General features: G+C 57.0%; 52 protein-coding genes, 1 tRNA gene and 2 pseudogenes (1 of these 55 running past the window's edge). 24 read left to right on the plus strand and 31 right to left on the minus strand.

What is annotated here, in order from left to right:
* The 3 genes from tnpC to tnpA form a co-directional block, all read right to left on the minus strand.
* Positions 1-1,571, minus strand: a 1,571-nt coding sequence (gene tnpC, locus C7H09_RS13035) for an IS66 family transposase (RefSeq protein WP_106761478.1), incomplete at its 3' end; no start/stop codon positions are given.
* 57 nt (positions 1,572-1,628) lie between these two features.
* Positions 1,629-1,997 (minus strand): IS66 family insertion sequence element accessory protein TnpB, encoded by a 369-nt coding sequence (tnpB, locus tag C7H09_RS13040; protein WP_106761477.1) that lies wholly within the window; start codon positions 1,995-1,997, stop codon positions 1,629-1,631.
* Entirely contained in the window at positions 1,997-2,314 is a 318-nt protein-coding gene (tnpA, locus tag C7H09_RS13045; RefSeq protein ID WP_106761476.1) for an IS66 family insertion sequence element accessory protein TnpA, read from the minus strand. Before tnpA ends, tnpB begins: the two co-directional genes overlap by 1 nt.
* 69 nt (positions 2,315-2,383) lie before the next feature.
* Here tnpA and C7H09_RS13050 point away from each other — a divergent pair.
* Positions 2,384-2,881, plus strand: a pseudogene (locus tag C7H09_RS13050) (LysR substrate-binding domain-containing protein); the annotation flags it as partial.
* A 385-nt stretch (positions 2,882-3,266) separates the two neighbouring features.
* Here C7H09_RS13050 and istB read toward each other — a convergent pair.
* Together istB and istA are read right to left on the minus strand one after the other, a co-directional pair.
* Positions 3,267-4,022: an IS21-like element helper ATPase IstB gene (istB, locus tag C7H09_RS13055; RefSeq protein WP_106763371.1), complete on the minus strand. Its 756-nt coding sequence runs from the start codon at positions 4,020-4,022 to the stop codon at positions 3,267-3,269.
* Positions 4,023-4,033: 11 nt separating this feature from the next.
* Entirely contained in the window at positions 4,034-5,575 is a 1,542-nt protein-coding gene (gene istA, locus C7H09_RS13060; RefSeq protein WP_106763373.1) for an IS21 family transposase, read from the minus strand.
* Positions 5,576-5,894: 319 nt separating this feature from the next.
* On the opposite strand from istA, the gene C7H09_RS19775 reads away from it, so the two are divergent.
* The 4 genes and pseudogenes from C7H09_RS19775 to C7H09_RS13080 form a co-directional block, all read left to right on the plus strand.
* On the plus strand, positions 5,895-6,134 hold the full coding sequence (locus C7H09_RS19775; protein ID WP_133166236.1) for a hypothetical protein: 240 nt from the start codon (positions 5,895-5,897) through the stop codon (positions 6,132-6,134).
* A gap of 244 nt (positions 6,135-6,378) precedes the next feature.
* Positions 6,379-6,768, plus strand: a complete 390-nt coding sequence (locus C7H09_RS13070; protein WP_106763375.1) for a hypothetical protein — start codon at positions 6,379-6,381, stop codon at positions 6,766-6,768.
* Positions 6,769-6,938: 170 nt separating this feature from the next.
* Positions 6,939-7,553, plus strand: a complete 615-nt coding sequence (locus C7H09_RS13075) for a tyrosine-type recombinase/integrase (protein ID WP_106763377.1) — start codon at positions 6,939-6,941, stop codon at positions 7,551-7,553.
* Positions 7,554-7,911: 358 nt separating this feature from the next.
* A pseudogene (locus C7H09_RS13080) lies at positions 7,912-8,247 on the plus strand (IS66 family transposase); the annotation flags it as partial.
* A 148-nt stretch (positions 8,248-8,395) separates the two neighbouring features.
* Here C7H09_RS13080 and C7H09_RS13085 read toward each other — a convergent pair.
* Together C7H09_RS13085 and C7H09_RS13095 are read right to left on the minus strand one after the other, a co-directional pair.
* Positions 8,396-8,836 carry a methylglyoxal synthase gene (locus tag C7H09_RS13085; RefSeq protein ID WP_106763379.1) on the minus strand — a complete coding sequence of 147 codons (441 nt, stop codon included), beginning with the start codon at positions 8,834-8,836 and terminating at the stop codon, positions 8,396-8,398.
* A gap of 327 nt (positions 8,837-9,163) precedes the next feature.
* Positions 9,164-10,204, minus strand: coding sequence for a LacI family DNA-binding transcriptional regulator (locus C7H09_RS13095; RefSeq protein WP_165794829.1), 1,041 nt, complete (start codon positions 10,202-10,204; stop codon positions 9,164-9,166).
* A gap of 119 nt (positions 10,205-10,323) precedes the next feature.
* On the opposite strand from C7H09_RS13095, the gene ltnD reads away from it, so the two are divergent.
* The 10 genes from ltnD (at position 10,324) to C7H09_RS13145 (ending at position 20,281) form a co-directional block, all read left to right on the plus strand.
* Positions 10,324-11,265 carry an L-threonate dehydrogenase gene (gene ltnD / locus C7H09_RS13100; RefSeq protein ID WP_276309321.1) on the plus strand — a complete coding sequence of 314 codons (942 nt, stop codon included), beginning with the start codon at positions 10,324-10,326 and terminating at the stop codon, positions 11,263-11,265.
* Positions 11,262-12,542, plus strand: coding sequence for a 3-oxo-tetronate kinase (gene otnK / locus C7H09_RS13105; RefSeq protein WP_106763383.1), 1,281 nt, complete (start codon positions 11,262-11,264; stop codon positions 12,540-12,542). Before ltnD ends, otnK begins: the two co-directional genes overlap by 4 nt.
* Positions 12,539-13,186 carry a 3-oxo-tetronate 4-phosphate decarboxylase gene (gene otnC, locus C7H09_RS13110; protein ID WP_106763385.1) on the plus strand — a complete coding sequence of 216 codons (648 nt, stop codon included), beginning with the start codon at positions 12,539-12,541 and terminating at the stop codon, positions 13,184-13,186. Before otnK ends, otnC begins: the two co-directional genes overlap by 4 nt.
* Positions 13,187-13,209: 23 nt before the next feature.
* Positions 13,210-14,022 (plus strand): 2-oxo-tetronate isomerase, encoded by an 813-nt coding sequence (gene otnI / locus C7H09_RS13115; RefSeq protein WP_338064050.1) that lies wholly within the window; start codon positions 13,210-13,212, stop codon positions 14,020-14,022.
* A 5-nt stretch (positions 14,023-14,027) separates the two neighbouring features.
* Positions 14,028-14,990, plus strand: a complete 963-nt coding sequence (gene denD, locus C7H09_RS13120) for a D-erythronate dehydrogenase (RefSeq protein WP_106763387.1) — start codon at positions 14,028-14,030, stop codon at positions 14,988-14,990.
* Positions 14,991-15,052: 62 nt separating this feature from the next.
* On the plus strand, positions 15,053-16,054 hold the full coding sequence (locus C7H09_RS13125) for a TRAP transporter substrate-binding protein (protein ID WP_106763741.1): 1,002 nt from the start codon (positions 15,053-15,055) through the stop codon (positions 16,052-16,054).
* A gap of 69 nt (positions 16,055-16,123) precedes the next feature.
* Positions 16,124-16,636: a TRAP transporter small permease gene (locus tag C7H09_RS13130; RefSeq protein ID WP_106763744.1), complete on the plus strand. Its 513-nt coding sequence runs from the start codon at positions 16,124-16,126 to the stop codon at positions 16,634-16,636.
* Positions 16,633-17,907, plus strand: a complete 1,275-nt coding sequence (locus tag C7H09_RS13135; protein WP_106763390.1) for a TRAP transporter large permease — start codon at positions 16,633-16,635, stop codon at positions 17,905-17,907. Before C7H09_RS13130 ends, C7H09_RS13135 begins: the two co-directional genes overlap by 4 nt.
* Before the next feature lie 22 nt (positions 17,908-17,929).
* Complete coding sequence (locus tag C7H09_RS13140; protein WP_106763392.1) at positions 17,930-19,378, plus strand: aldehyde dehydrogenase family protein; 1,449 nt, start codon at positions 17,930-17,932, stop codon at positions 19,376-19,378.
* A gap of 30 nt (positions 19,379-19,408) precedes the next feature.
* Entirely contained in the window at positions 19,409-20,281 is an 873-nt protein-coding gene (locus C7H09_RS13145) for an NAD(P)-dependent oxidoreductase (RefSeq protein ID WP_106763394.1), read from the plus strand.
* 316 nt (positions 20,282-20,597) lie between these two features.
* Here the strand turns inward: C7H09_RS13145 and C7H09_RS13150 are convergent.
* Positions 20,598-20,688: transfer RNA gene (locus C7H09_RS13150), tRNA-Ser, on the minus strand.
* Positions 20,689-20,899: 211 nt separating this feature from the next.
* Between C7H09_RS13150 and C7H09_RS13155 the strand changes: the two genes are divergently transcribed.
* Positions 20,900-21,430: an isochorismatase family protein gene (locus tag C7H09_RS13155; protein WP_106763396.1), complete on the plus strand. Its 531-nt coding sequence runs from the start codon at positions 20,900-20,902 to the stop codon at positions 21,428-21,430.
* Here the strand turns inward: C7H09_RS13155 and C7H09_RS20560 are convergent.
* The 4 genes from C7H09_RS20560 to C7H09_RS13170 are packed head-to-tail and all read right to left on the minus strand — an operon-like array spanning position 21,423 to position 23,569.
* Positions 21,423-21,566 (minus strand): DUF7352 domain-containing protein, encoded by a 144-nt coding sequence (locus C7H09_RS20560; RefSeq protein WP_420844193.1) that lies wholly within the window; start codon positions 21,564-21,566, stop codon positions 21,423-21,425. The two genes, C7H09_RS13155 and C7H09_RS20560, sit on opposite strands and share 8 nt — an antisense overlap.
* An 8-nt stretch (positions 21,567-21,574) precedes the next feature.
* Complete coding sequence (locus tag C7H09_RS13160; protein ID WP_106763398.1) at positions 21,575-21,745, minus strand: LysR family transcriptional regulator; 171 nt, start codon at positions 21,743-21,745, stop codon at positions 21,575-21,577.
* A gap of 30 nt (positions 21,746-21,775) precedes the next feature.
* Positions 21,776-22,603, minus strand: a complete 828-nt coding sequence (locus C7H09_RS13165; protein ID WP_106763400.1) for a CheR family methyltransferase — start codon at positions 22,601-22,603, stop codon at positions 21,776-21,778.
* A gap of 36 nt (positions 22,604-22,639) precedes the next feature.
* Positions 22,640-23,569, minus strand: a complete 930-nt coding sequence (locus C7H09_RS13170; RefSeq protein WP_106763402.1) for a chemotaxis protein CheV — start codon at positions 23,567-23,569, stop codon at positions 22,640-22,642.
* A 198-nt stretch (positions 23,570-23,767) separates the two neighbouring features.
* Between C7H09_RS13170 and flgA the strand changes: the two genes are divergently transcribed.
* The 3 genes from flgA (at position 23,768) to C7H09_RS13185 (ending at position 25,399) form a co-directional block, all read left to right on the plus strand.
* Complete coding sequence (gene flgA, locus C7H09_RS13175; protein ID WP_206074330.1) at positions 23,768-24,469, plus strand: flagellar basal body P-ring formation chaperone FlgA; 702 nt, start codon at positions 23,768-23,770, stop codon at positions 24,467-24,469.
* A gap of 125 nt (positions 24,470-24,594) precedes the next feature.
* Positions 24,595-24,921 carry a flagellar biosynthesis anti-sigma factor FlgM gene (gene flgM, locus C7H09_RS13180; protein ID WP_106763408.1) on the plus strand — a complete coding sequence of 109 codons (327 nt, stop codon included), beginning with the start codon at positions 24,595-24,597 and terminating at the stop codon, positions 24,919-24,921.
* A 7-nt stretch (positions 24,922-24,928) separates the two neighbouring features.
* Positions 24,929-25,399 carry a flagella synthesis protein FlgN gene (locus tag C7H09_RS13185; RefSeq protein WP_106763410.1) on the plus strand — a complete coding sequence of 157 codons (471 nt, stop codon included), beginning with the start codon at positions 24,929-24,931 and terminating at the stop codon, positions 25,397-25,399.
* Between the two features lie 44 nt (positions 25,400-25,443).
* On the opposite strand, the gene C7H09_RS13190 is transcribed toward C7H09_RS13185, so the two are convergent.
* On the minus strand, positions 25,444-26,184 hold the full coding sequence (locus C7H09_RS13190; protein ID WP_106763413.1) for a cyclic di-GMP-binding domain-containing protein, MshE-related: 741 nt from the start codon (positions 26,182-26,184) through the stop codon (positions 25,444-25,446).
* 223 nt (positions 26,185-26,407) lie between these two features.
* Between C7H09_RS13190 and C7H09_RS13195 the strand changes: the two genes are divergently transcribed.
* The 3 genes from C7H09_RS13195 (at position 26,408) to C7H09_RS13205 (ending at position 29,640) form a co-directional block, all read left to right on the plus strand.
* Positions 26,408-27,004 (plus strand): peptidylprolyl isomerase, encoded by a 597-nt coding sequence (locus C7H09_RS13195; protein WP_206074331.1) that lies wholly within the window; start codon positions 26,408-26,410, stop codon positions 27,002-27,004.
* A gap of 6 nt (positions 27,005-27,010) precedes the next feature.
* On the plus strand, positions 27,011-28,915 hold the full coding sequence (gene mnmC, locus C7H09_RS13200) for a bifunctional tRNA (5-methylaminomethyl-2-thiouridine)(34)-methyltransferase MnmC2/FAD-dependent 5-carboxymethylaminomethyl-2-thiouridine(34) oxidoreductase MnmC1 (RefSeq protein ID WP_106763418.1): 1,905 nt from the start codon (positions 27,011-27,013) through the stop codon (positions 28,913-28,915).
* A gap of 92 nt (positions 28,916-29,007) precedes the next feature.
* Entirely contained in the window at positions 29,008-29,640 is a 633-nt protein-coding gene (locus C7H09_RS13205; protein WP_106763420.1) for a CBS domain-containing protein, read from the plus strand.
* Between the two features lie 21 nt (positions 29,641-29,661).
* Here C7H09_RS13205 and C7H09_RS13210 read toward each other — a convergent pair whose 3' ends face one another.
* The 5 genes from C7H09_RS13210 to C7H09_RS13230 form a co-directional block, all read right to left on the minus strand.
* Complete coding sequence (locus C7H09_RS13210; protein ID WP_106763422.1) at positions 29,662-32,400, minus strand: NHL repeat-containing protein; 2,739 nt, start codon at positions 32,398-32,400, stop codon at positions 29,662-29,664.
* A gap of 150 nt (positions 32,401-32,550) precedes the next feature.
* Positions 32,551-34,587, minus strand: a complete 2,037-nt coding sequence (gene ligA, locus C7H09_RS13215) for an NAD-dependent DNA ligase LigA (RefSeq protein WP_106763424.1) — start codon at positions 34,585-34,587, stop codon at positions 32,551-32,553.
* Positions 34,588-34,609: 22 nt separating this feature from the next.
* Complete coding sequence (gene zipA / locus C7H09_RS13220; RefSeq protein ID WP_106763426.1) at positions 34,610-35,605, minus strand: cell division protein ZipA; 996 nt, start codon at positions 35,603-35,605, stop codon at positions 34,610-34,612.
* A 129-nt stretch (positions 35,606-35,734) separates the two neighbouring features.
* Positions 35,735-39,226 (minus strand): chromosome segregation protein SMC, encoded by a 3,492-nt coding sequence (smc, locus tag C7H09_RS13225; protein WP_106763429.1) that lies wholly within the window; start codon positions 39,224-39,226, stop codon positions 35,735-35,737.
* A gap of 1 nt (position 39,227) precedes the next feature.
* On the minus strand, positions 39,228-39,908 hold the full coding sequence (locus C7H09_RS13230; protein ID WP_106763745.1) for a GntR family transcriptional regulator: 681 nt from the start codon (positions 39,906-39,908) through the stop codon (positions 39,228-39,230).
* 271 nt (positions 39,909-40,179) lie between these two features.
* Between C7H09_RS13230 and C7H09_RS13235 the strand changes: the two genes are divergently transcribed.
* On the plus strand, positions 40,180-41,112 hold the full coding sequence (locus C7H09_RS13235) for a GGDEF domain-containing protein (protein ID WP_106763432.1): 933 nt from the start codon (positions 40,180-40,182) through the stop codon (positions 41,110-41,112).
* Positions 41,113-41,114: 2 nt separating this feature from the next.
* Here C7H09_RS13235 and rluB read toward each other — a convergent pair whose 3' ends face one another.
* The 13 genes from rluB to sdhC form a co-directional block, all read right to left on the minus strand.
* Positions 41,115-42,119, minus strand: coding sequence for a 23S rRNA pseudouridine(2605) synthase RluB (gene rluB, locus C7H09_RS13240; RefSeq protein ID WP_106763435.1), 1,005 nt, complete (start codon positions 42,117-42,119; stop codon positions 41,115-41,117).
* 38 nt (positions 42,120-42,157) lie between these two features.
* Entirely contained in the window at positions 42,158-42,823 is a 666-nt protein-coding gene (gene scpB, locus C7H09_RS13245; protein ID WP_106763748.1) for an SMC-Scp complex subunit ScpB, read from the minus strand.
* A gap of 14 nt (positions 42,824-42,837) precedes the next feature.
* Positions 42,838-43,659, minus strand: a complete 822-nt coding sequence (locus C7H09_RS13250; RefSeq protein ID WP_106763438.1) for a segregation and condensation protein A — start codon at positions 43,657-43,659, stop codon at positions 42,838-42,840.
* 18 nt (positions 43,660-43,677) lie between these two features.
* Positions 43,678-44,892 (minus strand): tryptophan--tRNA ligase, encoded by a 1,215-nt coding sequence (locus C7H09_RS13255; protein WP_106763750.1) that lies wholly within the window; start codon positions 44,890-44,892, stop codon positions 43,678-43,680.
* Positions 44,893-45,090: 198 nt separating this feature from the next.
* Positions 45,091-45,963: a succinate--CoA ligase subunit alpha gene (sucD, locus tag C7H09_RS13260; protein ID WP_106763440.1), complete on the minus strand. Its 873-nt coding sequence runs from the start codon at positions 45,961-45,963 to the stop codon at positions 45,091-45,093.
* Positions 45,963-47,129: an ADP-forming succinate--CoA ligase subunit beta gene (gene sucC, locus C7H09_RS13265; protein WP_106763443.1), complete on the minus strand. Its 1,167-nt coding sequence runs from the start codon at positions 47,127-47,129 to the stop codon at positions 45,963-45,965. Before sucC ends, sucD begins: the two co-directional genes overlap by 1 nt.
* A gap of 197 nt (positions 47,130-47,326) precedes the next feature.
* Positions 47,327-48,769, minus strand: coding sequence for a dihydrolipoyl dehydrogenase (gene lpdA, locus C7H09_RS13270; protein WP_106763446.1), 1,443 nt, complete (start codon positions 48,767-48,769; stop codon positions 47,327-47,329).
* Between the two features lie 36 nt (positions 48,770-48,805).
* A complete protein-coding gene (gene odhB, locus C7H09_RS13275) occupies positions 48,806-50,011 on the minus strand; it encodes a 2-oxoglutarate dehydrogenase complex dihydrolipoyllysine-residue succinyltransferase (RefSeq protein ID WP_106763448.1) in 1,206 nt (401 codons plus the stop codon).
* A gap of 25 nt (positions 50,012-50,036) precedes the next feature.
* Entirely contained in the window at positions 50,037-52,874 is a 2,838-nt protein-coding gene (locus tag C7H09_RS13280) for a 2-oxoglutarate dehydrogenase E1 component (RefSeq protein WP_106763451.1), read from the minus strand.
* Positions 52,875-53,191: 317 nt separating this feature from the next.
* Positions 53,192-53,896, minus strand: coding sequence for a succinate dehydrogenase iron-sulfur subunit (locus C7H09_RS13285; protein ID WP_106763453.1), 705 nt, complete (start codon positions 53,894-53,896; stop codon positions 53,192-53,194).
* 15 nt (positions 53,897-53,911) lie between these two features.
* A complete protein-coding gene (sdhA, locus tag C7H09_RS13290) occupies positions 53,912-55,684 on the minus strand; it encodes a succinate dehydrogenase flavoprotein subunit (RefSeq protein WP_106763456.1) in 1,773 nt (590 codons plus the stop codon).
* Between the two features lie 3 nt (positions 55,685-55,687).
* Positions 55,688-56,029, minus strand: coding sequence for a succinate dehydrogenase, hydrophobic membrane anchor protein (gene sdhD, locus C7H09_RS13295; RefSeq protein ID WP_106763752.1), 342 nt, complete (start codon positions 56,027-56,029; stop codon positions 55,688-55,690).
* The gene (sdhC, locus tag C7H09_RS13300) at positions 56,026-56,403 is read right to left on the minus strand and encodes a succinate dehydrogenase, cytochrome b556 subunit (protein ID WP_106763458.1); all 378 of its coding nucleotides are present in this window, start codon (positions 56,401-56,403) and stop codon (positions 56,026-56,028) included. Before sdhC ends, sdhD begins: the two co-directional genes overlap by 4 nt.
* 481 nt (positions 56,404-56,884) lie before the next feature.
* Between sdhC and gltA the strand changes: the two genes are divergently transcribed.
* Positions 56,885-57,671: the 5' portion of a citrate synthase gene (gene gltA, locus C7H09_RS13305; RefSeq protein WP_106763460.1), read on the plus strand. Its footprint extends 488 nt past the window's final position; the window shows 787 of its 1,275 coding nt (coding positions 1-787); its start codon is at positions 56,885-56,887; the stop codon falls past the right edge of the window.

The following is a 57,671-nucleotide window of genomic DNA, read 5'->3' on the forward strand; positions in this document are numbered from 1 at the left end:
GGCAACTCGGCATTCCAGGGCAGCAACGCTTCGAGCTTCTCCAGCGTGTCGGACTCAGCAATGCGTTCCAACACATGGTGGATATAAGCTGAAGGCTCCAGGCCATTGGCCTTGGCGGTTTCGATGAGCGAATAGCAGGTGGCGCTGGCTTTCGCCCCTTGTGAGGTATCGGCGAAGAGCCAGGCCTTTCTGCCGAGGGCAAACGGGCGGATGGCGTTCTCGGCTCCGGCATTGCTGATCTTCAGGTCACCGCGCTCACAGTAGCCGACCAGGTAGTCCCATTGGTTCAGGGTGTAATCCATGGCCTGACGGGTAAGCAGGCCTTTCATCACCTTGGGGGCATTTTTCTCCAGCCAGGCTTTAAAGGCGTTCAACAACGGCAGACTCTTTTCCTGGCGAACCCGATATCGCTCCGCGTCGCTCAGATCCCGGGCGGCCTTTTCAATGGCGTACAGTTTGCGGATGTGGCTCAGGGCTACATCCGCCTTTGAGGGTTGGCCTTTTTTGCCTTTGGCCGGTGCCGCCCGGGACGCCTCCACGTACTTACGTCTCGCGTGATCCCAACACCCGATCCGCGTCAGCTTGTTCGTGGCACAGACCTGCCCATAGCCGGAATAGCCATCGGCTTGCAGAATGCCCTGGAAGTCATCCAGCAGACGCACCGGTACCTTGCCACCTCGTGATGGATCATACTCGAACAGAACCGAAGGTTTTCCCGGTGGACCACCCCGGGTGACCCACATCCATTTGTCGGATTGGGCGGTCTTACCGTCTTCCTTGAGCACCTGGATCCGGGTTTCATCGGCTTGCAGGTAATCACCGCTATTCTGGGTTTCCCGCATCAGGTTGATCAGCGGCTGGAAGACGTCATTCAGCCGGATGATCCAGTGAGCCATGCTGGTGCGACTCACTTCATGCCCCAGGCGCTGGAACATTTGTTCCTGACGGTACAACGGCAGACCGTCGGCATACTTGGAGGTAATGAGGTAAGCCAGCAGTGACGGGGTGGCGATGCACTTGCCCAGCGGGCGCGCCGGACGGGCAGCCGCAACAATGCGCTCTTCGCCGTCCTGCTCGAACACCGCCTTTTCCTGCCAGTACTCCAGCACTTTCAGTTGAGCGGGAATGTACTCCAGCTCTTCCTTCACCTTGGTGAAGAAGGTCTTGCTGGCACCGGCTTTCTCTTCGTCGCTGAGGGTTAATTCAATACGCTCACGCAGCAGCGTATCGGAGAAGCCACGTTGGCGGCGCTTGCGGGAACGGCGGGGCGTCTCTTCCTCTTCGACATCGTCCGGCAGCTCATCGCGCAGTTCATCAATCTCGACTTCCAGCTCGACCTCATCGAACAGCAGGATCTGATTGGGCAGCTTTTCACTGCTGGCGGCGAACTGCTGGATCTTCTTATGGCGCAGCAGTTCTTCGAGGATCTCGATGCGAGCGTCTCGTCGCTGGATGGCGTCTTCTTTGGAGGCGAGTTGCTGCTGAAGGCCGCTGATAACCGCCACCATCTCAGCGGTCGATAAACCGTTGAGATCCGGGGTTTTGAGGGCGTTATCAGGCGTTGATTTCATGGCGGAATTATAGCAAAAACAATGCCCTGGCACACCTAAAACGTAATGCAAAAAGGGCTATCCGACACTCTCATAGTGCAGGGTTTTATGGCCCCGCAACAGACTGATGTCGTAGCCGTCCAACAACCAGTTGATCTGTTCACCGGTCAGCGGCATCAGCTCATCCGCAGGCCCTGGCCACTTGAATTTTTCCTCAGCCAAGGCTTTGTAATAGAGCACAAAGCCGTTGTCTTCCCACATTAGACATTTGATCTTGTTCCGCTGCCGGTTGGTGAAGGCGTAAAGTGCACCGGAGAATGGGCTGTGCCCCAGTTCCTGTTCAACCAGCAGGGCCAGGCCGTTGGCCTGCTTGCGGAAGTCGATGGGCTTTCGGTACAGGTAGATCTCCGGCAAATCCCTGGAAGGGCGCAGATAGCGGTGACGCATCACAGCTGTCTCAAGACGGCACCCAGCAAATCGATATTACCGGCATGCAGACCGGTGATCGATACGCCGCCGGGCAGTGACACGGTCAAACTGACTCCGGCATCCGGAGTCGGAGTCGGAGTCACGCGAGTGAATCCGGATCGAGCGTGAACCGGTTCATCACTGGATTCGACACGACCGGTCAGCTTCTGCCGCCAGTAGACAAACCGATGATAAACAAGCGACTCTTGTTTGCAGTAGGCTGCACCGGACAGGCCCGAGGCCTGCCAGTCCGACAGCGTCTCTTGCCAGAACTGGTGTAAATCAGGGGTAGTCATCGGATTCCTCTTTAATGTGAAAGCAGGAATCAGTGTGGCGAAACTCGGGCGTCAGCTACAGGTGCGGATTTATTGGCGCTTACGCTGATCGAAGAGCAGTTTTACCTGATCGCTCCGCCCGGCAGTGCCGAAGCGCAACAGCCACAGATCAGCATGGGCGCCGCTCTGGATCTGCCACTGATTATGCCTGCAGAAAAGCACGGCTTGCGGGAACTGATGGAGCGGGAAGCGATGAAATTCAACAAACCGCTGAATCTGGCTTTTGAAGTCAACGCCTGGCCTTTGATGACCGATCTGGTTAAACGTGAACTTGGCTATACCGTGCTGTCTTACGCATCGGTACACGAAATGGTTGCCCGGGGAGATGTCGCCGCCGTGCCCATTGTCAGCCCGCAATTGTATCGCGCTCTGGCCATTGTCACCCCCAAAGACCTACCTCCCAGCCTGGCAACGTTGAAACTGGCCGAAATCATACGGGAACAGGTGCGATTGCAGGTGGATCAGGGGCTCTGGCGAGGGCGGCCCTTGTTTACAGATGCGGAGCCACAAGCCAGGGGGGCGAAATAGAACGACAGGAAACGAAAAACCTCAGCATTTCTGCTGTATTTTTCTGCGCGGAGAGGGAGGGCTTGAGCTTTATCGCTGCGAAGAACGCACTCGGATATCCTGTTCCCAATCACTCACAACCTGCTAATGGCATTTGATAAACAAAAGCGGACATTTAGAAACTGTCAGAATGACCTCGAAATGGTCCTTTACAGCGCCCTAGTATGGGCATTTGCCTCTGGCTCAAGACGCTATGATGTCGGATTCTTCAGCTTTGAACTGCCCGAAATTCTGGGTAGGATTGCGTAAACCGCTGAAGGTTGCCACCCATTCCACGTGAAGCCTGCCACCCGGACCGGAGCAAGGCTGCCACCCATCGGAGCGTAGCGACGCGGGGTTTCTCTTCTTACTCCGAAGTCTCGGTGTCCGTCAACTTTGCTTGCCGTTTTCGCATGGATTCGCCTCGGAGATTGATCTTGTAGGCGTTATGAACGAGCCGGTCCAGGATGGCGTCGGCCAGAGTGGCGTCACCGATTACACCATGCCATTCCTCGATGGGTAATTGGCTAGTGGCGATGGTGGAGCGCCTGCCATGCCGGTCTTCCAGTACCTCCAGCAAGTCTCGCCGATTTTCGGCGCTCAGCTTCATCAGTCCCCAGTCATCCAGGATCAGGACGTCGACTTTGGCCAGGTTGGTCAGGAGTTTGGCGTACTGGCCATCGCCCTTGGCAATGGTCAGCTCCCGTAGCAGCCGGGTCAGGCGCACATACTGTGCGGTGTAGCCTTCCCGGCAGGCCCTGTGCGCCAAGGCACAGGCCAACCAGGTTTTGCCAACCCCGGTGGGGCCGGTGATGAGCACGTTTAGATGCTCCTTCACCCATTGGCAGCCGGCCAAGGACTGAACCAGCCCTTTGTCCAGGCCGCGTGAGTGCCGGTAATCAATGTCTTCGAGGATGGCCGTGTGTCGCAGTTTGGCCCGGCGCAACCGGCTGCTCATGCGCCGGTTGTCACGTTCCGTCATCTCCCGATCCACGAGCAGTCCGAGGCGTTCCTCGAAGGTCAGTTCCTGGATGTCGGTGGTGGCCGATTGATCCGCCAGAGCGGCGGCCATGCCGGTCAGCTTAAGGGCGTGGAGCTTGTCCAGAGTTGGATGTTTCAGCATGTTGGATTCCTTCAGTGGTAGTAGGCGGGGCCACGGATATTGTCGTGGGTGTCGGGCAAGGCCAGTTCCTGTTGTTCTTCCAGAGGCTGCTGATCCAGACGGTGTTTGAGGATGGATTCAATGCTCTTGTAACGGCAACTGCCCAGCATCAGGGCACGCTGGCAGGCGGCTTCCAGCCGCGACTCACCGTAGCTCTGCCCCAGCCGTAGTATGCCCAGACAGGAGCGATAGGCCTGTTGCGGGTGCTTGCGGGCTCCGAGGGCCGTGCGGATGAGCTTCTCGGTAGCCGGGCCGGTCTTGGCCGCCCAGGCGATCAGACGTTCTGGTGACCAGTCACCAGCGTGGCGATGAGACTCAGGCATGTGAGCGGCGATGGTGGTGTGTCGTCCCTTCTGGTCGGAGCGCCGGTGACTGGCGATCCGGTTGCCCCGGTAAAAGCATTCGATGGTGTTGTGGGTAATCCGGACTTCCACCTCTTTCTTGATCAGGGTGTAGGGCACCGAGTAGTAATGTCCGTCGATGGCCACATGGTAGTCGATGTGCACCCGGGCCTTCTTCCACTCCGCGTAAACATACGGCTCTGCGGGCAACGGCTGTAGAACGGGTTTATCCAACTGCTCGAAGTGGTCGCGCCGACAGCCGGGCAACTTGCGGAAGGGCCGGCTGTTGAGTCGCTCCAGCAGCTCGCGGATGGTGGCGTTGAGTTGCCCCAGTGAGAAATGCTGACGATGGCGCAACGCCGCCAGGATCCAGCGTTCGACGATCAGTACTCCACCTTCCACCTTGGCCTTGTCGCGGGGCTTACGGGCCCGTGTGGGGACAACGGCCACGCCATAATGGGCGGCCATGTCCTGATAGGTTGGGTTTAGATCCGGCTCGTAGCGGTGAGCCTTGGTAACCCCGGAGCGGAGGTTATCCGGAACCACCAGTTCCGGCACGCCGCCCAGGAACTCGAAGGCCCGGATATGGGAGCCAATCCAGTCTGGCAGCGACTGGCTCCAGGTGGCTTCGGCATAGGTGTAGTTGGACGCGCCCATAACGGCCACAAAGACTTGCGCCTCGTGGATTTCTCCAGTGGTGCGATCAATAATGGGCACGGTCTGGCCCGCATAGTCCACGAACAGCTTCTCACCGGCCCGATGGTCCTGGCGCATCACCAGATCCAGCTTGCCCCGCCAGGCCCGGTAGTGCTCGCAGAACCAGCTGTACTGATAGCCATCGGGGTTGGCTTGCCGATATTCCTGCCAGAGCAGGAACAGTGTGACGTTCTTGCCTGTGAGTTCGTCACGGATGTGTTGCCAGTCGGGAATACCTCTGGCTTGTGCCGGGAGATCCGGTGGTGGCGGGAACAGCCGTTGCTCCAGATGGGCCTCGTCCAAGTCCGCTGGCAACGGCCAGCTCAAACCGGCCTCAGCTGTGCGGCGCAGGTATTCGCTCACGGTCGGGCGGCTGACGCCGCAGGCCGCCGCAACCTGACGATTGCTCAGCCCTCGCTCCCACTTGAGGCGAAGAACTTCTTTGATCTTACGCATGGATAACCTCTTCGCTGGCATCTGACCTTCTCCGGATGAAAAGGATCAGAGTACCGTTAAGTTATCCCGCGCCGGACGATATTGATGGCGATTCAGGCAGCCTGCCGGGGTGGCAGCTTTGCCGTGGAATCAGTGGCAGCTTTCGCGTGGAATGGGTGGCAGGCTTCGTCTGGAATCAGTGGCAACCTTGGTCTGGAATACGCAGGTAGGATCATTACAAAGAGGCAGGTCCAGTTTGCACGCCAGGCGAAAGGGATACCTTTGTTTCACTGACTTTAAAACACATAATGAGACGATTATTCATACGGCTCTCCGCATTCTGTTAGGCGAGGATCAAGACATGAGCTTAAGTCCGGAGTGGTTTGATGATTCAGCGGACAGATTAAAGAAGTGGGATGAAGAAGGCCTTTCTCTAAAAGAGGCTGAAAAGGCTCTTTGGGAGATACACTCCACTGCATATCCGATAGCTACAGAAATGGCTGAATATATTTTGGAAAATTGGACGGCTCGTCGTGTGGCTATGCTCGGTCAAGAGAGTCGAAGAATTCTCTTTGAGATATGGGATAACCATTTATCCTGACCTGCTCTCCACTGCGCACCGGTACTTGCCGGACCGCCTTGTCTTTGAATTCCCGGGGGTAACGTTGGCTGATCATGCCTAACTATTACAGTCACGCCGACGGCTACTCCATTCCGGTTTCGCCCCCATTCCGCAGCCGCACGTGCTGTTGGCGTTAGCGTTTCACTCCAGAGTGCTTTAAAGTACTTGAGGAGTACTCCAAAGTACTCTATAGTTTCCCTTGTCTGATAAAGGAGGCTATTCGATGAACGAACATGTTTATGTGCCAATTGAAGTTGCTCTTTATAAAGAGCTGCTAGATCGCTATCCAGGAGCAGCCAATTCGACCATTCAGAGCGTCATAGGCGACTTCCTCGAGCGAACTCGTGAAGATTTTGTCTTCGAGGAAAAGCGAGGAGTTTATTGGGACAAGATATTTTTGCCGAACGGGACCCAAATAAGGACCAAGTATTTTAACGAGACATTGGTTGGTGAAATCGAGAACGAAAGAATCGTTTGGCGGAATGAAGAGTATGGTTCGATTTCACAGATGGTAAACACCATGAGGGGAAATACATCGAACAACGCGTGGAAGGTAAGTGAGGTAAGGCGTCCGGGAGATTCAGTTTGGTATGCAGCGGACAGGCTTCGGTGATATCTACGCTAACCAGGGGCTCAAGCCGACCAGTACTGCGCTGCGTACCGGCGGCTTAGCCCAGGCGTTATTGCCTAACCTGAATGTTCGCTTTGCGACCTGGCTGGCCAGCAGAAAACAATATTCTGAACCATACTTAAAGGCCCTTACCCTCCGAAGAGGGCCGCGCCATGACATTTCCTATCACTAAAGCTCCCTGGAACAAGGGAAAGCTCGTTGGCCAGAAGCTGCCGCTCAAACTCGAACAAATATGGGCTATCCGTATTCGGTTAGAGATTGCAAAGAACATCCGCGAGCTCGCGATGTTCAACATGGCAATTGACTGTAAACTCCGATCCTGCGACCTGGTAAAGCTTTTGGTTCGAGATATTTCCAGAAACGGTGAGGTTCTGGATCGGGCGCAAATCATCCAGCAGAAGACCAGTCAGCCTGTTCAGTTTGAGATAACCAAAAAGACGCGCGAAACGGTCGAAGCATGGATCGAGTTGCGAGGACTCTCGGGCATGGATTATTTGTGGCCGAGCCGGATGCGAAAGTTCGACCATATCTCTACTCACCAATACGCCCGTCTTGTCAAAAAGTGGATTACCAGCATTGGACTTGACCCTTCAGTCTACGCAACCCATTCAATGAGGCGCAGCAAAGCGACATTGATCTACAAGAAGACCAAGAATCTTCGAGCCGTCCAGTTGCTGTTGGGACACACGAATATGTCGAGCACCGTGCGGTACCTTGGTGTGGAGGTCGAGGATGCTCTGGAGATAGCTGAGAGTATTGAGATCTAGGTGCGTAACTTGTGTCTTTGGTCCCTTTGGATGCCGCAGACGCTGCCAGCCTCGGTCGATGCTCACCCTCGAGTTTCGATCATGCTCCTCCCGTCGCAAACAAAAGCGAACATTGGCGAGCCGCATCTAAAGATGCACGCTTCCAATGGATACCGGCCTTGGGATATCGGAATCTGCCTGAGGCCCGAAAAGATGTTGGTGGCTATCTGATGGACTATTACAACCGACAGCTACCTCACACATTCAACGATGGCACTCCGTCCGTCGAGGCTGAGGAAAACCTTAAAATACTGTCCGGGATTAGTTGACCACTACAAGGAGCGCAAACAAGTGGCCTGACCTCCTCGCACCCTGACCCCACCACGAACCGGACAATACCGAGTGCCAGTGCGGCTATCAGCCCAAGCATATTGGCGAGGGCGTCAGTGAGAAGCTGGATTACGTTCCGTGCGAGTTCTCGGTGGAACGCGACGTCCAGAGCAAGTGAGTCTGGGACAAGTGCGAGACCTTTATCCAGGCACCGGTACCGCCGCAAGTGATCGACAAGCGCATCCCCATCGCCGGCCTGCTGGCTCATGCGCTGGTGGCCAAGTGTGCCGATCACCTGCCACTTTACCGCCAAAAACGCATCTACCGTCGCGCTGGCGTCGAAATCCCACGTTCCGCACTCGCCGAATGGGTCGGTGCCTGCGGTGATGCCGTGGCTGAACCGGGCCTTGCAGCCGGTATAATCATCACAGACCAGCTTGCCTTGCCAGTCACGGGCCCTGAGGTGTGCTCTTTTTACAACCCTTTCCTGAATCGGGAGTCCTACAGCACGATATTCCTGGCCAGAAAGCCGGTCAGTTGACCGGGCGGCTGGTGTAACCGGAAAAATCCGGCTTTTTCGGTTGGTGCTTGTCGTCGGTCATGTAGGCGGACGTCAGGATAAATTCGGCGGTGGCGTGGTTGCAGGCCACGGGAATATTCCATAATGCCGCGATGCGCAGTAGCGCCTTGATATCCGGGTCGTGGGGCTGGGGCTCCAGTGGGTCCCAGAAGAATACCAGCAGGTCGATTTCCCCTTCCGCGATCTTGGCGCCAATCTGCTGATCGCCTCCGAGTGGGCCGCTGAGCAGGCACACGATATCGTCCCTTTCCAGGTTCTCCTTCAGCAACCTGCCGGTAGTGCCGGAGGCATAGAGCCTCAGGGCAGCGAAGCGGGTCTGGTTTTCAGAGACCCAGTCCACCAGCTCTCTCTTCTTGTTGTCGTGGGCTACGAGGGCGACGGATTTAACAGCCATTTGCGGTAAAGTCTCCGGCTTAAGGAAGTGTCTGGTATCGGGCTTTAGTGTTTCATATTCAGCATAAACGCGGAACACGAAAAAGGTGTTAAGGCGATAGATCAATCCATCGGCTGGGCAAAGACACCCGTCGGCGCCAACGAGCGCTGGTCCCTAACACCGAGAGCTTCCTCGCCGGTGAGCCCTCCAATATCGCCCTGCTCTGGGGGGGCGGAGCACCAGAAAGTCGTCACTGATCAAGGCGTGAGACTTGGTAGGCAAGAGTTTTTGGGAATCATTCACGCGAGTTCTCGGTCCCGGCTGAGCCGTTAAAGCACTTCTATAGGTTCAGGTGCTTTCACCAATGAGGGTGCGGAATGCCACGTTCACCTGTTTTTCGGTGATGGGTTCGTCGTTCAGACGCCTGAGAATTTGCTCGGCTGCCAGTCGCCCCATGGTTTCCCTGGGAGAATGGATGGTTGTCAGTCTCGGAGTCACCTGTTGGCCAAGGGGCAGGCCGTTAAATCCGGCGATGGCGATGTCTTGTGGCACGCCAAGGCCCAGCCTTTGGGCGTGTAGCAAAGCGCCAGTGGCGAGGTCGTCGTTGGCGAAATGAATGGCATCAGTTCTGGGGTATTGCTCCAGGACCATGTCGAGCGCAGCCGCGCCGGCTTCCAGGCTGCCGAGTCTGTCCAGTTCGATCATTGGTGCTTCTAACCCGGCTTTCGCGAGAATTTCTTTGTGTCCCTCATACCGCATGCTTGCCCGGTAGTCCCTGTCCATACAGGCGCCCACATAGATGATGGAGCGATAGTGCCTGTCTAACAGGTGCCTTGCCATACAGGCGCCCGCTTCCCGGTGGTCCAGCCCCACGTTCAGGTCCAGTCCTTTACCCAATTCCATGATTTCCACGATCGGCTTGTTCCAGGCCTCCAGAAGGCTTTGGCAGGCTTTGCTGTGGCGCAAGCCGGCAATCACCAGTCCGGAACAGGACCACCCCAGAAAGGTTCGTATCAGTTGGTGCTCCCTCTGAAGGTCGTAATCGGTATTACCCAGCAGTATCTGGTAGCCCTTGGCTTCGAAGGTTTCCTGAAGCCCCTTGATTACTTCAATGAAAACGGCGTTGGCGAGCGATGGAACGATAACGGCAATAAACCGCGAACTGGCCGAGGCCAGGCTGCCGGCGATCAGGTTGGGCACGTAGCCCAGTTGCTCTACGGCTTCGGTGACCCGTCGCCGGGTTTCCTTGTTCACGCGGTCTGGTGTGTTCAGGGCCCGGGATGCGGTGATGGGGGACACACCGGCCGCTTCCGCCACCTGTTTCAGCGTTGGTTTGTCAGAACCCCGCCGCTTGCGGGGTTCTGAGGAGGGTGCTTCCATGTTAGACATTGGTCGTAGTCCTCGCGACGGTAACTTGCTGATCGGAATCTTATCAACTAAAACGATGATAGCGCTAACATGGTAGCGCTATCATGAAAATAATCAGAACAAGAATGGGAGGCCAGCAAGTGACAAGCTTATCCGGAACAAAGCCCCGCGTAGGTGTGGTAGGTCTGGGCGCCATGGGCATGGGTACAGCCACGGCGCTGCTTGAGCGTGGGTTTGAGGTAACCGGGTGTGATGTCAGCGAAAAGGCCCGGGCCGGGTTTGAGCAGGCTGGTGGTCGCACTGTGAGTGAGCCCGCTGAACTGGCTGCCACGAGCGATGTTGTGTTGTTGGTGGTAGTGAATGCGGGCCAGGTTGAAGAGGTGCTTTTTGGCGAGTCAGGGATTGTTGGCGGTTTAAAACCGGGCAGTCTGGTTATTCAGTGCGCAACAGTAGCCCCTGCAGTTGCCCGTGATTTTGCTGAACGGCTCGGCCAGGCTGGTCTTGAAATGCTGGATGCGCCGATCAGTGGTGGTGCAGCCAAAGCGAGGGCGGGACAGCTTTCGGTGATGGCCTCGGGGAGCACGCAGGCCTTCGGCCTTGCCGAGCCGATCCTTGATGGCATGGCGGCGACCGTTTACCGGTTGGGGGATGCGCCCGGAGTCGGGTCGAGTATGAAGCTGATCAATCAGCTGCTGGCCGGGGTCCATATTGCCGTAGCCGCTGAGGCCATGGCCATGGCAATTCGTATGGGATTGCCGGCCGAGGTCGTGTACGAGGTGATTACTCACTCGGCCGGTAACTCCTGGATGTTCGAGAACCGAGTCCCGCATATTCTCAAGGGCGATTACACCCCTCTCTCAGCTGTCGATATCTTCGTTAAGGATCTCAACATTGTTCACGACACCGGACGGGAGCTGGCCATGCCAACCCCCGTGGCCGCCAGTGCGCTTCAGCAGTTTACCGCAGCAAAGGCGGCCGGGTTCGGGAAGGAAGACGATTCAGCAGTGATCAAGGTCTACGAGCGGCTTGCCGGCATCACGTTGCCGGCTGCCGCCAACGACAGTGGTGAGGAGTTAGCATGAGTATTGTGTTGGGCGCAATCGCCGATGACTTCACCGGGGCAACCGATCTTGCGAACAATCTGGTTCGCAGTGGTATGCGCTGTGTTCAGGTCATTGGCGTGCCTGAGGGCAAACCCGATCTGAGCGACGTCGATGCCATTGTGGTGGCGCTTAAATCACGCTCATGCCCCGCCGGGCAGGCGGTCAGTGAGTCGCTGGCAGCCTTGGCCTGGCTTCAGGGCCTCGGTGCCCGGCAGATTTTCTTCAAGTACTGCTCCACGTTTGATTCCACGGATCGCGGCAATATTGGCCCGGTCAGCGATGCTCTTCTGGATGCCCTGAACGCGAGTCAGACGGTGATGGTCCCGGCGTTTCCGGTTAATGGGCGTACGGTGTATCAGGGACACCTGTTTGTGGGTGACAGGCTTTTGAATGACAGCGGTATGCAGGACCACCCGCTCAACCCAATGAAGGATGCTGATCTGGTGCGAGTGCTGGCACGGCAAACAACGGGCAACGTGGGCCTGCTGTCATGGCCGGTTTTGAGGCAGGGGTCTGAGGCCGCCGGCGAGAGGCTGAAGGCCCTGGAATCCGACGGAGTACGGCATGTGATTTGTGACACCCTGGATGAATCGGACCTTACGACTCTGGCCAGTGCGGTTGCTGATAAGCCGTTGGTGACCGGAGGTTCCGGCCTGGGCCAGGAGCTGCCCGCAGAGTACCGCTCACGCGGCTGGCTGGCGGATGTGTCCGAAGCCGGGCGCCTGGAACCGGCTGTTGGCGGTGCACTGGTGTTGTCCGGCAGTTGTTCAAGGGCAACGCTGGGACAGGTGGCGGATTTTCTGGGCAAGGGTGAAGGCTTTGCTCTTGATCCCTTGAAGCTTGCGGAGGGTGATGATCATCTGGAGGCGGCCCTGGCTTTTGCTCGTGAAAGACTGAGGGAGGGAGCGCCGGTTCTGGTGTACGCCTCCTCGGACCCGGATCAGGTCCGGCAGGCACAGGCGACCTTGGGGGCGGAGCGCGCCGGCGAGCTTGTCGAGTCTGTCCTTGGTCACCTCGCCGTTACCCTGGTTAATGACGGGGTTGGCCGTCTGGTGGTGGCCGGTGGCGAGACCTCGGGTGCGGTTGTGTCGGCGCTTGGCATTCGCACGTTGCGGATTGGCGACCAGATTGATCCGGGCGTGCCCTGGACCCAAACCGCGGATGTCGGCGGGGCAGGGCCGCTGTCTCTGGCTTTGAAGTCGGGCAATTTCGGCCGACCGGATTTCTTTACACGTGCGTTTGAGGTGTTGCCATGAATACCAGTGAGGTGAATCAACTACGCGAGCAGATTGCGACGCTCGGCCAGTCACTGTTTGATCGCGGGCTGACGATGGGTTCGAGCGGCAATATCAGCGTTCGGCTGGATGACGGCGGCTGGCTGATGACACCCACCAACGCCTGCCTCGGGCGGCTTGATCCTCAGCGAATTTCCCGGCTTGACCGCTCAGGCCGTTTGCTGGAAGGCGACAAGCCGACGAAGGAGCAGTTTTTACACACAGCCATGTACGAGGAGCGGCCGCAGTCGGGCGCCATTGTGCACCTGCATTCGACCCATTCGGTGGCGGTGTCCTGCCTGCCCGATATCAACCCCTGCGACTGCATTCCGCCACTAACGGCCTATTACGTGATGCGGGTAGGCCGGCTGCCCCTGGTGCCTTATCACATGCCCGGGGACCCGGAACTGGGTGACGCGGTTCGCGGTCTGGCCGGCGAGCACAGTGCCGTGCTGCTCGCCAATCACGGGCCGGTGGTCGCTGGAAAAAATCTGGAGGCGGCGGTGTATGCCACGGAGGAGTTGGAGGAGACGGCGAAGCTGTTTTTGCTTCTGCGCGGGGAAAACCCAAGAGCGTTAACACCTGAACAGGTTTCGGCGCTGGAACAGCGGTTCCCCAGGGACTGAACCTCCAGGAGGGTGTTGTGACGATCAGACTGGCCGCGAATTTGAGCATGCTGTTCCCGGAACATGATTTTCTGGACCGGTTCGGTGCCGCAGCGAAGGCGGGGTTCCGGGGCGTTGAGTATCTGTTCCCCTACGCCTATCGCCTGGAAGATTTGGCGGGCTGCCTGCGCGAAGCCGGGCTGGAACAGGTGCTGTTTAACCTTCCGCCGGGCAACTGGGAGGCTGGTGAGCGCGGGCTTGCCAGCCTGCCCGGAAGGGAGGCGGAGTTTCAGGCTTCAGTGGCCGAGGCGCTGCGTTATGCCGAGGCGCTGGATTGCCCCCGCATCCATGCGATGGCGGGTCTGCTCCCGGAGCGCGCCGATCGGGAGACGGTTGAGGCTCATCACCACACCTACCTGAAAAATCTTCGCTTTGCCGCCGGGGAGGCCGCGAAAGCGGGTCGGGATCTCCTGATCGAGCCGATCAATCAGCGGGATATGCCGGGGTATTTCCTGTCCAGACAGGCAGACGCCATCAAGGTGATTGATGAGGTGGGCGCGGACAACCTGAGGCTGCAGTTTGATGTCTACCACTGCCAGATTATGGACGGCGACCTGATTAGTCACATGGAACGTCAGTTCCACGCCATCGGCCATGTGCAGATTGCCGGTGTGCCTGAACGCCACGAACCGGATTTAGGGGAGGTCTGTTACCCAGAGGTGCTCGCGAGACTGGATTCGCTGGGTTACACCGGCTGGGTGGGCTGCGAGTATCGACCGGCCGGTAACACCTGGGCGGGTCTGGGATGGGGACAGGCCTACGGACTGAGCACCGACACAACAACAAGAGGGCATTAAAGGTTATGCATATTGTCATTACTGGAGCCGCGGGCTTTCTCGGGCAGCGGTTGGTCGATCAGCTTGTCAGCGCAGGGCAGCTGGCCGGTAGCTCGCTGAGCCGTCTGACTTTGATCGATCAGACTGAGCCACCCCGCCCGGAGGCCGGTGACCTGGCCACTAAAACGCTCGCACTGGATATCAGCCAACCCGGTGCGCTGGATGATGTCCTTGCCGAGCAACCGGATGTGATTTACCACTTCGCAGCGGTTGTCAGCAGTGCTGCGGAAGGCGATCTGGATTTGGGTATGAGGGTCAATTTCGATGCAACTCGTGATTTACTCGAAGGTTGCCGGAAGCATGGCCTCACGCGTACCCGGCTGATCATGGCAAGTTCCGTGGCCGCCTATGGCGGGGATTTGCCCCACACCCTGGATGATATGACGGCATTGCATCCCCAGAATTCCTACGGTGCCCAGAAAGCCATGAGCGAGCTGCTGATCAATGACTACAGTCGCCGCGGACTTGTCGATGGGCTGGTGCTGCGCTTGCCCACCATTGTGATCCGTCCTGGTCGGCCAAATGCGGCTGCCTCCAGTTTTGCCTCAAGTATCCTGCGCGAACCCCTCAAGGGTGAGGATGCTATCTGCCCGGTTTCGCCCGATCTGGAACTGTTCATTATGTCACCCGCAACGGTGGTTGATGCCCTTGTGCACGGGGCCGAGGTTCCGGGTGAGGCACTCGGCGCTTTCCGGGCTTTCATGTTGCCGGGTATTACCGTCAGCGTTTCTGAAATGCTGGAGACACTGCGTGAGGTGGGCGGTGAGTCTGCGCTTGCCCGCGTTCAGTTCCGGCCGGATCCGAAGATTGAAGCGATTGTCGGTAGCTGGCCATCAAGATTCAGTAACCTCCGGGCGAGCAGGCTCGGATTCAGAAGCGATAAGGATTTTCGCGACATCGTAAGGGCTTTTATGGACGAGAATGCCTGATTCCGGGCCTACGCACCCCGGAATTTACCCAAAGCGTGACAATGCAAAATGAGGTAACAACAATGAAAGCAACGTTCGCACGCCGTAGCCTGACCACCGCCATCGCCGGTGCCACTTCAGCTTTGCTTGCCGTGACAGCAGTGAATGCACAGGCAGCAAGAACCATTAACCTTGGCCATACGCTGTCTGACAGTTCCCACTATTCCGTGGGTGCCGATGCCTTTGAGGAAACTCTCGAGCGCCTCAGTGGCGGAGAGTTCGAAGTCGCCGAGCACCCTTCCGGCTCCTTGGGCGGGGAGCGGGCCATGATCGAAGGCCTGCAGATTGGCACCGTTGATGTCGTGATTACGTCGACAGGTCCTTTGGGTAATTTCGTTCCGGAGAGTTATGTGCTTGACCTGCCATTTCTTTTCAAGAGTTACGAAGAGGCCCGTTGCGTTCTTGATGGCGAGATCGGCCAGGACCTGTTGAACAAGATGTCTGACCATAACCTGGTGGGCCTTGCCTGGTCGGAAAACGGCTTCCGCCACATGACCAACAGTGTTCGCCCTGTGACCAGCCCTGACGATGCCAAGGGGTTGAAGGTGCGTACCATGGAAAACAAGGTACACATGGAGGCCTTCGAGCAGATGGGCGTTCATCCCACCCCAATGGCGTTCCCGGAAGTGTTTACCGCGTTGCAGCAGGGCACCGTTGATGGCCAGGAAAATCCCATCACCGTGATCGTCGCCACGAAGTTCTGGGAAGTTCAGGATCACCTTTCGTTGACCGGACACGTCTATTCACCCGCCGCGGTGCTTGGCTCTCCGGTGCTCCTTGACAGTCTTACAGAAGAGGAGCGGAGTTGGTTCGAGCAGGCCGCCAAGGCATCCGCCGAAGCGACCCGTGAAGAAGTCTCCCGCCTGGAGCGCGACGGCGTGAAGCTGTTGCGTGAAAAAGGGATGACGGTCAAGACCGATATCAACAAGGCACCCTTCCAGGAGGCGGTCAAGCCCGCCTACAAGATCTACACAGATCAGTATGGAAGCGAGATGCTGGACCGCATTCGCGCCAGCGGCTGCTAAACCACCAATCCAATTCCCCGGTACCTGTCACGTTGACGGTGCGGGGATTGCTTTCTAATGGTGGCCACGATGCTGCAACTTCTTTTTAGCATTGAACGCCAGACAACTCGATTGGCCCTTCTCGGTGCCGTCGTGATGCTGGTGATTTCTGTGACCCTTGGTTTCTATCAGGTACTCACACGATTTGTTTTTGATGCGCCGTCGACCTGGTCTGAGGTGATTTCCCGCTCCACGATGATCTGGTGTGTCTTTCTTGGTGCCGCTCCGGGGTTCCGGGGTGGATTCATGATGTCCGTAGAGGTGATCTACAAGTTGGTGCCGGGGCGAAAACTGGTATGGGTTGAACTCTTCATTGCAAGCTGCTGCGCACTGGTTCTATTGGTGCTGATCTACTTCGGGACGGCAATGGCAATCAGGGTGCAATCACAAATGCTCGCGGGGCTTGGCATTTCCATCGCCTGGGCATATGCCGCGATGCCCGTGGGTGCCGGTTTTACTCTGATCGCCGTTGTGACTCGACTGATTGCCCAAATAAGGGGCCAGGAGTCTATTGGCCCTGTCCACGGGGGGGACCCGGTATGAATGCTGCTATTGGCCTGTCACTGATCATACTTTTCAGTCTGGGCGTTCCTATTGCCATTTCGATTGTGCTGGCATCCATCATCGGCATTGAGTTTTTTTCCCCTCTGCCGCTGTTGCTGGTTCCCCAGCAAATGTTTGTCGGTATCGACAGCTTTCCGTTGATGGCGATTCCGTTTTTCATTCTGGCGGGCAATCTGATGTCCGCGGGCGGTATCTCCAGAAGGCTAGTGGATCTTGCCAAATCCATGGTCGGCGGCCTTCAGGGCGGTCTTGCCATGACCTGCGTTCTGACCTGCATGATGTTTGCAGCGGTGTCCGGGTCCAGCGTGGCAACAACCTTTGCAATTGGCTCAATTCTTATTCCCGCCATGGTCAAGCATGACTATCCGCGCCCACTGGCTGCGTCGATCCAGGCTTCGTCGGCTGAACTGGGCGTTCTGATCCCGCCTTCCATTCCTCTGATTCTCTACGGCGTGAGCACGGATACCTCCATTGGAAAGCTCTTCATTGCCGGTATCGGCCCGGGGCTTCTGATTGGTGGCGCGTTACTGCTGTTCCTTTTCCTGTTCTGCAAGAAACGCGGGTATGGATTGCGAGACAGAGAGGATCGTCATGACTTTATGACCGCCTTCAAGCGCGCATGGGCGGCTTTGCTGATGCCGGTCGTTGTTATTGGCGGTATTTACGGTGGTGTGTTTACGCCCACTGAGGCTTCTGCAGTGGCGGTCGTTTACGCCCTGATCGTTGGGGGACTGGTATATCGGGAACTGCCAATGGCTGAACTGTTCCCGATTTTTCGGGAAAGTGTCATATCAACGGCAGCTGTGATGCTGATCATTGCGGCGGCGGCGCTGTTCAGCTTCCTGATCAGCCGTTCTGGGCTGCCGGGTGAAGTTGCTGCATGGGTGACTCAAATTTTTGAGAGCCCTATTGCCTTTTTGCTGGCGGTTAACGTGATGCTGTTAATCGTCGGTATGTTTATTGAGACGTCGGCAGCAATTCTGGTGCTGGCGCCAATATTTACCCCCATCGCAATCCAGTACGGTATCGACCCGGTTCATTTTGGCCTGATCGTTGTTGTGAATCTGGCGCTTGGGATGTTCACACCGCCGTTGGGGGTCAATCTGTTTGCAGCGTGTGCCGTCGCGAAACTGTCTATTGATCAGCTACTACCCTGGTTGATGCGGTTTGTGCTCGTAGTATTGGCATGCCTCCTTGCCATCACCTATATGCCCTGGATCTCTATGGGGCTTGTGGACCTTCTGTACTGATCGCTAACCATGGAGGCCGGACATGCTTTCGTTACCCGATATGCCAACAGAAAAAGCATTGATTGGCGGTGAATGGGTCGCCACCCGCTCCACGCTCACGGTTGAGGCGCCCTCCTACGGAGAACCCATCGGCCAGATTGCCAGGTGTGGGGCTGGTGAAGTTGACGCCGCGGTCCGCGCGGCTTCGGGCGCACTCACTGGCTGGTTGACGTGGACAGCGCGTTCACGTGGCCAGTGGCTCCTGGACTTTGCCCAGGAGATTGAACGAAACGAGGAGCAGTTGTCGGCCCTGGAGTGTGCCGATACTGGCAAACCGATGTCTCAGGCTCGGGGAGACATAAAGGCGTGTGCCCGCTACTTCCGTTTCTATGCCGGCGCCGCCGATAAACTCCATGGGGAAACAATCCCTTTCGAAAGTGGCTTTTCGGTCATGACGTTGCGGGAGCCTTTCGGAGTGTGCGCGCAGATTATCCCCTGGAATTATCCGGCGCAGATTTTCGGGCGTTGCGTTGCCGCATCCCTGGCGGCGGGTAACACGGTTGTGGTCAAACCGGCCGAAGATGCCTGTCTGAGCGTGTTGCGACTGGCTGAACTGGCGATGGAGTGCGGTCTTCCTGCGGGCGTGCTCAATGTTGTTCCCGGGCTTGGGCGCGAGGCTGGCGCTGCCTTGGCGGCTCATCCACGGATTGACCATCTGTCGTTCACCGGCTCACCGGAGACGGGCACCCTGGTGACTCAGGCGGCGGCCAGGCACCACGTGCCCGTTACCCTTGAGCTGGGTGGTAAGTCGCCACAGATCGTGTTTGCCGATACCGATATTGAGGCAGCACTTGAGGCAGTCGTAAGAGGCATTGTTCAGAACGCGGGCCAGACCTGTTCAGCGGGTAGCCGATTGCTTATCGACGACGCGGTGGCGGATCAATTTCTTGATCGCCTTGCTGAGCGCTTTTTCGCATTGCGCTGTGATGTCGGTGAGGCCGATGCGGATTGCGGCCCCTTGATCAATGCACGGCAAAAATCCGTGCTGGAATCGAGGCTTGAGGCGGCGCTTTCCAGTGGTGTACGAGTTCTTGCGAAAGGCAGGCTGGCCGATACGGCACCAGGAGCAGGACATTTTGTAGAGCCGCAGGTTCTGGTTGATATTCCTGAGGGCCATGAACTGTTGAGGGAGGAGTTGTTCGGACCTGTGCTGGTTGTACAGCGTTTCCGGTCTGAGGACGAGGCCCTTGCGTTGGCCAACGAAACGGACTTTGGCTTGTGCGCGGGCGTGTGGACGACGGACGGCGGGCGGCAATGGCGCCTGGCTAGACAGCTTCGATGTGGGCAGGTGTTTATCAATAATTACGGTGCCGGTGGTGGCATAGAGCTGCCTTTCGGCGGGGTCGGGCGTTCGGGCCATGGTCGCGAGAAAGGTTTTGAGGGATTGCGCAGCTTCACCCGCATTAAAACGGTCGCAGTTCGGCATGGCTAACCATCAAATCGCTGTTTGGGAGAGAGCATAATGTCGCATAGGGACAGAGTCGGAGTTATTGGTGTTGGCCTGATGGGCCATGGTATCGCGCGGAACCTTCAACGGGCAGGGTATCCCCTGAGTTTTCTTGAGCATCCTGGCAATCAACCCGCTGAGGATCTGGTGTCTGCGGGAGCCACGCCTCTGAAAAGTGCTGGTGAGGTGGCCCGGCATTCTGACATCGTTATCCTGTGCGTGACCGGCTCACCTCAGGTCAAGGCGGTGCTCTTTGAGTCTGGGGGTGTGTTGGAGGGGCTGCGCCCGGGAACCATAGTAATTGATTGTTCCACAGCGTTGCCCAGCTCGACAGCAGAGGTTGCCAGGCGGGTTAATGAAGCTGGCGGACGGTTCATGGACGCCGCCATGACCCGGACGCCCAAGGAAGCGGAAGAAGGGCGACTTAATCTGATCGTTGGCGCGCCTGATGCCCTGTTCTCGGAAACATTGCCGTTGCTTCAGAGTTTCGCGGAAACCATTACCCATGCCGGTGGTGTGGGAGCAGGGCACACTCTGAAACTTGTGCATAACTTCGTGTCGCTGGGTTTTTCGGCGGTTCTTTCCGAGGCGGTCGCGGCGTCTCGCAAGGCGGGTATTGACGACGAATCTCTGCTTTCCGTTCTCGGCAATGGTGGAGGCGGTGGTGTGATTCTGGAGAGATTGCGGCCCTATATCGAACGGAATGATCCGTCAGGTTTCCGGTTCAGCATTGCCAATGCAAATAAGGACGTCGGTTACTATCGGGCCATGCTTGAAGATTTAAAAAGCGCAAGAGCCATTGCGGATACGGTTGGCGAGCTCTACGGCTCCATCGATGAACAGGATGCCACCGTTCCGGAATTGATCAGACTTCTGCAAAAGAATTAATGTCGCTTTGATCGAATAGATGGGGTAGCCCTCATATGCTATGACTGTCTACTGCACCGGCGTAAGTCCAAAATGGACTTACGCCGATACGCATGACAATCCCTTTCCTCAAAGCGAGGCCTTCAGACTTCAAGCTGAATGTCCGCTTTGCGACCTTTGCGCACCTTGTTTCCGAATAGCCTTAGTAAACAACTCGCTGAAAAGTCGAGCAGTTCCTGACATTCCGGACACCGGGATTTAGTTACAGCACGTACGCCGGACAACCGCAACATCGTTAAAACGAAAAAACCCCAGCATCTCTGCTGGGGTTTTATATTGGCGGAGAGGGAGGGATTCGAACCCTCGATACGCTATTAACGTATACACACTTTCCAGGCGTGCGCCTTCAGCCACTCGGCCACCTCTCCAATAAACTGTTTCAAATCAGCTACGTTGTCGCTCATTTGAGGGCGCAAACTTTAATGGTTTTCTGAGGGCTTGGCAACTCCTTGTGGTGCTTTCCGGTAAATTTTTTTGTTTTTGGTGTTTTTCTGATCACTAAACCAACAGGCAGCCCAAAAGCTTGGGCGAATAATCTATCCTGATAGCAATTACATCCAAGTCTCGGGGAGAATACGAATGCTGATGAAGGCGGAACAATCCACACTTTTGCTTGTTGATGTCCAGGAACGCTTGATGCCTGCGATCAGTCAGAGGGCCGAGGTGGCGGATCGCTGCGTAACGTTGGCGACTGTGGCCGGTTTGCTTGGTGTGCCCGTGGTGGCCACCGAACAGGTGCCGGACAAACTCGGCCCGAATGTGGAAGGCATCAAAGAGTTGTCGGATGTAACGCTTTCCAAACACCATTTTGATGCCTGCCCGGACGGCCTGATCGAGGAATTACCAGAGGGGCGCCAGCATATTGTCATCGGCGGCTGTGAAACCCACGTATGTATGCTGCAAACTGCGCTCAGCCTGCTGGATGCTGGCTACAAGGTATGGGTGGTGGCAGATGCTACCGGTTCCCGAAATGACTTTGACCGGGATGTCGCGCTCGATCGTTTGCATCAAAGCGGGGCCCGCATTGTGACCACAGAAATGGTCGCGTTTGAGTGGATGGTGCACTGTAAGCACCCTCGCTTCCGGGATATTCAGGCATTGATCAAGTAAGCGGCCAGGGGCTCTGCTGCACCCACAGAAAAACTGCCTTATGAGGAACCAGGTATTCACTGCGCACCACTTTGTAGCATTCACGCAGAGTGAGTGTGGTTGGTTCCCTGCCCGCTTCCAGTCGAAATTTATGAATGGTTTTAGTTACCGATGCTTACGAGTAAACAAACGCCCGTTAATAGCGTCTTCTAGAGACGCCAACTGGCCACTGAGAGTTTGCGGCGTCAGATCCAGGACTTCACTGGCGTTGGTGATAGACCCTTCCCTGCTGATCACCCAGAAGTAATACAGATGACGCAGGCTCAGGTTATCCATCCGGGCCAGCCTCCCCAGCAGCCTGAGCAACTATTTTTTACGGTAAATAATGCCCGGATGGCACTGCACCATCTCGTAAAGATCCGGCAGCCCGTTCAGAGACTCCGACGCACCCAGAATCAAATAGCCGCCGGGGTTCAGCGAGGCGTGTAGCTTGGTAAGAATGTCTTTCTTCAGATCTGCCGAAAAGTAGATCAGCACGTTGCGGCACATAATGATGTCAAACTTGCCCAGCATGTAACGCTCAAGCAGGTTCAGCTCTTTGAAGTCCACCATAGACTTGATCTGCGGGCGAATCTGCCAGCCGCCATTCTGCGAGGGCGTGAAAAACAGCTTCTGCCGTTCCGCTGACAAACCACGCCCAATCGCGATCATTTCATATTCGCCTTTGCGGGCCACTTCAAGAACGCTTTTCGATATGTCTGTCGCGGTAATCTTCACGTCCCTTAATTTTCCGGGCCGGCTTCTTCGGAATTCCTCGATCACCATCGCGACGGAATAAGGCTCCTGGCCGGTAGAACAAGCCGCAGACCATATTCGCAACGGCTGCATGGAGTTGCGCTCAGCGAACTCCGGCAGTAATTTGTCCTGAAGGATCCGGAATGGGTGATTGTCCCGAAACCAGAGGGTTTCGTTGGTCGTCATGGCATCGATCACGACCTCCCGCAAGCTGGCGCGCCCCGGTTGCTTCAAGCGTGCCAGCAAATCCCCCAGGGAATTGAGGCTGTTCTCTTCGAGAATCCGCCGCAACCGGCTCTTTACCAGGTATTGCTTGTTATCCCCTAACAGAATGCCGCAGGCATCCTGCAGGAATGTCTTGAAGGTTTCGTATTCCTGTGGGGTTATTTCAGCTTTCATTGGATCTCTGCTTTGGGTAAAACCGATGACTGAAAATCACTGCTGATCGATGATTTCCATCACTCGCTCGGCCAGTTCATCCGGGCTGAACTTGGCCATGAAATCGTTGGCACCGACTTTCTGAACCATAGCTTTATTGAACACACCGCTGAGCGAGGTGTGCAGCATCACGTAAATGTCTTTTAGCGCCGGATTCTCTTTCAGTCGTGTCACCAGCGTGTATCCGTCCATTTCCGGCATTTCGACATCGGAGATGATCAGCGAAAAGTGATCCTGAGCCCGCGAACCATCCTGCGTGATTTCCTGTAGATGCTCCAGGGCCTGTTTGCCATCGTTGCGGGTAACGACTTCCATGCCGATAGCGCCGAGACAGCGCTGAATCTGACGCCGGGCAACCGACGAGTCATCAACCACCAGAACCGGGAGATGGCCGGGCACCCGACTCGCGCTTTTTGCAACCACTTCTTCGGTAACATCTTCTCTCAGCGGAGAAACTTCCGCAAGAACCTTCTCTACGTCTATGACTTCAATAAGCTTATCGTCTATTTTGGTGACCGCGGTAAGGTAAACATCGCGCCCCGCCCCTTTCGGTGGCGGCAGAATGTCTTCCCAGTTCATGTTCATTATCCGCTCGACACCGGAGACCAGAAAACCCTGCGTGCGCCGGTTATATTCGGTGATAATAACGAAACTGGTGGCCAGGCGTTCCTGTGCTATACCCGGCAAACCGATGGCCATACTCAAATCGATGATCGGTATGGTTTCGCCACGGATATGCGAGACGCCCCGCACGACCGAACGGCTGTTCGGTATCGACGAAAGCTTCGGGCACTGCAAAACCTCTTTCACCTTGAACACGTTAATGCCATACGTCTGGCGGCCACCCAGATGAAACAGCAACAACTCCAGCCGGTTCTGGCCAACCAGTTGCGTACGTTGGTTAACGCTGTCTAATACCCCTGCCATAATCTGTGACTCCTGGAGCGCCAAAAACGGCATCGTTATTGCTTGATAACTATTAGTCCCGAGGGAACGCGTGTGGTGCTTTTTTCGGCCGAACCCATAAAGCGGTTGCCTGTACACGGCTTAACGGCCGCTAACGCCAATGCCTTAGCACATTACGCGCTACTCCGTTTAATGACAGCATAGGACAAACCGATACGTATGCGAATCATCTTTTTGGCGGTATTCCTGGTATTTACCGGCCAGCCTGCCATAAGTTTGGCGCAGACAAGCGCAGCCGACATCCAGCGTACCGCAGAACACTTCCTGTCAGACTGGTCCGAGACTATGGCAGCGAACGGCTACAAGACCCGGTTCGAGGTAGGCAGTATTGATCGTCGCCTGGCGCTGGCGGCCTGCGAATCAGCGCCTTCGGCGAGTTTTGCTGGCGACCCAACCAACAGCACCAACCCTTCTCTGCTGATAGCCTGCAGTGGCGAGCGCCCCTGGCGAATGTATGTACCTGCCCGAATCGAGATTCATGGCCCGGCCCTGGTCGCCAGCCGCGCCCTGGCAAGGGGTGAGCGCCTGACCCCACAACTCGTTCGCACCGAAACCGTTCAGATCAATGCCAGCCGTCGCGGTGTCATTACCCAGGCCGCGCAGGTTTCCGGTATGATGGTGCGCCGCCCGGTCAGCGCGGGCACGGTGCTTACGCCGGACCTGCTGGAGGCGCCAAACGCCATTGAACGTGGCGACCATGTGGTTATTACTGCAAGGTCTGGTTCGTTTTCCGTCAGCACCCGCGGCAAGGCGCTGGCCAGCGCCAGCGTGGGCGAACAGGTTCTTGTTAAAAATCTGCGCTCGGAGCGCACCGTCAAAGCCCGGGCGACTCGCCCTGGCCATGTTGAAATACCGATGTAGCAAGCATCGGCCCGAGCGGCAAAAGTTTTCCGTTTGTTAATTAAAGTATGGCGAACACTTGCCGTTAAACCGTTGTAAACCCGATTCCGCCACGCACGCTGTGGCCCAGGCAAGCAGGTAATATTATGTCAGTTGACTTCAATGGAATTGGCCAAGGCCAGGTCAACACCACCCGGACGACGGCCGACAAAGCCAGCAGCAGCCAGGCAGATAAGCCAGCTGTTAGTGATCAGGCCAAGGCGCAAAGCTCCTCAGCCCGCGGTGAAAACGTCAATCTCAGCAAGGAAGCCCGGAATCTTAAGCAGCTTGAGCAAAAGCTGGGAGATTTTCCGGAAATGGACGATGACCGGATTGAGCAGATCCGCACAGCGCTTGAAAACGGCACTTATAAGGTTGATGCACAGAAACTGGCCCAGAAAATGCTTGAAATGGATAACAGCATTTTTGGGTGAGTGAGAAATGAGTGCACATGACGAGTTGAAAGCGCTGCTGCAAGAAGATATCCGCCAGCTTGATATGCTGGCGGAGTTGCTGGTTCGAGAAAAAGCGGTTCTGGCGTCACCGGATATTCAACCGCTTCAGGAAATTACGCCCCTGAAAAATCAGGTCCTTGACGGCATCCGCGACCGGGCTAAACAGAAAATCCGCGTACTAGTCGGCATGGGCTACACCCCAGCAGCCGGAGAACCTTCCCGCTTTATTCGCGCAGGCGGCCTGAGCGAGTTGCATGAACTCTGGAAAGAAGCCGACACAAAGATGCGCAGTTGTCAGCAGACTAACCAGAACAATGGGCGAGTACTCGGGCATCTGCAGAAACGGCTTACCCGGCTGACGGATATTTTCCGCGGCGCCTCCAGCCAGCAGAAGCTCTACGGTGCCAAAGGACAGCAAACCAGCGTCTCGGGCAGCAGCATTCTCGCCAGCGCCTGAACAGCAAGCAATGAGGCCCGGTCGCCAACCGGGCTCCATTATCTTTAATGGGTGTAGATCGTCATTCGGGAGTCCGGGTGGAACTGAATGTCCCGGATACTCACGTTGCCCATTGATGGCGTTTGCCCGCCCGACACCCGAATATTATCCATTCGAATTTCTTCGATACGCTCCGGCAGGGCAAGGGTTATTCCACCATCGCTCCGGATCGAGTATTGCGGCTCCCCTTCCCGGTAATGGACACCGGAAATCGTCAGATCAGAGTCGAGAAAGCTCAGTACCGGCACAAATACATGGGCCGCCAGCTTGATACCTTCAACAGCATCCAGAGCCCTGGGGCTGCCAATATCGTCGGACGGTTGTCCGGCCATATCAACGACCCGATCGTACTGCGCCAGAATGCCCAGGCCGCTGCGGGCAGAAACGCCCGACATTTCAGCTTCTGTCAGCGGCTGCAGCCCCGACTGCCGGTGTAGCTGCCCGGACTCCTGAGCAGACTGATCTGTGCCCGGGTTGGAAGCGGCAAAGGACACAACCGGTTGAAACGGCAGGGTAGCCATTGCCACAAGAGCCGCAGCATTGCGGTATCTGGACTGGTGCTTGAGCACCCGCTGCAGATCTTTTTCAGAGATCCAGTTCTCTGCTATCAGCACTTCACCGAGCTTCATGCCCGATTCGCGCTGCCGTAACAGGCCCTGCTCCAACTGTTGTTCTGTCAGATAGCCACGATTGATCAACAGCCGGCCAAGCCGGGACTTTTCCTCAAAACCCTGACCGATTCTCACCAGATTCCTCCTGAGATATCCGTGATCACCGTACAACCCGGCCCGGCAGTGTTAGTAACGACTAAAGCTTAGACCAAACACCCTGAAAGTACTGTGATCTTTTACCCTTACCGCCGTAAGTATCTGTTAAAATCTGCCAGAATTTCGTAATCCCGGAGCAATCGGATTGTTTCGGACAATTTTCTGAACCCGACTCGAGAGCAAACTGAAGATGACTGTATCCATGCGCAGACGCTCGTTGTTCACTTTTCTCGGCTACGCCATTCTTTCGCTACTTCTTCCGATTGCCGCCGCCCAGGCAGCAGATAGCAGCGCAGACTTGCCCGAAGTCAGGTTTGTCACATCAGAGGGAGCGTTTGTTCTGCAATTGCGGCCCGATGTCGCGCCGGAAACAGTGCAAAACTTTCTTGCCTACGTAAACGACGGTTTTTACAACGGCACTGTCTTTCACCGGGTAATTCCGGGATTCATGGTGCAGGGTGGCGGCTTCGAGCCGGGTCTCGAGCGCAAGAAAACCAACGCACCCATTAAAAACGAAGCCACCCGCACTCTGCCCAACCTGCGCGGCACTATTGCCATGGCCCGAACCAACAATCCGCACTCAGCCACGTCACAGTTCTTTGTGAACGTTGCGGACAATGACTTTCTGAACGCAGGTGCACGCGGGCCCGGCTATGCGGTGTTCGGCAAGGTAACCGACGGCATGGGCGTGATTGACCGGATTGCCGGCGTTAAAACCGGCTACCAGCAAGGCATGGCCGATGTGCCTGTTACTCCGGTCATCATCCAGACGGCTGAACAGCTGGAACAGGAAGACTAACGCCCGATGCCCCCGAATTCTCAGCCGCCTGCCATGACTCCGGCGGAGCTGACCTGGCATGACGGCGTACCCGAGTCTACCCGTTTCGGTGATGTTTATTTCAGCCGGGATGACGGGCTTGCCGAAACCCGCTACGTGTTCATCGAGCGCAACCGGCTACCGGAGCGCTTTCAGGCCCTGGGCCAAAACGAACACTTTGTAATCGCCGAGACTGGATTCGGCACGGGGCTGAACTTCCTTGCCACCTGGGCTGAGTGGCGTGCGCAACGGGCGGATAAAGCACCCGCCAAGCTACACTTTGTTTCTGTTGAACGTTATCCGCTTACCCATGCTGATCTGGAACAGGCTCTGTCCTATTGGCCCGAACTGGCACCTCTGGCGCAGGAGCTTCTGGATCAGTATCCACCGTTAATCCAGGGCACCCATCGTTTGCTGCTCGAGGGGGGCGCGATCAGGCTGACCCTGTACTTCGGCGATATACTCGATGCCTGGAAGCACCTTGAATTTGTAGCCGACGCCTGGTTTCTGGATGGGTTCGCACCGGCACTGAACCCGGATATGTGGCTGGAAACCGCGATTCAGCAAGTTCGGCAGCACAGCAGACCCGGCACCACTCTGGCTACCTTCACAGCAGTAGGCCGGATTCGGCGTGCGCTCGCCGATGCGGGCTTCGCTATGGCCAAAGTCACGGGCTTTGGCCGCAAGCGCGATATGCTCACCGGAGAACTGCCAGTTGAGCCCGCCAACACGGCAATCCAAGCACCGGCTGGCTCGGTGGTTATTCTTGGCGCTGGAATTGCCGGAACAACACTGGCCAGAAACCTCGCAGAGCGTGGAGTGCCCGTGATGCTTGTCGATGCCGCGGAGTCTCCCGGGCGTGCCGCTTCAGGCAACCCCCAGGGTGCGCTATATGTAAAGCTCGGCATCGAATTTAATGACCAGACCGAGCTTGCCACAACCGCCCTTACCTTCAGCCAGCGCTTCTATAAAAGGTGGCAAGGTGAATTCTGGCACCCGACAGGGCTTCTGCAACTGGCAACCAGTGAAGCCGAAATCAATCGCCAGCAACGCTTTCTGGGCCGCAACCGGTACCCGGCAGAGGTGCTGCAACCGGTCACTGCTGAAGAAGCCTCGCGGATTGCCGGTCTCCCCCTGGCCCACGACGGGCTCTGGTTCCCCCGGTCTGGCTGGCTCAAACCCGGGCGGGCCTGCTCGGTGCTGGCAGACCACCCGCTGATCCGCCAGGTGTTTGGCTTTGAGGCCATCTCTCTTGAACGCCGGCAGCATGGCTGGGTGGTTCGAAGCACTGCAGGCGAGCAGGTAACGGGAGAACAGGTCGTGATTGCAGCCGGGCATAAATCGGGAGCGCTGGTTCCTGTGCCGGACGGGTACAAACTCAATCTGAAGCCCATTCGGGGGCAGGTCAGCGAAATTCCGGCACAAGCGACAAGCCTGCCAGAAGTGGTGATCTGTGGCCACAAATACGTAAACCCGGTCGACCATGGCAGTGGCGTCACCGGCGCCACATTCGACCTGAGGGACGACAACCCCGAACCCACCCTTGAAGGCCACCGCGAAAATCTGACCGAGCTTGCGGCGATGGTTCCCGGTGTGGGGCCGGTTGATGATTCTCTGCTGTCCACACTGACCGGCCGGGTAGCTTTCAGGTGTAGCACCCACGACTACCAACCGGTGGCAGGCGCCTACCAGGCACCCGGTGGCCAGCGTGGGGATGGGGATGGCCTGTATCTGTTCACAGGCCTGGGCAGCAAAGGGCTGGTTTGGGCCCCTTTGCTGGCCGAATTTCTGGGCGACCTGCTCTGTGGCCAGCCCAGGTGTTTGCCACGTAATATCAGTAAGCGGATTGCAACGGGGCGTCTGCACAGACAATTCGTCACAGAATCCCGGTAGGCCATACGGCTTCAGAATTCCGAGTGGCGGCCGTTAAACGGAAAAGGGCAAGATACGCCGACGGCTATCACCGCCCGCTCAAGAGGTGTGGTATGTCTATTTTCGTTAGCGAGCCCGGACGACCCGTGGGAGCCCGGCTTCCGGAAGTGTTTCGGGGCCGCCGCATTGGCGATGTCACTGAACTGTCGGAGTCCGGCGCTATAGCACCGGAGCGCAGCGAAGTGACAGACGCCGAATTCCAGCAGGCGGCCCACAGCGGTTCCCATCGCGCCCTGCAGGAATACGGTGCCGCCGCAGCCGGTGAAAGACCCGAGGAGCGTGTTTACCTCCCGGTTTCGGAAATATGTTCGCCAGCACAGTTCACGGTTCCTGCCTCGGCCAGTGTCGCTGAGGCCATGGAGTCTATGGATCAGCATGGGATACAGCATCTAGTGGTGTTGTCTGACAATAGTGTCGCCGGGCTAATTGACATGCGCTGGTTGCTGGCCTGGGTACACAAGAATACCTCTTCGGCACTGGATCAGGCTTTAGTACACGTTGAGCTACCGGCTTTTCTTACCGCATCCCCGGAAACAGATGCCCATCAACTCGCCCGCCTTATGCTTGCTCACCAGTTAAATGCGGCCTTGATTGTTGACGGGAATGGAAAACCTTTCGGTATCGTCACCAGCACAGATTACCTCAAACTCTACGCCAGTGCCGGCCGCCAAGAAGGGGCTGTCTGACCAGCCCCGGCCCGACACCAATCAAGGCACCAGAGGTGTCAGCAAATCGCCTTCCGGTCCGAGCAGGATGAGCTTTCGCTCCCCCTCCTGGCTAACCAGCGCAACCAACTCATGGTCACGATAGTTTTCAAGATCCAGGATCTCCAGGTTGTCACTGGCAAGCTGGGAACGCCAGTTCCGGTATGGCTGCTCTGAATCTTCCCGGTTCAGACGTGCAAAGATTCCGTTTGTGCTGTTGGCTACCGGCCCTTGCGAATTCCCGGTAAATCGCCCGGTGGTGGAGCCTGCAACCACCAGGTCACGATCAAACAGAACGCCGGCAGTCAGCCATTCGTCTGCGCTGTCATCAATGTCGTTCAGGGTAAACGCGCTGGTGGGCTGGCCAGACAAACTGAAACCCAAAGCAAACCCTGCCCTGCTATTGATTGCTTCCCGAACCAGCAGATTATCGCTCTGCCCCGGATTATCTTCGCCCGGCTTGCTGATGCCGTAGCTTTGTAATGCCGAGCCCAGCAGCACCACTCCGGCGCCGTCGTAAACGCCTGCTCCCAGCGATTCGTCCGCGGAGACCCCTACCTGATAGACAGTCGGTTGTCCGCTGCTGTTGCCATTAAAAAAGTAGGGGCCGATCTTGCCAAGGCCATCCAGGGTCGTGCTGGCATTCCCGAAGTTCAGCGCCAGCGAACTTCGGGCGTCTCCGCCTGCCACGGTTTCATCTCCGGAAGATCCCACCTGTTTGACCGGGCCCGGTACCGGCTCCAGAATGCCAGCGTTCTGCTGGCTATGTACCTGGGCAATAAAGCTGTCAATGCCCCCGGCATAACTCTGTCCCGGCCATGCACCCCTGGTCTCACCGCCAATGGATAAGGCGCCGCTGGCACGGTTGATGCCAACCCAGCGCACGGTGTCATCTCCTGAGGTTCCGGCGCGATAGACCGTGCCTGGCCACGTTGGCTGGTAGGCATCACTTTCGTAATGGTAGAGCGCAACAAGCGCGTCCGTTCCGCCAAGGACTGGCTCGCCAGCAATGGACTGGGCGATACTGAAAGCCACCGCCAGTTCATGACGGTCGATCCGGTTGTTGTTCTGGGAAACTACCCGGCTCTTCGCGTCTATATACACTGCCGTTGGCGGCAATGCCATGCCCACGGGTGTTACCTCTACGGTTTCTAAAGGCACACCGTCCTGTGCGTGTACCCGAACCTGAACCTGGTTGTTGGCGGATGGGTCGTAACCAGCCACGAACAGGCGCCCGTTGTGATTAACCGCCACATCGGTTGGCACAAAGCCATCCGCCCAGCTCAGGGGGCTGGTCAACCGGTTGAGATTCAGTTCCAACAGAACCTCCTGAGCAGGGCGAACATAGCCATCACGCCCGGCCTGGAACCGCCGATCTGTGCCCAGCGGAACCCGGTTGTCATCCCGCGCGGTGGATAGCGTACTGTAATTTCTGGCGCGGACACCAAATTCAACCTCGTTCTGCCCCACTGGAAATACCAATGTATTATCAACACGGTAGGAGCCGGGGTTCGCGGCAGATTCCTGAACAATCTCGAAGGTTTCCGCTGACACACCGGTCAGCTCACCGACACGCGCGAGTCTGGCCCTGAATTCTGCAGTTCTATCCTCCTGCAGGATGGCCCGGTACAGCCTGGTTTCTCCGGCATTTATCGTATCCCGGTTGCCACCACCAAGTGTTTCGATACGCAGCTCGGGTTCGTTATCATTGATGACGATGGATGATTTGAGGCCGCGACCGGAACTTCCCAGCGAGGCAATGCCCTCCCGCACTTCCGTGAGCACCAGCTCAACCGTTTCAGGTTCTTCAGGAATCCGGTCGTCCACAACCTCGAAGGGGATATAGCATTCGGTCACCCCTGGCTCGAAGGTAATCACACCTCGATAGACCGGGTTATCGTCAGTCGCATAACGGATGTACGTCAGGGGTTCTCCGTTCTGGTCTACCGGAAAGCGGGCCGGATCGCCCAGGGCAACTATATCCTCGCCAATCACCGCATAGTTGCGGTTGGCACTGCTCTGCCGGCAATCCTGATGATTCGGATCCACCTGGTTATTGTCGCAACGGCCAGGGTCGAAATCAGAGCGAAACTCGAACGCCAGGGCAACGCGGGTCACCGAGGGTTGATCCAACGTTACCCGGGCAAAGGCTCTGCGGGTCTCGTAGACAACCGGGATGAAACCGTCTGGCGCACCATCCGCGGCAGAATACCGGGGAAGATTGAATGAGTAGGAGCCGGTGTCCAGCTCAGGAATTGCACAACGCGTCTCCCGCGCTTCATCCGGCTCTTGGGTTTCGCCTTCTGTTAGTGTGGTTTCTTCAAGGGCAACCAGATTGTGCTTTACGTCGATGCTGAACGGTTCGAAGCCGGCGGCGCGCCCGTCAGTGGTGACCAGCTCGATGTTTTCACGCTGGCCCAGATCCGATTCGCCCCGGCTGCCGCCGGTTAGCCCGGGCACCCCACGCATGATTATCCCCTGCCGGGCCTTGTTACTGGTGTCTTCCAATGCCAGCCAGGCGGGTTCGTTGGTCAGGGAGTAATCAAGAATGCTCTCGCCGCCGTAGGCGCCCCAGTTGTAGTAATACTCCACCCCCAGGTAGGCGACGGCAGGTGGCGCACCAAGCAATGTTGGCTGATCCGGGTCTGCCTCGGTCTTGCAACCGGAAATCGCCGCCAGGGCCAGAATAAGCCCGGCACAGCGGCCAGAGACGGGAAAGCGGAAAGATAAGTCGGCACCCATGCAAAAATCCGTTTCTTGACGTTTTTGTTATGGCCATGCCCGGGCCTGAAGCCCGGTTTACACACCGTTACAGATCAGCGTCATGGTAGCCAATTTATACATCAAGGGATCTGCGCGAGTTCTCAGATTCTCCTGACTGCCCTTCGCGGCTCAGTCTTCCAAGTGATGGGATTTCAAAAGTGCCAGCAGGCCGTCTTCGTCCAGAATATCGATACCCAACTGCTCCGCCTTCGCAAGCTTGGAGCCAGCCGCCTCTCCGGCTACCACGCATGCGGTTTTTTTCGATACGCTGCCCGCCACTTTGGCGCCGAGTTGCTCAAGTTTTTGCTTTGCCTGATCGCGAGTCATCTGCGCCAGGGTACCCGTAAGCACCCAGGTCTGGCCCGCCAGCGGTAATTCCTCCGGCCGAACAACCTGCTCGGTTTGCCACTCCACGCCCGATTCGCGAAGAGCCGTTAGTGTTTCCTGATTGTGGGGCTGGTCGAAAAAGCTGCGCACATGCCCTGCCACAATCGGCCCGACATCCGGAACCTCCTGAAGCGCTTCTTCACTGGCGCCTGCAACCGCCTCCAGGCTACCGAAATGGGCTGCCAGCGACTTTGCCGTAGCCTCACCCACTTCCCGGATACCCAGCGCATAGAGAAAACGCCAGAGCACCGGATTACGTGAACGGTCAATGGCCGCAACCAGGTTTGCCGCCGACTTGTCGCCCATGCGCTCCAGGCTGGCGAGCTGAAACTTAGTCAGGTGATACAGGTCGGCCACGGTGCTGACCATTTCTTCGTCTACAAGAATCTCAATCAGCCGATCCCCCAACCCTTCAATGTCCAGTGCTTTGCGCGAGGCGTAGTGCCGTATCGCTTCCTTGCGCTGTGCCGGGCAGTAAAGGCCTCCGGAGCAGCGGGCAACGGCCTCCCCCTGAATCTGGACAATATCCGACCCACAAACCGGGCAGTGTTCGGGCAGCTCGACAGCCTGCGCATTCTCCGGTCGCTTTTCCAGGATCACACTGACCACTTTGGGGATGACGTCACCGGCACGGCGGATAAATACCGAATCGCCCTTGCGAACATCCAGGCGCTGGATTTCATCCATGTTATGCAGTGTGGCATTTGATACTGTAACACCGCCAACGAACACCGGTTTTAACCGGGCCACCGGAGTGACGGCACCGGTGCGGCCCACCTGAAACTCGACGTCTTCCAGAACCGTGATCTCTTCCTGGGCAGGAAACTTATGGGCAATGGCCCAGCGCGGTGCCCTGGAAACAAACCCGAGCCGGTTCTGTAAGTCCAGCCGGTTAACCTTGAAGACAATGCCGTCAATCTCGTAAGGCAAGCCATCGCGCTTTTCCATCAGCGCCTGGTACGCCTGCAAGCAACCGTCGGCACCGGTGGCCAGGGTCATTTCCGGGTTGATTCGAAAGCCCCACGCGCGAACCAGCTGAAGGCTCTGCCAGTGGGTATCGGGCAATGCCGTTTCGTCTGTCACCGCCATACTGTACGCGCACATCTCCAGAGGACGCTTAGCTGTGACTGCCGATTTTTTCTGGCGCAAACTGCCGGCGGCTGCGTTGCGCGGATTCACAAAAGTCTTCTCGCCCTGGTCTGCCAGTCGCTCGTTCAGCTGCTCGAAGCCAGCCCGGGGCATATACACCTCGCCCCGCACTTCCAGCTGATCCGGGTACCCGGAGCCGCGCAATTTGAGGGGAACCGAGGGAATCGTGCGAATGTTGGCGGTAATGTCTTCACCCGTGTATCCGTCGCCGCGGGTTGCCGCCCGGGTCAACACCCCTTTTTCGTAATTAAGGCTGACGGCCAGCCCATCGAGCTTAGGCTCGCAGACATACTCTATGGTTGCCTCCATGCCAAGCCGCTCTCTTACCCGGCGATCAAAATCCCGGAGCTCCTCTTCACTGAACGCATTATCGAGCGAAAGCATCGGTAACCGATGCGCTACCTCTGCAAAGCTGGTATCTGCCCGGCTGCCTACCCGCCGGGTTGGCGAATCGTCGGACTCCAATTCCGGAAATTCCGCTTCCAGCTTCTGCAACTCCCGGAATAAACGATCATACTCGGCATCCGGAACACTGGGCTCATCCAGCACGTAGTAAGCGTAGTTATGGTCATCCAGCGTGGCACGCAGTTCCTGTGCCCGCGTGCGAATGTTGTCGGGCGTCTTGGTCATGGGTCAGCAGGGTCCGGGCAGGCTATTTGGGGCGTTGTGAGCGCTGTTTGCGTTCGAATTCTCGAATACGCTGCCGGCAATGCTCAATGGTCTGTGGTGTCATCACACTGCGGCGTTCATCTTTCAGTTCTCCGCCCAGATTGCGCACCACGCACTGCGCGGTTTCCAGCATGAATTCAAAAGCCTGCAGGGCATTGGTTGGCCCCGGCAGACTCATGAAAAAACTGATGCCTGGAGTGCTCAGGGTTTCCACATCTTCCGGCCTGAAGGTGCCGGGCTCAACGGCATTGGCCACACTGAACTGTACCGGCGTGGTGGTGTCATCAGATTCATGGCGATGGTAGATATCCAGATCGCCGTGCTCCAGCCCACAAGCCTCGAACAGGCTTTTAAGGCGCGTACCCTCAAATGTTTCGCCGCTGCGGGACAGTACATTGATAACCAGAACTTCTTTTGCTTCCGGCCGGTTGGCCCCTGCCAGCGGCTGATTCCTGCGGGGCTGAACCTGGCTGCGACGGGCGGTATCCTGCTGCACTTCAGAGGTTACCAGGGGCGGCTCATCTTCGGCCTCTTGGGCTACAGGCACCGGGGCGTCGCCTTCACGCGTATCGAGGGCAGGTTGAACGTCTTCTCTGGCAGGCGATACGGTTCTGGCGGAACCGATAACGCCATCATCGCCGTCAAACGCCAGCCCGGAATCGTCGTAATCGTCGGTTGCTCCCCAACCGGTTTCAGGCATTACATCATCGGTTTCGCCAGCAACCACAGGCTCTGAGGTATCACGGGTAACGTAGCCCCGGTCTTCCAGAGTACTGCGAGACACCGTGCGTGCGCCGCCATTCGGAAGTTCCGGGTTGTAATCCTCATCCAGCGGCGAGCTTTTCAACTCGTCTGCGCCCATGCCTGACGAAATCGCAATAGATTCTTTTCTGGCCCTGCGCATGCGGCGAAGGCCGTCAACCACAATTCCGATGATAACCAGGGTACCTATGGCAATTAACCATTCCCTAAGTGACATAATGCTGCTGTCCTGTTTGCAGTTCTGAACGTTGCTACTCTAAAAAAAGCCCGTAATGAATACAACGGACTCCGGCCAGAGATGGCGTTTTTGTCATGGTTGGCTGGCGAATCACCAACCTCGCGGGTGTCAGGCTTCCGCCAGCGCCGCTGCCTCATCCACATCCACGGAAACCAGACGGGAACAGCCTGGCTCGTGCATGGTCACGCCCATCAGCTGGTCGGCCATTTCCATGGCGATCTTGTTGTGGGTGATGTAGATAAACTGAACGTGTTTCGACATTTCCTTCACCATATTGGCGTAGCGGCCAACGTTGGCATCATCCAGGGGCGCGTCAACCTCGTCGAGCATACAGAAAGGTGCCGGGTTCAGCTGGAAGATTGAAAACACCAGGGCGATAGCTGTGAGGGCTTTTTCCCCGCCAGACAGCAAGTGGATGGTGCTGTTTTTTTTGCCCGGAGGCCGGGCCATTATGGCAACACCCGTTTCCAGAAGGTCTTCACCGGTCAGTTCCAGATAAGCGTTGCCACCACCAAAGACTTTCGGAAACAGCGCCTGCAGCCCTCCGTTCACCTGGTCAAAGGTCTCCTTGAAGCGCTGGCGAGTCTCGCGATCGATCTTGCGAATGGCGGTGTCGAGGGTCTCCAATGCTTCAATCAGGTCATTGTGCTGCTCATCGAGATAGGTCTTGCGCTCACTCTGAACCTGGTATTCCTCGATAGCGGCCAGGTTAATGGCGCCCAGGCGCTGGATACGGTTACCGATTTTCTCGAGCTCCTCCGCCCACGCTTTCTCATCGGCATCCTCCGGAAGCTCCGGCAGCACCTCCTGAAGCCTGACATTCAATTCGTTCAGTTGCTCGAGGTAGTTGGCAGAGCGGATTTCCAGAGCCTGTGATTCCAGCTTGATCTTCTCAAGCCTGGCTCGAATATCCTGGACTTTGTGTTCGGTGCTGCTTCGCCCCTGTTCACGTTCGCGAACCTGACGATCAATATCTTCCAGCCCATCTCTGGCCGCGCCGAGTTTCTCTTCCTCAGCCAGCCGCCGTTCCAGCAGGCCTTCCAATTGCATCTGCAGGTCTTCGATGGGCTCCTCGGCTGTTTCGCGGGTTTCCCGTAAAACCTCAAGGCGCTCCTCCAGCCGCTCCTTCTGCAACTGCATCCGGTCGATGGTCTGCTTCAGGCCGTCACGCTGGCTTTGCAGAGATTGCAACTGGAGCTGCAGCTGATGCGCATGATCACGATCATGGCGTGCCTCCTGGCGCAGCCTGTCGAGGTTTTCCCGAAGGTTGTCACGCTCCTCCAGCAGGCGATCTTTCTCTTCATCATTGTCTTCGCTGGAAGCCAGGGCCAGATTCCAGTCTTCTTTGGCTTCCTGCAGCTGCTCCAGCTGATCTTCCCGTGCCAGCCCGACCTCTTCGATGTCCTCCCGGATTCGTTCAAGGCGGGCGTCTATCTGCTCGGCCCGGGCTTTGAGACCGCTGGTACGAGACGCTACTGAGGCGAGTTCCCGTTCAACCTGACTTAACTGACCCTGAGCCTGATCACGATTCGCCTCTGCCCGCTCGAACCGCTCTTGCAGATTGGTCAGGCTGTCCTGCGCCTGCGCAAACCTGCCCTCTGCCTCGGCCAGCTCTGATTCAAGCACAGAGACCTTCTTCTGGCGCTCAATAACACCAATCTGGCTGGCGTCTGAATCTGGCATCAGTAACCAATCCTTTGAGATCCAGACTCCATCAGGGGTTATCACGCTCTGGCCCGGGCCGAGCATGTCCCGTTTATGCACGGCTTCCGCCAGGGTCTCTGCGGTCTCTATCGAAGTGAACAAAGAGGCCAGTGCGGAAGCTCCGCTGACTTTTGCCGCCAACCCGGATCCCGGAATAAAGCCGGGCCCTTCAGCCAGCAGAGCCAGGCCATTGGGGGCCTCTTGCAGCGGTACCGAAAGCACTTCTGACTGCGGCAGCACCAGTCCCTGGGTGTAGCGGCCGATCACTTGCTCTACCGCAAACTCCCAGCCATCCTCTATGACCAGTTGGGCTGCCAGCCGGGGTGCGCGCTCAAGCCCCTGTTTTGTCAGCCAGTCTTGCAGGGTATCGTCTGCAGCACCCAGTTGCTCGTCCAGCAAGGCTTGCTGGGAACCCAGCGTCGCCCGAAGATTCTGGACCGTTTGCTGATGCCGGGCGGCACTCTGTTCGGCCTGTCGGAGATCCTGTCGTATTTCGTGGACGTCATCCTGGTATTGCTGAATATCGCCGGCAGCCTCTTCCTGCTGCAATGCCAGTGCTTCCTGCTCTTCCAGTAACAACTCCAGTTCGGAGCGATCTAGCTGGCCGTCGAGTGAAGATTGCTCGTCCTGTAAGCGTTGCAGACGGTTGCGGTGCTGCTCGATGGTGTCTTCAAGGGAGCGAATTCGAGACTGTGCAAGCTCGGCCTGGCGTCGGGCATCTGAAGACCGGTTGCTGTACTCTTCCCAGCGTTGTTGCCAGTCTGCCATGGCGTCTTCCGCCTGCTGCAGGGACTCTGCCGATTCTTCCGATCGCACGGATAGTGATTCCTGCTCCGGCTCGATCATGTCCAGCTCTTCCTGGATGGCTGCCAGTTTTTCCTGATCCTGCTCGAGCTCTCTGCCAAGCTCGCGCTGATTCGCCATCGCCTGGTCAAGCTCGGCTGCCGTCTGGCGGCTACGCTCGCGCTGGTGCTCAAGGCTCTGTTCAATTCTGGCAATATCTGCGCCCGCCTCGTAGAACTTCGCCTGGGCGCGATTAAACAGTTCGGTGCGCTCGTGATGATCCTGGCGCAGGGCCTCCAGCGTGGTTTCCAGGCTGACTCGTTCCGTAAGGTGCTTTTCAAGCTCCAGCTCGGTATCGCGGATTCTGCCACGGGCTTGCTGAAGTTCAGTGTCCAGGCTACGCCAGCGCAACACCGTAAGTTCGGCCTTATGTTTCCTCTCTAATTGTTTGTACTGTTTGTACTTTTCAGCAGCAGCGGCCTGTCGTTCAAGATGTTGCAGCTGGCGCCCAAGCTCTTCCCGAAGATCGGTCAGACGTTCCAGATTTTCCTGGGTGCGCCGGATGCGGTTTTCGGTTTCACGGCGTCGCTCCTTATACTTGGAAATACCCGCCGCTTCCTCAATGTACACCCGTAATTCTTCCGGCTTGGCCTCAATCAGCCGGGATATCATTCCCTGCTCGATAATGGCATAGCTGCGCGGCCCAAGGCCGGTACCCAGAAACAGATCGGTGATGTCCCGTCGACGGCACTTGGATCCATTCAGGAAGTACTCCGACTGCCCTTCACGTGATACCCGGCGTTTCACTGAAATCTCGGTAAACTTGACGAACTCGCCAGGCGCGGTACCGTCGGCGTTGTCGAAAATCAGTTCGATGGATGCCTGCCCTACCGGCTTGCGGGCGCTGGAGCCGTTGAAAATAACGTCAGTCATGGATTCGCCCCGCAGATACTTTGCGGAGCTCTCGCCCATTACCCAGCGAACGGCATCAATAATATTGGATTTGCCGCAACCATTGGGCCCGACAACCGCCGTCATGTTGGATGGAAAAGGCACCGTGGTGGGATCGACAAACGACTTGAACCCGGCAAGCTTGATCGACTTCAGCCTCATATCAGGCGTTCTCTTCCCGGAGGATAGCTAGCACCTGCGCACGCTGGTGCTCGCCGAAGTCCTGAATCACATTTTCCAGCCGGTTCGTGTCGCCGCTGGTGGCTGCCTCGCCAAGGCGCCGGAAAAATGCCGCAGTCTCGGTAATTTCGCTACGGGCATGCTCCAGAGTAACGTAATACGAACGGCTGATGGCTGGCCTGAAATTTTCGAGGGTTTCTTCAAGGAAAGGATTGTTGATCAGGCTGTAGGCACGTTTCATCACACCAAAACCTGCCTCGATCACTTTTTCCTCTGAATCCGGTGCTCCCGAATTCAGGGCACTGATCATTTCCTGAAGTTCTTTTACCTGCCCCAGAACACCACCCAACTGGTGGCCGCTCCAGCGCTCCAGTACCTTGCGTGCCAACATGCAAAGCAGATCTATGTAGATGTCGTAAAGCGCGTTCACGGTCTCCGGGGTCAGTGCAGACACAACCGCACCGCGCCGGGGAAATATCTCCACCAGATGCCGCCGCTGGAGGATCAGCAGAGCTTCCCGCACAGAACCGCGACTGACGCCAAGATCGCCGGCCACTTTGAGCTCCTGGATTCGCTCCCCCGGCTGCAGGTCACGAACGACGATTCTTCGCCCCAGATGCTGGGCAATCTGTTCTGAAAGACTCTCGGGTGCCTGAAATCGCATAAACAGCGGGCTCTCTGGAAACATTCAAGCCGCGGAGTTTATCACAGCCTTGTGCTTGCCCCACCCCCTTTTGCCCCACATTTCCGGCGCCATAGGGAATGGCGGCGAAAGATTGCCGGAAATTTGACGTTTTCTCTACCCTACCAAGTCAAACCCTGAACGAGATCTGAAATGTCATCCTCAATCCATTGTTATTAAAGAGTATTTAATGTTTGGCATTGATCATGCTTTATTCGGGGAAACGCATCTTTCAGCGACAGAGTGAAACGCCGTGAGAAACCTGACCTCAATCCAGCCTGGCCCACATCGGAATCGCACCGCTAAATTGACGGAGCTTGCTCGATCCTTCCAGGAATGGAATTCGGCATCGAATGTGATAGCGCGCCTTACCCGGCGTCTCAACATGACGTTGTCGCTGGAAGCCCAGCTCACGATCCTCGCCGAGGAAGTAGCCGCTTCTGTGCCTTTTGACGCCCTGCACTACCGCCACCGGGTGGCCCACCAGGACTTCGTGTTCTCCACCGGCGTAGGCGGTCCGCACAAGTGTGAGTACCGGTTGTCGCTCGAAGGCCACTGTTACGGCACCCTGACTTTCCATCGGCGGCAAAAATTCAGTGAGGAGGAACTCGCGGGCCTGGAAATGCTCATCTCTGCCGTCATCTTCCCGGTTCGCAATGCCTGCCAATATATCGCAATCGAGCAGGCAGCTTTGACCGACCCCCTTACCGGCATTGGCAACAAGCGGGCGCTGATTGAGGCGCTGAATTGCACCAGTGCACTGTCCACACGGCATGGGGCTCCGTGGAGCCTGATACTGTGTGACCTTGATCACTTCAAACAGATTAATGACAACCATGGCCATGTTGTTGGTGATCATATGCTGGTACGTGTTGCCGAAGTACTGGAAGGGGCTGTTCGAGATTCCGATCAGGTCTATCGTTTTGGCGGTGAAGAGTTTGCCGTTATTCTTCCCCACACTACGGAAGAAGCGGGAAAGCAGGTAGCGGAACGGCTGAGGAAAGCCGTTGAGAATATCCGGGTAGACGGTGGCGAAACGCCGCTTACGGTAACGATCAGTTGCGGAATGGCGCGCCACTTGAGCGACGAACAGCCGGATCAGTGGTTGGCAAGAGCGGATGAGGCCCTGTATCGGGCGAAGAGATCCGGGCGCAACTGCACCCGGATCGCCTCAGGCATTGCCTGATCTTACCTGGGCTTTCCGGTTGCTGTGCCCGGAATTTTGCCCGTGCGCTTAGCGCCAGGCTTACGGGGCGCCAAGGGCTTCTTCCTTGCCGGTGCCGAGTCGGCAACCTGCCAACTGTTTCTCCTGGACCGGCCGCCAGCACCGCCGGGGCTTTTACGCCGTTTGCGTTCCTGCTCGGCCTTCTCGTCGGGCGTTTGCTGGGGAATCGCCACAGTCGCCAGGTTCACAGCCCGGCTGAGTATATCCACGCCTTTCTGATCCAGCTCCTCCCAGCGGCCAACCGTCAGTCGGCTGGGCAGGAAAATCGGCCCATAACGCACGCGCTTCAGGCGGCTCACCCGCACCCCCTGAGACTCCCAGAGCCGACGCACTTCACGGTTACGCCCCCCGATCAGGGTAACGTGAAACCACTGGTTGATACCCTTGCCACCGGCTCTGGAAATATCGGTGAAACGGGCCATGCCATCTTCCAGCAACACTCCCTCACGCAGGCGTTCGATCATAGCGTCGTCCACTTCGCCAAATATCCGCACCGCGTATTCCCGGTCAATCTGGCTGGAGGGGTGCATTAACCGGTTAGCGAGCTCACCATCGGTGGTAAACAGCACCAGGCCGGTAGTGTTGATGTCCAGGCGGCCAATGGAAATCCAGCGCTGATCTTTCAAGCGCGGCAAACGATCAAACACGGTGGGCCGGCCCTCCGGGTCTTTCCGGCTCGTGATTTCACCCTCAGGCTTGTTGTACACCAGCACGCGGCGCACAACGGTTTCCGCCGAACTGACATCCAGTACCTTGCCATCCAATTCGAACCTGTCTGCGGTGGTAGCCTTTTGGCCCGCCACCGCAGGCTGCCCGTTGATCAGCAGACGGCCTGCCTCCATCCAGCCCTCAATTTCCCGGCGGGATCCGACGCCGGCACGGGCCAGTAACTTCTGTACACGTTCCGGCGCGGCTTCCTGGCTCTGCTCGGTGCGTCGTGCTCTTCTATCGGGGCCTTTTGCCGCCATGGGTAAAATCCTTGCATACGAATCTGAAGCCACCGGCCTCAGTGAAATGTCCGATCAGAGTCTGAATCCTGCTGATCTGTGTCGTTTGCGGGCTCCCCCTCGGGAGCCGCAGCGGGCTCAAAACTGATCTCGCCCTGAATATTCTGTTCTATTTCCCGACCTATCGCTTCCAGATCGCGCACTTCCGACAGGGGCGGCAATTCGTCCAGACCAGCCAGATTAAAATAGTCGAGAAACTGACGGGTAGTGGCATACATTGCGGGCCTGCCTGGCACATCGCGATGGCCAACCACCCGCACCCACTCTCGCTCAAGCAGTGTGCGAATGATATTGCTGCTTACCGTTACACCCCGGATATCCTCTATTTCACCTCGGGTGATAGGTTGGCGGTAGGCCATCAACGCCAGGGTTTCCAGAAGTGCCCGGGAATACCTTTGCGGCTTTTCCTCAAACAGCCGCCCCACCCAGGGCGCAAATTCGGCCCGCACCTGCAGACGATACCCGGAAGCCACCTTGCGCAGCTCGAAACCGCGGCCCTCACAGGCTTTTTCGAGCATCATCAGAACATGCTCCATTACCTGGCGGGCCGGGCGCTCGTCCTCATTGAACAGCTCCCGCAGCTGATCCATCGACAGGGGCTTGCCTGCCGCCAGCAAAGCGGCTTCGGTAATCGCCTGAAGGCGTGACAAATGTTCGTCGTTCATAACCGGCATATCTCTCAGGTGACGGCCCGGGCCCGGACGTGTATGGCGCCAAGCACCTCAGCCTGAACGATCTCGATCAACTGCTCCTTGACCAGTTCCAGAGTTGCCAGGAAGGTCACCACAACCCCCAGCCGGCCTTCCTCGATCGAAAACAGGCTCTCAAACGACACAAACCGGTCGGCCTGCAACACCGACAGAATATGCGACATTCGCTCGCGGGTTGAGAGCTTTTCCCGTTCCACGTGGTGACTGGTGAACAGATCCGCCCGCCGTAAAACCCCTTGCAGCGCCAGCAAAAGCTCGCGCATTTCTACATCCGGATGCGGCTGGGACGACGGCAGCTTTGGTAAGGCGGCAGAGGCACCAAAGGCATCCCGCTCCATGCGCGGCAGGGTGTCGATGTCTTCTGCTGCCTTTTTAAAACGCTCGTACTGCTGCAAACGCCGAATCAGCTCGGCTCTGGGATCCACCTCATCCTCGTCGTCACTCTCCTGACGCGGCAGCAACATTCGGGATTTGATCTCCGCCAGGGTCGCCGCCATCACCAGATACTCGGCGGCCAGTTCAAAGCGCATGGCTTCCACGGCACCAATGTAATCCATGTACTGGCGGGTAATCTCGCTGACATCGATTTCGAGGATGTTCATGTTCTGACGACGAATCAGATACAAAAGCAGGTCGAGAGGCCCCTCAAAGGCCTCAAGAAAGACCGCCAGAGCATCGGGCGGGATATAGAGATCCTTCGGCAGATCGACCAGAGGTTTTCCGGACACCCGCGCAAGCGGTTCCTGTGCCGCCAGCTGTGCCTGTTCGTGTATCTGGGCTTCCTCTACCACGTAGACTCCCCGCCTGGCTCAGCGATAGCTGAGCCCCATGGCTGATCGCACTTCGTCCAGGGTATCCCTGGCCGCATCGCGGGCTCGCTCGCGCCCTTCCTGCAGAATCGACTGAACCAGATCCGGGCTGTTTTCATATTCCCGGGCCCGTTCGTGCAATGGCCGCTGTTCTTCAATGATGGCGTCGATCAGCGGTTTCTTGCAGTCGAGGCAACCAATGCCCGCGCTGCGACAGCCCACCTGCACCCATTCGCAGGTTTTCTCGTCGGAATAGACTTTGTGCATGCCCCAGACCGGACACTTCTCGGGCTCACCCGGATCGGTGCGGCGCACACGCTGGGGATCGGTCTGCATGGTACGGATTTTCTGGGCGACACTGTCAGGGTCTTCGCGCAAACCAATGTAGTTATTGTAGGACTTGGACATTTTCTGGCCGTCCAGACCCGGCATTTTCGATTCCGGCGTCAGCAGAGGCTGGGGTTCCGGCAGAATCACCTTACCGCCGCCCTCAATGTAACCATACAAGCGCTCGCGATCGCCCAGGGAAATATTCTGTTGCTCTTTCAACAGAGCGCGCGCAGTCTCCAGGGCATCGTTGTCGCCCTCTTCCTGATAGCGCTTTTTCAGGTTCCGGTAGATCTTGGCGTTTTTCTTGCCCATTTTGACGATGGCCGCCTCTGCCTGCTCTTCAAACCCTGGCTCCCGGCCATAGATGTGATTGAAGCGACGGGCGATTTCCCGAGTGATTTCAACATGCGAAACCTGGTCTGCGCCCACCGGCACACGGCCAGCGCGGTACATCAAAATGTCGGCGGTCTGCAACAGCGGATAGCCCAGGAAGCCATAGGTGGCCAGGTCTTTTTCCCGCAGCTTTTCCTGCTGATCCTTGTAGGTGGGAATACGCTCCAGCCAGCCCAGAGGGGTAATCATCGACAGCAACAGGTGCAGCTCCGCATGCTCCGGCACCTGGGACTGGATGAACATGGTGGACGAGCCGGGGTTTACGCCCGCCGCCAGCCAGTCGATCACCATGTCGTGGACACTCTGTTCAATCCCGGAGGGATCGTCGTATTGAGTGGTCAGGGCGTGCCAGTCAGCCACAAAGAAGAAGCACTCGTACTCGTGCTGGAGTTTCACCCAGTTCTTCAGCACACCGTGGTAATGACCGAGGTGCAGCTTGCCGGTCGGACGCATGCCGGACAATACTCTCTGCTGGGAATCGACAGAACTCAAAGCACGAACTCCTTCTTTCTGTTTATAAGACGCCTGATACGCCGGGCCCGGAACGGGGCTGGCATCAGGCTGACCGGGCATTATAGTCGCTACCGGAGCTTGCGTTAAGCAAAGCCGTTCAAAACCACGGTTTAAAAACGCAAAACCCCCGGTATTCATGCGAATCCGGGGGTTTTGGTGAAGCTCAGAAACCGTGGTTTACCAGCCGGTAACTTCCTTCAGTGCCTTGCCAATTTCAGCCAGGCTGCGAACGGTTTTCACACCGGCGTCTTCCAGAGCGGCAAACTTCTCGTCTGCTGTGCCCTTACCGCCAGAAATGATGGCGCCCGCGTGGCCCATACGCTTGCCCGGAGGTGCAGTGACACCGGCAATGTAGGAAACCACTGGCTTGGTGACATTCTCTTTGATGAACGCCGCCGCTTCTTCTTCCGCAGTACCGCCGATCTCACCGATCATCACAATAGCTTCTGTTTCAGGATCTTCCTGCAGCAGCTTGAGAATGTCGATGAAGTTGGAACCGGGAATCGGGTCACCACCGATGCCAACGCACGTGGACTGGCCGAAGCCGAAGTCTGTGGTCTGCTTGACCGCTTCGTAAGTCAGGGTGCCGGAACGGGACACGATGCCAACCTTACCCTTCTTATGGATATGGCCGGGCATGATGCCAATCTTGCACTCGTCCGGAGTGATCAGGCCCGGGCAGTTGGGGCCGATCATGCGAACGCCTTTGCGGTCTACGTATTCCTTGGCGTACAGCATATCGATGGTCGGGATGCCTTCAGTGATACAGACGATCAGCTGAATCCCGGCATCCGCCGCTTCGATGATGGCATCTTTACAGAAAGGTGCCGGAACATAGATAACGGTCGCTTCTGCACCGGTCTTCTCAACCGCTTCGCGAACGGTGTTAAATACCGGCAGACCCAGATGCTCAGTGCCGCCTTTACCGGGGCTTACACCACCGACCATTTTGGTGCCGTAGGCTACCGCCTGCTCGGAGTGGAATGTTCCCTGCGCGCCGGTAAAGCCCTGGCAGATAACCTTGGTGTCTTTGTTAATCAGGATACTCATTACTTACCCCCTGCGGCTTTAACGACTTGCTCTGCGGCGTCCGCCAGGCTGGTGGCGGCAATGATGTTCAGGCCACTCTCAGCGAGTACCTTGGTACCCAGCTCAGCGTTGTTGCCTTCAAGGCGAACCACAACCGGCACCTTAACACCGACTTCTTTCACCGCACCGATAATGCCCTCTGCAATCATGTCACAGCGAACGATACCACCGAAGATGTTAACCAGAACGGCCTGTACAGCGTCGTCAGACAGGATGATCTTGAACGCTTCGGAAACACGCTCTTTGGTTGCACCGCCGCCAACGTCCAGGAAGTTGGCAGGCTGGCCGCCAGACAGCTTGATGATGTCCATGGTACCCATGGCCAGGCCTGCGCCGTTAACCATGCAGCCGATGTTACCTTCCAGCGCCACGTAGTTCAGTTCCCACTTGGCCGCTTCGGCCTCACGGGCATCTTCCTGTGAAGGGTCGTGCATTTCGTGGATTTTCTTCTGGCGGTACAGTGCGTTACCGTCAATACCGACTTTCGCGTCCAGGCAGTGCAGGTCACCCGCCGGCGTGATGACCAGCGGGTTGATTTCAACCAACGCCAGGTCGCACTCTTCAAACAGCTTTGCCAGACCCAGGAAGATTTTGGTGAACTGTCCAATCTGCTTGCCTTCCAGGCCAAGCTTGAACGCCAGTTCGCGACCCTGGAACGGCTGTGCGCCTACCAGCGGATCGACTTCGGCCTTCAGAATTTTTTCAGGCGTTTCTTCGGCAACCTTCTCGATTTCCACACCACCTTCGGTGGACGCCATGAACACGATACGACGCGTGCCACGATCGACAACCGCACCCAGGTACAGTTCCTGGTCGATGTCGGTGAGGGATTCAACCAGAATCTTGCTGACCGGCTGGCCGTTCTCGTCGGTCTGATATGTTACCAGGTTCTTGCCCAGCCACTTTTCAGCAAACTCACGGATCTCGTCTTTGCTCTTGACCAGCTTGACACCGCCAGCCTTGCCGCGACCACCAGCGTGTACCTGGGCCTTCACAACCCACGCGTCGCCGCCGATTTCATCTGCCGCTGCAACGGCGTCTTTTGGGGTGTCGCAGGCAATGCCTTTGGACACAGGCAGGCCGTACTCAGCGAACAGCTGCTTGCCCTGATATTCGTGCAAATTCATAGTTAATGTCCCGTCTATTGATGGAGGATAACCACGTACGGATATGAACCCGTCAGAGTTCCCGCTTGGATACCTCTGAAACGAATTCGTTCTGGCGGGCCCAGGATTACCGCAGCCCACCGGTTACGCAATCGAAAAACCTGCCGTTATGATGGCAGAGGGGCGCCGCAAGTGGCGCCCCATGTTTCGACGATGCGTTACTTCTTTTTGCGACGGTTGGCGACGTGAATCGCTCCGCCTGCGACTGCCAGGGCCGCTTCGTGCACAGACTCGGACAGAGTCGGGTGCGCAAAGCAGGTCAGAGCCAGATCCTCGGCACTGGAACCGAACTCCATGGCGATCACGCCCTGGGCCACGATTTCAGACGCCTGAGGCCCAACCACGTGGAAACCCAGAATGCGGTCGGTTTTGGCATCGGCGATGATTTTCACCAGGCCGGACGCTGCGTTTGCTGCCATCGCACGACCGTTGGCGGCAAACGGGAAGGTGCCCACATTGTACTCTTCACCCTCAGACTTCAGCTGTTCTTCCGTCTTGCCAACCCAGGCAACTTCCGGGAAGGTGTAGATCACATTCGGGATGCAGTCGTAGTTCACCTGCGGCTTGTGCCCGGCGATACGCTCCGCCACCATTACGCCCTCTTCTGACGCTTTGTGGGCCAGCATTGGGCCACGCACCACATCACCGATGGCCCAGACACCCGGGGCTTCGGTCTTGCACTTGTCGTCAACAAAGATGAAGCCGCGCTCATCCATCTTGACGCCGGAATCTTCAGCCAGCGCACCATCGGTATAGGGGCGACGGCCAACGGCAACAATCAGCTTATCGAACTTGGCTTCCTGCTTACCCTTGCCATCCTCGTAGGTTACGTTAACCAGCTTGCGCTTGACTTCCGCACCGGTCATACGGGCACCCATAACGATGTTCAGGCCCTGCTTCTGGAACTGCTTGAGAGCATCTTTGGCGAGCTGCTGATCCACTGCGGGCAGGAAGCTGTCCTGCGCTTCAATCACCGTCACTTCAGAGCCCAGGCGAGCCCAAACGCTACCCAGCTCAAGACCAATCACGCCCGCGCCGATGACGCCAAGCCGCTTGGGTACTTCAGAGAATTCCAGAGCGCCCTCAGAATCGACAATGTGTTCACCATCGAACGGTGCCGGCGGAATCTCGATAGGCCTGGAGCCCGTGGCGATAATGACGTTGTCGGCTTCGTAGGTCTTGGTTTTGCCATCCTTGTCGGTGACTTCAACCTTGCGACCTGCCAGCAGCTTGCCGTGGCCATGAATGGAGGTAACGCCATTGGCTTTGAACAGACCGGCAATGCCGCCCGTCAGCTGCTTAACAATACCGTCTTTGCGCTCCATCATTTTGGCGACGTCGATTTCAACGCCTTTGGTCTTGATACCAAAACCTTCAAAGTCGTGGTTCGCCTCTTCAAACTTGTGAGTCACTTCCAGCAGCGCTTTGGAAGGGATACAACCCACGTTCAGACACGTACCACCCAGAACCTGACTTTTGCCGTCGTTACCGGTCCAGGTTTCTACACACGCGGTTTTCAGACCCAGCTGTGCCGCCTTGATGGCAGCAACATAACCGCCGGGGCCTGCACCAATGACAATAACGTCGAATTTATCAGACATAATTTTTCCTGTTGTTAAAATTCGTTGAGTGTCAGCTTACACATCCAGCAGGATGCGTGCAGGGTCTTCCAGCATTTCCTTGATGGCTACCAGGAACTGTACTGCCTCTTTACCATCGATCATGCGGTGATCGTAAGACAGAGCCAGATACATCATTGGCAGGATCTCAACCTTGCCATTCACTGCCATCGGGCGCTCCTGGATCTTGTGCATACCCAGAATCGCAGTTTGTGGCGGGTTCAGGATCGGGGTTGAGATCAGTGAACCGAAGATACCACCGTTAGTGATGGTAAAGGTACCACCGGTCATGTCCTCGATCGCCAGCTTGCCCTCTTTGGCCTTGGTGCCATACTCGACAATCTTCTTCTCGATGTCCGCAAGGCCCAGTGCGTCTGTGTCACGAACCACCGGCACAACCAGACCGCGGTCGGTAGACACCGCTACACCGATATCCTGGTAGCCGTGATACACCATATCGTTGCCGTCGATCGACGCATTCACCGCCGGGAAGCGCTTGAGGGCTTCAGTGGCAGCCTTGGTGAAGAACGACATAAAGCCCAGCTTGATACCATGACGCTTCACAAAGCTGTCCTGATACTGCTTGCGCATCTCCATGATCGGCGCCATGTTCACCTCGTTGAAGGTGGTCAGCATGGCGGCGGTCTGTTGGGCGTCTACCAGACGCTTGGCGATGCTGGCACGCAGGCGGGTCATGGGAACACGCTTTTCGGGGCGCTCGCCCTGAGCCAGTTCCACAGACGGCGCGCTGGCGGCAGTGGGTGCTTTGGCCGCGCCCTTGTTGCCATCGATGTGCGCCTGCACGTCTTCTTTGGTTACCCGGCCGTCTTTACCCGTGCCTTTGACGGAGTTCGGGTCGATGCTGTTCTCTTCTGCCAGCTTGCGGGCTGCCGGGCTCAGAATGGCGTCGCCGGATGCGGCTTCAGCCTTCTCTTCAGCTTTCGGCTCTTCGGACTTGGCTGCGGCGGGCTTGGCCTCACCGGCCGCACCTTCCTTGAACTTGCCAATCAGCTCACCGCTTTCAACGGTGTCGCCTTCGTTCTTGACGATTTCTTCGATTACGCCATCAGCTGGTGCAACCACTTCAAGCACAACCTTGTCGGTTTCGATATCGACAATCAGCTCGTCACGGGAGCAGGCCTCACCCGGCTGCTTGTGCCAGGTCGCGACGGTGCCTTCGGCGACCGACTCAGGGAAAACGGGGGCTTTAATCTCTGTAGACATTACAATTCCTTAGTTCGGTAGCTCGTCAGATTTCGAACGCGTCGTTAACCAACTTCTTCTGCTCTTCAATGTGGACAGACATATGGCCACAGGCAGGAGCGGCGGAAGCTTCACGACCGGCATACTGAAGGTAAAGCTTGGGGTTCAGGCGCTGCAGTGCGTTGCGCATATGGTGCTGACTGCAGTACCAGGCGCCCTGGTTCATTGGTTCTTCCTGGCACCAGACTACATGCTTGAGCTTGGGGTACTGGCCAAGAATCTCATCCAGATCGTCCGCCGGGAACGGATACAGCTGTTCGATACGGACAATAGCCACATCATCGCGCTCGTCTGCTTTCTTCTTTTCCAGCAAATCATAGTAGACCTTGCCGCTGCAGAGAATCATGCGGGTGACTTTTTTGGTATCCGGCGCTTCTTTCTCGGGCAGTACCGTCTGGAAGGTGCCGGAGGTCAGATCGTCCAGATCAGAAATCGCCTCTTTATGGCGCAGCAGACTCTTGGGCGTGATGGCAACAAGAGGCTTGCGCAGAGGGCGCTTAACCTGACGGCGCAGCATATGGAAGACCTGCGACGGCGTGGTCGGCACGCACACCTGGATGTTGTGCTCGGCACACAGTTGCAGGAAGCGCTCCAGGCGCGCGGAGCTGTGCTCTGGCCCCTGCCCTTCGTAGCCGTGCGGCAGCAACAAAGTCAGGCCACACAGGCGGCCCCACTTGTGCTCACCACTGGTCAGGAACTGATCGATCACCACCTGAGCACCGTTGGCGAAGTCGCCAAACTGGGCTTCCCAGACAATCAATGCGTTGGGCGTAGTCGTGGCGTAGCCATATTCGAAAGCCATAACGGCCTCTTCCGACAGGAAGGAGTCATAGATATCGAACGCGGGCTGATCCTCGCTCAGGCTCTGCAGTGATACGTGCGTAGAGCCGTCTTTCTGGTTGTGCAGAACCGCATGGCGATGAGAGAAGGTGCCACGACCAACGTCCTGACCGGTCAGGCGGATCGGGTGCCCTTCGTTCAGCAGGGTGGCGTAGGCCATCATCTCGCCATAACCCCAGTTCAGGGACAAGGCGCCAGCGGTCATTTTTTCGCGATCATTAACGATCTTGGAAACCTGACGCTGAATGCTGAAACCTTCGGGGGTTTCGGTCAGTTTCTTGCCCAGCTTCTGAACGGTCTTGAGACCAACGCTGGTTTTACACTTGGCAGTCCACTGATGCCCCAGATACGGAGCCCAGTCAACGTAGAGCTCCTTGTTCGGCTCCTTGACCAGGGATTTGACCACGTGATCGCCTTTGTCGAGCGCGTCCCGGTAGTCGGTTTCCATTTGCTTTGCTTCGTCTTCCGAGATAACCCCTGCTGCCACCAATTGTTCGGCATAAATGCCGCGGGTGGTCTTGAGCTTGCGGATTTTCTCGTACATCAACGGCTGGGTTGCTGCCGGCTCGTCGGCTTCGTTGTGGCCACGTCGACGGTAGCAAACCAGGTCAATCACCACATCGCGCTTGAACTCGTTGCGATAATCCATGGCCATCTGGGTGGCAAACATAACGGCTTCGGGGTCGTCCGCGTTCACGTGCAGAATCGGTGCCTGAACCATTTTGGCAACGTCGGTGCAGTATTCGGTTGAACGGGCGTCTTCCTGCTTGCTGGTAGTGAAGCCAACCTGGTTGTTGATGACGATGTGGATGGTACCGCCCACGCCGAAACCACGGGTTTGCGACATCTGGAAGGTTTCCATGACCACACCCTGCCCCGCAAAGGCAGCATCACCGTGCATCACGATTGGCAGTACCTGACTGCGATCGGTATCGCCACGGCGATCCTGGCGGGCACGAACTGACCCTTCAACCACCGGAGAAACGATTTCCAGGTGGGACGGGTTAAAGGCCATGGCCAGGTGCACTTCACCGCCAGGGGTCATCACGTTGGATGAGAAACCCTGGTGATATTTAACGTCACCGGAGCCGGAATCCGCGAGTTTTTTGCCCTCGAATTCGTCAAACAATTCTTTCGGGTTTTTGCCGAGCGTGTTCACCAACACGTTCAGGCGACCACGGTGGGCCATACCCAGTACAATTTCCTTGGTGCCATAGGAGCCGGCACGCTGGATCAACTCATCCAGGCAAGGAATCAGGCTTTCACCGCCCTCAAGGCCAAAGCGCTTAACACCCGGGTAACGGGAGCCCAAGTACTTCTCCAGACCTTCTGCTGCGGTCAGGCGCTCCAGAATGTGCTTGCGGGTATCGGCTTCATACTCGGGGCGGGAGCGCACAGGCTCCATACGCTGCTGGAACCAACGCTTGATGCGGGTATCCACCACGTGCATGTATTCCGCGCCGATGCTTTCACAATAAGTCTGACGGAGGCCCTGGACAATGTCGCCGAGTTTCATGGTTTCGGCGCCCAGATTCAGGGAGCCTGTCTGGAATTCGAGATCTTCGTCAGATTCGTACAATTCGTGGAATCGGGGATCGAGATCTTCTACCTGAGGACGCTGCCAGACGCCCAGCGGATCAAGCTTTGCTTCCTGGTGACCGCGGAAACGGAAAGCGTTAATCAACTGGAGAACACGAATCTGCTTCTTGTCGGCATCAGAGGTTGCCGCTGCAGGAACTCCACCGCTTGCGAGGAAGCGCTGATTCCGGGAGATGTGCTCAAACTGTTCACGGATTGTGGAATGGACAATATCGCGGCCTTTATAGCCATCGACGCTGGGGAGTTTGTCGAAATAACTCCGCCACTCTTCGGGAACTGAATTAGGGTCTGTCAGGTAGGTTTCGAAAAGCTGTTCAACGTAGGCAAGATTTCCACCCTGAAGGTGTGAAGTTTGCCATAACTGCTCCATGATGCTTTCGTGCATTTTGAATAGCTCACCTTGGGCTGGTGCGGGGGAGCGGGTATGGTCGGCCAGGGGTAATTCTCAGTCAATACGGGTTATTACGGCATGACTTTGGCCACCACACCCGGCAAGGATGTTTTCCGTCCCCAATGATTTTTTGTACTCAGCAACACTGCCCGGTGACGGGATAAGCGCACCGGAACAGCGTGCACAAGTTTGAACCCCGCTAAGACTTTTGCCTATAAGCCTTTGGTTGAAGGCCCCGCATTGAGCGAGGCCTTCAGGGGTACTAACCGGTGCCTGGGCACCAGTATAGCTGGTACTGCCAGATTTGCCGGTCAGGTGGCTCTTTGCAGCAACAGATTCCGGATATGACCAATCGCCTTTGTGGGGTTCAGGCCTTTCGGGCACACACTGACGCAGTTCATGATGCCGCGGCAGCGGAACACACTGAACGGGTCGTCCAGATTTGCCAGACGTTCAGCCTGAGCGGTGTCACGACTGTCAGCCAGGAACCGGTAGGCTTGCAACAAACCTGACGGGCCAATGAACTTGTCCGGGTTCCACCAGAACGACGGACAGGCCGTGGAGCAGCAGGCGCAGAGAATACACTCGTACAGGCCATCGAGCTTTTCACGGTCCTCCGGTGACTGCAGACGCTCGATGGCCGGAGCCGGGTTGTCGTTCACCAGGTACGGCATAACCTTTTCGTACTGTTTGTAGAACAGACCCATGTCGACCACAAGATCGCGGATAACCGGCAGGCCGGGCAGCGGGCGCAACACCAACTTGTTCCCTTTGGCCACTTCCGATACCGGCGTAATACAGGCCAGACCGTTTTTACCGTTCATGTTCATCCCATCGGAGCCGCAAACACCTTCACGGCAAGACCGGCGGTATGACATGGAAGGATCTTTCTCCTTCACCAGGTTCAGCACATCAAGAACCATCAAGTCCTTGCCAGCCGGAATCTCCACTTCCACGTCCTGCATATAAGGGGCGTTGTCGGATTCCGGGTTATAGCGATACAGACTTACCAACATTTCGTCATCCCCCTCTTAATAGGTCCGGATTTTCGGCTCGAACATCGGCACTGTCTTGGGCGCAAAGTTCACATCACGCTTGCCAACACGCTTGTCGACCGGGAAGAACATCGAGTGCTTCAGCCAGTTTTCGTCGTCACGCTCGGTGAAGTCGTTACGGGCATGGGCACCACGACTTTCTTTACGCTCGATTGCCGATTTCGCGGTGGCGTAAGCCACTTCGTACAAATTATCCAGTTCCAGCGCTTCGATACGGGCCGTGTTAAAGGCTTTACTGGTATCTGCCAACTTGGTCTTACGAACCCGCTCGCCGATTTCTTCCAGCAACTTCAGCCCCTTCTCCATGCTTTCGCCGTCGCGGAAAACACCGAAGTAGAGCTGCATGCAGTTCTGCAGATCCTTGCGAACCTGCGCGACATCCTCACCCTCACGGGCGCTGTCCAGACGCTCCAGGCGCGCCATGGCACGGGCAATGTCTTCTTCGCTGGCTTCGTCAACCTCAAAACCGCTCCGCAGCTGCTCTTCAATGTGAAGACCTGCCGCACGACCGAATACCACCAAATCCAGCAGCGAGTTGCCGCCCAGACGGTTGGCACCGTGCACCGATACACAGGCCGCCTCACCGCAGGCAAACAGACCCGGAATCGGCTGATCCTGACCGTTCTCGTCCTGAGCCAGAGCCTGACCGCCAACGTTGGTGGCAATACCGCCCATCATGTAGTGACAGGTCGGCACAACCGGGATCGGCTCTTTAACAGGGTCGACGTGGGCAAAGGTGCGTGACAGCTCGCAGATACCCGGCAGACGCAGGGTCAGCGTCTCTTCACCCAGGTGATCCAGCTTCAGCAGCACGTGATCCTTGTCTGGGCCACAGCCACGACCCTCAAGAATTTCAAGAACCATAGAGCGGGCAACAACATCACGACCGGCCAGGTCTTTGGCGTTCGGAGCGTAACGCTCCATGAAACGCTCGCCTTCGGAGTTGATCAGGTAACCACCCTCACCCCGACAGCCCTCGGTGACCAGTGTACCGGCTCCATGAATACCCGTGGGGTGGAACTGCCACATCTCCATGTCCTGCACCGGGAAGCCGGCACGCAGCGCCATGCCGATGCCGTCACCAGTGTTGATCATGGCGTTGGTGGTGGAGGCGTAGATACGACCTGCACCGCCGGTGGCCAGAACCGTGGCTTTGGCTTTGATGTAGCAAACCTCACCGGTCTCAATCTCGATGGCAACCACACCAACCACTTCATTCTTGCCATTTTTTACCAGATCGACAGCGTACCACTCGTTCAGGAACGAGGTGCCACCCTTGAGGTTAGCCTGGTAAAGCGTGTGCAGCAGCGCGTGACCCGTGCGGTCAGCTGCGGCACAGGTGCGCGCCGCCTGAGTCGGATTATCCGGCCCCTTGGACTGCCCACCGAACGGACGCTGGTAAATACGGCCCTGCTCGGTACGGGAGAATGGTAAACCCATGTGCTCCAGCTCAAAAACGGCCTGCGGGCCAACCGAGCACATGTATTCAATGGCATCCTGGTCACCGATGTAGTCAGACCCCTTGACGGTGTCGTACATGTGCCAGCGCCAGTCATCGTTGGGATCTGCGCTAGCGATGGCACAGGTAATACCACCCTGGGCCGATACTGTGTGCGAACGCGTCGGGAAAACCTTGGTAACACAAGCGGTGTTAAGCCCGGATTCGGTCAGCTGAAGAGCGGCTCGCATACCGGCACCGCCACCACCGATCACAATCGCATCGAAAGACATGGTTTTGATGTTAGCCATCGATTAAAGCCCCCAAAGAATCTGAATGCCCCAGACTACATACACAAACATCACGAGCACGCAGGCCGCCTGGAACAGGAAGCGAGGCATCGCAGATTTGATGTAGTCGGTGGAAACGGTCCACAAACCTACCCATGCATGGCCAGCGATAGAGAGTAGCGCCAGCAAGCTGAACACCTTGAACCAACCTTGCGCAAACAGAGCGTTCCATGACTGGTAGTCGACATCTGTTGTGACAAAGAAACCAAGAAGAAACAGCGTGTAAAGAGCCAATACGTAGGCTGTCGCGCGCTGGATGATCCAGTCCTGGATACCGTTTCGGCCAAGATTCGTTACACTGTTCATGCCCATACCCAGACTCCTGCCAGAATAATGAGAACAACGGACACCGCAATGGTTGCTTTCGCGGCCAGGCGACCGGTTTCAAGCTCTTCGGCGATACCCATATCCATCAGCAGGTGCTTGATACCCGCCACCAGGTGGTACAATAGAGCAGACAGGATGCCCCAGATAATCAGCTTCGCCAGGAAGCTGTCCAGCAATTCATTGACCCGGTTAAAACCATCTTCTCCGGAAAGGGAGAGATCCAGACCGTACATCAGGAAAGCAACACCTACGAAGATGATGATGCCGCTGATACGATGCAGAATCGATGTAATGGCTGGCAGGGGAAAATGAAACTTGCCGAGATCGAGATTTACTGGTCGTTTGCTATTCACAGCGCTCTCACACTCTCTCTTGGTTCCGCGAATCCGAAAACTCGGTAGCGGTAGGTTGGTATGTAGGGTTCGGCGATTCGATACGAGACCGATAACCGATTGGCTCAGAAGGGTGGATGGCTACCTGTTAGGTTGCTGGTCTGATGCCTGCGTACAGGGCTATCCCCGATTCCGGGGTACGGATTATAAGGAGACACCCCACTAATTACAAACGGGCAATCCAACGGAAAAGCCTTTAACGCTCCGGTGATACACCGTCGAAAAGGCGTATTGACAGAAAGTCCGGCCATCGCGTAACGGGCCCGGTTCTGGATTTCCCGCATAGACAGATGGCAAGTTTTTTGACGGGTTAGCCAACCCGCGCATTGACAAAAAAAGCTAACGCCCTATATTTTGCCGCCAGTTTTGCCATAATACGCGCTTTCCGCGCACCTCATAAGTAGACGAAGCTGTTTCACAGCCAATCAGACAGGAGAGCACCATGACCGACAGGAAAGCCACGCTCTCGGTGGGAAATAAGTCCATTGAGCTACCGATGTATTCCGGCACCGTCGGCCCAGACGTTATCGACGTTCGAGGCCTGGTACAGGAAGGCGTATTCACCTACGATCCCGGATTTGTATCCACTGCAGCCTGCGAATCAGCCATCACCTACATCGATGGCGCCAACGGTGTACTGCTGCATCGCGGCTACCCCATTGACCAGCTGGCCGAGCAATCGGACTTCCTTGAGGTCTGCTATTTGTTGCTGAATGGCGAACTGCCGAGCGAAGAAGAGAACAAGCGGTTCCACGACACCATTAAAAACCACACCATGCTGCACGACCAGATGCGCAACTTTTTCAACGGCTTCCGCCGTGATGCGCATCCGATGGCCATCATGTGCGGCGTGGTTGGTGCCTTATCAGCCTTCTACCACGACCAGATGGACGTCAGCGACCCCAAGCAGCGTGAAATCACCGGCCATCGCTTGATCGCCAAGATGCCGACCATCGCCGCCTGGTGTTACAAATACTCCGTCGGGCAGCCGTTCATGTACCCGCGGAACGATCTGTCTTACGCCGAAAACTTCCTGCACATGATGTTCGGCACGCCCTGCGAAGACTACAAGCCGAATCCTGTGCTGGCCAAAGCCATGGACAAGATCTTCATCCTGCATGCAGACCACGAGCAGAATGCGTCTACCTCGACGGTGCGCCTGGCTGGCTCTACCGGCGCCAACCCGTACGCCTGTATTGCCTCTGGCATCGCGGCACTTTGGGGCCCGG

It is taken from the genome of Marinobacter fuscus, from assembly GCF_003007675.1.
In the GTDB taxonomy this organism is placed as follows: Bacteria; Pseudomonadota; Gammaproteobacteria; order Pseudomonadales; family Oleiphilaceae; genus Marinobacter; species Marinobacter fuscus.

What these genes read in the sequence shown, in the direction of transcription:
- C7H09_RS13155 (WP_106763396.1), top strand. Translation starts at nt 20,900, where the DNA reads ATGCTGATGAAGGCGGAACAATCCACACTTTTGCTTGTTGATGTCCAG.
- C7H09_RS13075 (WP_106763377.1), top strand. Translation starts at nt 6,939, where the DNA reads ATGACATTTCCTATCACTAAAGCTCCCTGGAACAAGGGAAAGCTCGTT.
- C7H09_RS13135 (WP_106763390.1), top strand. Translation starts at nt 16,633, where the DNA reads ATGAATGCTGCTATTGGCCTGTCACTGATCATACTTTTCAGTCTGGGC.
- mnmC (WP_106763418.1), top strand. Translation starts at nt 27,011, where the DNA reads ATGCCCCCGAATTCTCAGCCGCCTGCCATGACTCCGGCGGAGCTGACC.
- C7H09_RS13195 (WP_206074331.1), top strand. Translation starts at nt 26,408, where the DNA reads ATGCGCAGACGCTCGTTGTTCACTTTTCTCGGCTACGCCATTCTTTCG.
- C7H09_RS13070 (WP_106763375.1), top strand. Translation starts at nt 6,379, where the DNA reads ATGAACGAACATGTTTATGTGCCAATTGAAGTTGCTCTTTATAAAGAG.
- sucC (WP_106763443.1), bottom strand. Translation starts at nt 47,129, where the DNA reads ATGAATTTGCACGAATATCAGGGCAAGCAGCTGTTCGCTGAGTACGGC.
- flgM (WP_106763408.1), top strand. Translation starts at nt 24,595, where the DNA reads ATGTCAGTTGACTTCAATGGAATTGGCCAAGGCCAGGTCAACACCACC.
- smc (WP_106763429.1), bottom strand. Translation starts at nt 39,226, where the DNA reads ATGAGGCTGAAGTCGATCAAGCTTGCCGGGTTCAAGTCGTTTGTCGAT.
- C7H09_RS13145 (WP_106763394.1), top strand. Translation starts at nt 19,409, where the DNA reads ATGTCGCATAGGGACAGAGTCGGAGTTATTGGTGTTGGCCTGATGGGC.
- C7H09_RS19775 (WP_133166236.1), top strand. Translation starts at nt 5,895, where the DNA reads ATGAGCTTAAGTCCGGAGTGGTTTGATGATTCAGCGGACAGATTAAAG.
- sdhD (WP_106763752.1), bottom strand. Translation starts at nt 56,029, where the DNA reads ATGAACAGTGTAACGAATCTTGGCCGAAACGGTATCCAGGACTGGATC.
- C7H09_RS13210 (WP_106763422.1), bottom strand. Translation starts at nt 32,400, where the DNA reads ATGGGTGCCGACTTATCTTTCCGCTTTCCCGTCTCTGGCCGCTGTGCC.
- istA (WP_106763373.1), bottom strand. Translation starts at nt 5,575, where the DNA reads ATGCCAGCGAAGAGGTTATCCATGCGTAAGATCAAAGAAGTTCTTCGC.
- flgA (WP_206074330.1), top strand. Translation starts at nt 23,768, where the DNA reads ATGCGAATCATCTTTTTGGCGGTATTCCTGGTATTTACCGGCCAGCCT.
- otnK (WP_106763383.1), top strand. Translation starts at nt 11,262, where the DNA reads ATGAGTATTGTGTTGGGCGCAATCGCCGATGACTTCACCGGGGCAACC.
- C7H09_RS13285 (WP_106763453.1), bottom strand. Translation starts at nt 53,896, where the DNA reads ATGTTGGTAAGTCTGTATCGCTATAACCCGGAATCCGACAACGCCCCT.
- C7H09_RS13170 (WP_106763402.1), bottom strand. Translation starts at nt 23,569, where the DNA reads ATGGCAGGGGTATTAGACAGCGTTAACCAACGTACGCAACTGGTTGGC.
- sucD (WP_106763440.1), bottom strand. Translation starts at nt 45,963, where the DNA reads ATGAGTATCCTGATTAACAAAGACACCAAGGTTATCTGCCAGGGCTTT.
- C7H09_RS13280 (WP_106763451.1), bottom strand. Translation starts at nt 52,874, where the DNA reads ATGCACGAAAGCATCATGGAGCAGTTATGGCAAACTTCACACCTTCAG.
- tnpA (WP_106761476.1), bottom strand. Translation starts at nt 2,314, where the DNA reads ATGACTACCCCTGATTTACACCAGTTCTGGCAAGAGACGCTGTCGGAC.
- C7H09_RS13205 (WP_106763420.1), top strand. Translation starts at nt 29,008, where the DNA reads ATGTCTATTTTCGTTAGCGAGCCCGGACGACCCGTGGGAGCCCGGCTT.
- C7H09_RS13230 (WP_106763745.1), bottom strand. Translation starts at nt 39,908, where the DNA reads ATGCGATTTCAGGCACCCGAGAGTCTTTCAGAACAGATTGCCCAGCAT.
- odhB (WP_106763448.1), bottom strand. Translation starts at nt 50,011, where the DNA reads ATGTCTACAGAGATTAAAGCCCCCGTTTTCCCTGAGTCGGTCGCCGAA.
- lpdA (WP_106763446.1), bottom strand. Translation starts at nt 48,769, where the DNA reads ATGTCTGATAAATTCGACGTTATTGTCATTGGTGCAGGCCCCGGCGGT.
- sdhA (WP_106763456.1), bottom strand. Translation starts at nt 55,684, where the DNA reads ATGGCTAACATCAAAACCATGTCTTTCGATGCGATTGTGATCGGTGGT.
- rluB (WP_106763435.1), bottom strand. Translation starts at nt 42,119, where the DNA reads ATGGCGGCAAAAGGCCCCGATAGAAGAGCACGACGCACCGAGCAGAGC.
- ligA (WP_106763424.1), bottom strand. Translation starts at nt 34,587, where the DNA reads ATGACCAAGACGCCCGACAACATTCGCACGCGGGCACAGGAACTGCGT.
- C7H09_RS13130 (WP_106763744.1), top strand. Translation starts at nt 16,124, where the DNA reads ATGCTGCAACTTCTTTTTAGCATTGAACGCCAGACAACTCGATTGGCC.
- denD (WP_106763387.1), top strand. Translation starts at nt 14,028, where the DNA reads ATGCATATTGTCATTACTGGAGCCGCGGGCTTTCTCGGGCAGCGGTTG.
- zipA (WP_106763426.1), bottom strand. Translation starts at nt 35,605, where the DNA reads ATGTCACTTAGGGAATGGTTAATTGCCATAGGTACCCTGGTTATCATC.
- tnpB (WP_106761477.1), bottom strand. Translation starts at nt 1,997, where the DNA reads ATGCGTCACCGCTATCTGCGCCCTTCCAGGGATTTGCCGGAGATCTAC.
- C7H09_RS13160 (WP_106763398.1), bottom strand. Translation starts at nt 21,745, where the DNA reads ATGGATAACCTGAGCCTGCGTCATCTGTATTACTTCTGGGTGATCAGC.
- C7H09_RS13085 (WP_106763379.1), bottom strand. Translation starts at nt 8,836, where the DNA reads ATGGCTGTTAAATCCGTCGCCCTCGTAGCCCACGACAACAAGAAGAGA.
- C7H09_RS13095 (WP_165794829.1), bottom strand. Translation starts at nt 10,204, where the DNA reads ATGTCTAACATGGAAGCACCCTCCTCAGAACCCCGCAAGCGGCGGGGT.
- C7H09_RS13185 (WP_106763410.1), top strand. Translation starts at nt 24,929, where the DNA reads ATGAGTGCACATGACGAGTTGAAAGCGCTGCTGCAAGAAGATATCCGC.
- scpB (WP_106763748.1), bottom strand. Translation starts at nt 42,823, where the DNA reads ATGAACGACGAACATTTGTCACGCCTTCAGGCGATTACCGAAGCCGCT.
- C7H09_RS13140 (WP_106763392.1), top strand. Translation starts at nt 17,930, where the DNA reads ATGCTTTCGTTACCCGATATGCCAACAGAAAAAGCATTGATTGGCGGT.
- istB (WP_106763371.1), bottom strand. Translation starts at nt 4,022, where the DNA reads ATGCTGAAACATCCAACTCTGGACAAGCTCCACGCCCTTAAGCTGACC.
- C7H09_RS13125 (WP_106763741.1), top strand. Translation starts at nt 15,053, where the DNA reads ATGAAAGCAACGTTCGCACGCCGTAGCCTGACCACCGCCATCGCCGGT.
- C7H09_RS13165 (WP_106763400.1), bottom strand. Translation starts at nt 22,603, where the DNA reads ATGAAAGCTGAAATAACCCCACAGGAATACGAAACCTTCAAGACATTC.
- otnC (WP_106763385.1), top strand. Translation starts at nt 12,539, where the DNA reads ATGAATACCAGTGAGGTGAATCAACTACGCGAGCAGATTGCGACGCTC.